Below are 57,671 nucleotides of genomic sequence, written 5' to 3'. Positions count from 1 at the left end.
GTGGAAGCGGTCGGTCTGGTCAAGTTCGACTTTTTGGGACTGCGCACGCTGACCATTATCGATTGGGCATTGCAGGATATTAATGCCAAACACAAACAACAAGGCAAGCCGCTGGTTGATATAACGACCATTCCCCGGGATGACGCGGCTTCTTATAAGCTGTTGACCAACGCCCAGACCACCGCCGTGTTCCAGCTCGAATCGCGGGGCATGAAGGAGCTGATCAAGAAGCTGAAACCTGATTGTTTCGACGATATTATCGCGCTGGTGGCGCTGTTCCGTCCGGGACCGCTGGAATCGGGCATGGTCGACGATTACATCAACGTCAAGCACGGAGCCAAAGCCGAATATGCGCATCCGTTGCTGGTACCTATTTTAAAGCCCACCAACGGCGTTATTTTGTATCAGGAACAGGTGATGCAAATCGCCCGTGAAATGGCGTTATACACGCTGGGCGGGGCGGACATGCTGCGTCGGGCGATGGGTAAGAAAAAACCGGAGGAAATGGCCAAGGAGCGGGACAAATTTACCGTCGGTGCCATAGAAAATCAGGTCGATGAAACTATAGCGACCTATGTGTTCGATTTGATGGAAAAATTTGCCGGTTACGGTTTCAATAAATCGCATTCCGCCGCTTATGCGCTGGTTGCCTATCAAACTGCCTGGTTGAAAGCCCATTTTCCTGCCGAATTTATGGCGGCGGTGTTGTCCGCCGATATGGACAACACCGACAAGGTGGTGATCCTGATTGAAGAATGCAGGCAGATGAAGCTGGAAACGCTTCCGCCCACCATCAATGTTTCAAAATACAAATTCACCGTTAACGATGAAGGCCATATCGTTTACGGTTTGGGCGCGCTAAAGGGGGTGGGCGAGGCGGCCATCGAAGAAATGCTGATAGAGCGGGAAGAACATGGACTATTTTCCAGCTTGTACGATTTATGCAAACGGGTCGATTTGCGCAAATTCAACCGGCGGGTTTTAGAGGCGTTGATACGCGCCGGGGCTTTCGATGAATTCGATCAGAATAGGGCAGGCCATTTGGCAGAGCTGCCGACGGTGTTAAAAGTCGCCGAGCAACACGGAAAAATGGCGAAAACAGGCCAGAACGATTTGTTCGGTCTGGCCGTTAATGCCGAAAATATCGATGATGCACATGCCTATTCCACTATGGTTGAGCCGTGGTCGGAAAATGAACGGCTGGCTGCGGAAAAGCTGGTTCTGGGTTTGTTTTTGACCGGGCATCCGATCAACCAATACGAGGCTGAATTAAGGCAGTTTACCAACGGAACCATAGAGTCGCTGCTGGCCAATGTGGAGCGATCCAAAAGCAGGAAGATGGAGGCCCGAACGGCCGGTTTGGTTGTCGAAGTGCGCACTCGGCAGACCAAGAGCGGTAAAACCATGGGATTTGCGACCATTGACGATCGAACCGGCAGACTTGAAATTGCGGCTTTTGGCGATGTCTACGAAAAATACCGGGGCATTTTCTCCCGGGACAGTCTGTTGATTGCCGAAGGGGCGTTGGGTGTTGACGATTATTTGGGGACGCTACGCTTAACGGTAGAGAAACTGTACAGCATGGAGCAGGCCAGGGAGGTTTTTGCTAGAGGGATTCAATTGGTGTGGCATGCGGCAGGCAATGAGTATGAAGATCATGACTATGTTACGAAGCTGATGGCTGCTCTGGAGCCTTTTAAGGGGGGCGGCTGTCCTGTGAGTATCAGTTATACCTCAACGGTTGCCAAAGCAAATCTGCAATTGGGTGATGAGTGGCGCGTCCATCCAACCGATGAATTGGTTGTGCGATTGAGAGCGTTGTCGGGGAGCGAGTCTGTAGAAGTTAAGTACAGGTGAGTATGAGGGTTAAAGTCGAAAGCATGAAGACTTGGGGGTATTTATCCTGCTTTTTTTCGTGAATTTCACGTCTTCGTGGTGAGTTAATGCGGTTGGTGAGCAAAACATCGTTGCCCACCAACCACTCCAATCCTCGGTTTGTTATTCCGTTTCTTGTTTGACTACTTCGGCCGGTTTTGGTGCGGGTTGTTCAACAACCGGCTTTGGCGCCGGTGCCGATTCAACAGCGGGAGCCGCCGGTTTTGGCGCAGGTTCAACCAGTTTGGATGCCGGTGCGGGTTCAGCAATAGGCGCCGGTCTTGGCGTGCCTGATCCCTGATTGTCGCTGTTAACCTGGCTAGGGACATTAGCCGGGGACTCTGGGAGTTCGGTTCTTTCCGCTCTTTCTGCAAAGTCATTGTCATAAGAACGGACTTGAGCCGGACGTGACTCGTCGTTGCTTACGCTGGATACGTCATTTGTGGAATTTGAATCGCCATCTGCCTCAGGTTTTTTGTAGTTGGGGTTGCGCGGTCTTCTGCGATTCGGTCCTCTTCTGGTGTTGTTTCTTTTGGGTTGATCTCCAGTAGTGGCGGCAACAGGAGAAACAAGTTCCGGTGCAGTCGAAATAACCTCGTTAATTTCAACAGCTTCACTTTTAATCTGCTCGGTTTTTGGCGCAGGTAGATTGGCCGGGTCGAGATTGCGTTTTACGTTCCTGCCTTGGCCGCGCGGAGCACGGTTAGGGCGCGGTTCGTCCGGATTTTGTTCCGGTTTTAGTTTGGGGGTTTTCCGTTGTTCAGGCGCTTGAACTTGCTCTGATTTTGGATTTTGATCGCGCCCTTGTCCGCGTCCACGCCCGCGCCCGCGTCCTCTTTCCTGGGTTTGTCCCTGGCCTTGTCTGTTGCCTCTGTTTTTGTTCTGTTGACTCTCGTCAACCGGCTTGGTTCTTTCAGTGGTTTGAACTGCTGCCGTTACCCTTGCTTTAGGCTCTGTACTGGCGCCGGGGCCTACAAGTTTCTGCCAGAAACGTTGAATCAGGCTGGCTGATTCGTTTTTGTTTTGCACCGGGGCCGGAGAATCATGCAGGAATTCTTTGACTGCGGCCTTTGTCGCGCTCGGTTTTATTTGCTGGGCAAATTCAGGGATAGTGATATCTTCTGTTTTTATCTGTAAGTAACTGGCTTTGCTATCGCCGGACTCTTTTTCCTTGATGCGCTCAATGTCATAAGCCGGTGTTTCCAAATGCTTGCTGGGCAGGATCACAATGCCGACTTTCAGCCGGTGTTCAATTTGCTCGATGGCGCTGCGTTTCTCATTTAACAGAAAAGTCGCGCACTCAATGGGTAAGTGAGCAATCACTTTTTCCGTGCCTTTCTTCATCGCTTCTTCTTCAAGAATACGCAGTACGGAAAGTGCGACCGATTCTACGTTGCGAATCGTACCCTGACCTTTGCAACGCGGACATGGCAGTTGAGTAGAATCGCCCAGCGATGGACGCATTCTTTGTCTGGACATTTCCAGTAGCCCGAAACGCGAGATGCGGCTGGTCTGGATGCGGGCACGGTCGATTTTGAGTGCGTCGCGTAGTTGATTTTCAACGGTTTTCTGGTTCTTATTGGACATCATGTCGATGAAATCGATAACAAACAGGCCGCCCAAATCGCGCAGTCTCAACTGGCGGGCAATTTCATCTGCCGCTTCCAGGTTGGTATTTAGCGCGGTTTCTTCAATGTCGCTGCCTTTGGTGGCGCGCGCCGAATTGATGTCGATTGAGGTTAACGCTTCGGTATGATCGATAACCAGTGATCCGCCGGACGGTAGGGAAACTTCCCGGCCATAAGCCACTTCAATCTGGGATTCAATCTGGTAACGGTTAAACAAGGGGACGGCATCTTGATACAGTTTTGCCTTGGGCAAAAAGTGCGGCATGACTTGCTTTAAGAAGTTTTGCACCAGGATGAAGGCTTCTTCATTGTCGATCAAAATCTCGTCAATATTGCCGCGCAAGTGGTCGCGCAAGGCTCTGATGATCACGTTGCTTTCCTGAAAGACCAGAAATGGTGCTGAATTTTCGCTTGAAGAGCGCTCTATAGCTTCCCAGAGTTGCAGTAAATAATTTAAGTCCCATTGCAATTCTTCGGCATTTTTGCCGCATCCTGCCGTTCTAACAATGAGTCCCATGCTTTCAGGAATCTCAAGCGCTTCCATGACTTCACGCAGATCGCTACGGGTTTCGCCTTCGATGCGCCGTGAAATTCCACCTGCTTTGGGGTTGTTGGGCATCAACACCAGATAGGTGCCGGCCAGGCTGATATAGGTGGTTAAAGCTGCGCCTTTATTGCCGCGTTCTTCTTTTTCAATCTGAACAACGATTTCCTGACCTTCTTTAATCAGGTCTTTTATGGCTGGACGACGACCGTCGTTTTCGACGCCATCTTGCAGGTGACGGTAGAGCGGAGAGATTTCTTTAAAAGGTAAAAAGCCGTGTTTTTCAGCGCCATAGTTGATAAAGGCAGCTTCTAAGCTGGGTTCTACGTGGGTTACTATCCCTTTGTAAATGTTGGACTTTTTTTGTTCTTTTGAAGGTACTTCTATGTCAAAATCATATAGTTTTTGACCGTCTACCAAAGCGACTCGCAGTTCTTCTGGCTGCGTAGCGTTGATAAGCATTCTTTTCATTCAATATTCCTTGTTGTTTCCTGCTCCACGGTCAGATTTTACTGAACAGACTGGTTTGGGTAATCGTGTTTGTGTAGGTCAGGCGATTAAAGTCGCTTCTACATAACTTAGTTTTTACGGTTTTAATATTCCGTTTCTGCGTGTTGTAATGGGTATCCCGATCTTCACTTAAGTGAAGGCCCTGGATAGATGCACGAACAGAGTCTAAGCAAATAAATATTCTTTTTTCAGTCTTGGTTGTAAATTCCGTCTTAAACAGGAGTTATAAATCGTTCGTCTAGGGTCGAACGATGAACCCGAAAATCTTACAATGATGAGTCAACGTGGTTAGTAACCGCTACGTTAATCAGCATTGAATAGTGCTCCAAGGCAGTTTTGTTAATGAAACTGTAGAGCAATAGTATGTTTTTACTATTAAAAACTTGCTTAATATAGCAATCTTATTGCTATACATCAATTTAAAGAATCAATCATAACAAGATACTGGTATTATTTACACGATGAATAGTGAAGAAAAAAGCGTAACACCCAAAGTCCAACTGGTCGAAATCACCGAAGATATGTGCGATCAACGCTTGGATAATTTTTTAATTGCCCGTTTGAAGGGCGTGCCTAAAAGCCGAATTTACCGGATCGTTCGTAAAGGTGAGGTGAGGGTCAATAAAGGTCGTGTCGATGTTAAATACCGTCTGCTTGCAGGCGATATAGTCAGAATTCCTCCGGTTAGAATAGCAGAACGTAGCGAAGAATCTTATGTTCCGCAGGGTTTGCAAGCCGCATTGGAACAGGGCATTTTGTTTGAAGATGAGGGTTTCCTGGTCGTCAACAAACCGGCCGGTTTTGCCGTGCACGGTGGCAGCGGCGTGAGTTCCGGCATTATCGAAGGACTGCGCCTGATCAGACCCGAAGCGCATTTTTTAGAGCTGGTGCATCGACTCGATAAAGATACCTCCGGCTGTCTGATGATTGCTAAAAAACGCAGCGCGCTGAAACTGTTGCATGAACTGTTTCGGGAGAATCATATTCATAAAACCTATCTGGCTTTGCTGGCCGGGCAATGGGCGAGGAAAAAGCTGATTGTCAACGCACCCTTGCTAAAAAATGTCAGCAAAGGCGGTGAACGCATGGTAGTCATCAGTCAAGCCGGAAAAGAGGCTGAGACGCTGTTTCGGCGCTTGAAAACATTTGCGGATTCGACGTTGGTTGAGGCTTCGCCAAAAACCGGGCGTACCCATCAAATCCGTGTACACGCCGCCAGTCTTGGGCATCCCATCGTCGGTGACGACCGTTACGGGCGAGATGACATTAACCGCGGATTTAAAGGTCGAGGCTACAAGCGCATGTTTCTGCATGCGGAAAAGTTAAAGTTTCAGCACCCTGTTACCGGTGAGCCGCTAACCATTTTGGCTCCTTTACCTAAGCAACTGGAAGATTTGTTAAGACATGAAGAACAGATTTGATTTAATCATCTTTGATTGGGACGGCACTCTGATTGATTCGATAGACTGGATCGTAAACTGCCTGCAAGCAGCGGCAAAGCAGTGTGATTGCGCTATTCCTGAGTCCCAGGCGGCAAGAGATGTGATAGGCCTGAGTATCGCCAACGCCTGTAGTCAGCTATTTCCCGGCGTCGATCAGCAAACGCTGACGCGATTGACGGCCTGTTACCAGCAAGCTTATTCGTCCAGACAGCTCAGCAGGGAAGATTTGTTTCCCGGCGTTTACGAAATGTTGGTGGAACTTAAACAATCAGGTTATCGACTGGCTGTGGCTACCGGTAAAACCAGGGCAGGTTTGCAGCAAGCATTACAGGCGACAGACACGGAAGCGTTGTTTTGCATCACCCGTTGTTCCGATGAGACCGCCTCTAAACCGGATCCGCTGATGTTGCATCAGATTATGCAGCATACTAATGCAGCGAATGACCGGAGTTTAATGGTGGGTGATTCCAGCCATGACTTGCAAATGGCGATGAATGCCCAAATATCGTCGATAGCGGTGTCGTGCGGAGCGCATCCGGAAGACCTATTGCAACAATACAGTCCGTTGATGTGTTTACAGCAGCCGACAGAATTACTGAATATTATTAGAGGTTAACAAGGTATGGATAATCAGAACAAACCAGAGATTATACGCGAATGCGGTTGGGAGCGAGAAGTCATTGAAAAACTGGCGCTGGCCGCAGTCACCGAGCAAACCAGAGCAAGACGGTGGGGGGTTTTTTTTAAGAGCTTGATGTTCGTGTACTTGATTGCCATATTCGGTGTGGCGATGTATCCAAAGTTGAGTAAGGATATTGGTGGTGACAGCAAGAATCATACCGCCGTTATCGATGTGGTCGGCATGATTGCTGAGGATAAGCAGGCCAATGCAGACAGCATTATTGGAAGTTTGAGAGATGCGGTCAAAGACGAGCACACCAAGGGCATTATCCTGCATGCCAATTCACCGGGCGGCAGTCCCGTGCAGTCTTCTTATATATACGAGGAAATCAGGAAGATAAAAAAAGAACATCCTAGTCTGCCGATTTATGCCGTGGTTAGCGATATTTGTGCATCAGGTTGCTACTTTGTTGTATCGGCCAGCGACAAAATTTTTGTGAATCCTTCCAGTTTGGTTGGATCAATAGGTGTATTGATGGATGGTTTCGGTTTTGTCGACGTCATGCAAAAGCTGGGAGTAGAGCGCAGATTGTTCACAGCGGGCACACATAAAGCCATGCTCGATCCTTTTTCGCCGTCTAAAGAAGAAGAAACGAAGTATATACAAAGCCTGTTAAATCAAGTGCATCAGCAATTTATCAGCGCAGTTAAAGCCGGTCGCGGCGACCGGCTTAAAGAAAATCCAGACATGTTTTCAGGCTTGGTCTGGACCGGTGAAGAAGGCGTGAAGCAGGGCATAGTTGACGGCGTTGGCAACCAGGATTATGTTGCCAAAGAATTGATTGGCGCCGATAAATTGGTTGATTTTAGCAGGCAGGAACATTTTCTGGATAAAATTACAGGCAAGTTGGGCGCATCTTTCGGGCAAGCCATCGGCAGCATGGTTCAGGGTTTGTCGTTACGTTAATGGTTCAGTGCCGATTCAGCCTGATAGGTTAAAATTCTTTTCGCTCGATAGAATAGATATTTATTCACTACCACGAAGGGCACGAAGAAAAATAGTCGCTTCGTGGTAGTGAAAATATTAAAAGATTTTAGTTAATTACCTAAGCTCTGGATTGCTCATGAGAAATTTGCTTAAAGCCGTTGTAGTCGCCTTGATATTTTCCAGTAGCTGTTTTGCAGAAAATAATTTGCAGGCTTACATCAGTTTGGACGAGGCTACCAAACAAATAATCGAAGGTACTTATAACAAGGTGCTGGGTGCGCAAACAGAGATTATCGATGGCCAAGAAGTCCATATCATTAAAGTTCTAACACCGGATGGTCGTATCAAATATTACAAAATTGATGCCCAAACCGGTCAATTAGTCAGTTAATCTCGGCAGACGAAAAACATGCGTATTCTAGTTGTTGAAGATGAAATAAAGCTCTGCGAACAGATTCAGCAGTTCTTTGCCGATAAAGGTTTTGCCGTTGATACCGCAAATACCGGTCGTGACGGTTATTACATGGGCAAGGAATATCCGATTGATGCGGCGGTGGTCGACATTGGCTTACCCGATTTTTCCGGCATTGAATTGATTCAGCGCTTACGCAAAGACAACGTCACCATCCCCATTCTGATTTTAACTGCCCGCAGCCGTTGGCAGGAAAAAGTAGAAGGACTGGAAGCGGGCGCGGATGATTATCTGGTCAAACCTTTTCATTATGAAGAGTTGCTGGCCAGAATTAACGCCTTGATACGGCGCTCAGCCGGGGTGGCTCATCCGGTACTAAGCCATGACAATATTGAATTGGATACCGTGGCTCAGGAAGTCACCGTGTCCGGCACCAAACTGGAATTAACCGCTTACGAATACAAGGTGTTGGAGTACCTGATGTTTCGCAAGGGCGAAGTTATTTCAAAATCCGTGTTGACTGCACATATCTATGATGAAGACTTTGAACGCGACAGCAATGTACTTGAGGTTTTTATCGGTCGTTTGAGAAAGAAGCTCGATCCCGATGGCACACGTAAACCGATTGAAACCTTGCGTGGACGAGGTTATATCATTCATGGTCAGCGCGATTGATTTGATACTCAAATCTGAATGCAAGTTAAATCATTAACCTTTCGATTGTTGGTTTCCGCAGGCCTTGTGCTTGCCGCATTTTTCGCCTTGGCTTCGGTGGTGCTTGAACAGGGCTTTCGAAAGAGTGCCGAACAAGCCTTGAAAGAAAAGCTACAGGTTCATGTGTACTCGCTGTTATCGTCCGCCGAGCTTAAAAACTTCGGCGATTTAACGATGCCGACCTATTTGCCGGAGCCGCGCTTTGCAACTCCTGGTTCCGGCCTGTACGGCTTTATACATTTGGTCAATAAAGATCTAATTTGGCATTCGCCATCGGCTATTGGCCTTGATGTCATTCCTCCCCCGGAACTCATCCCCGGAAATTTTGAATTCTTGTTAACCGAGCAGGGTCGTTACACACTGCATTACGCCGTCATCTGGAAAAACAAGATCGGTGATGAGCGCGAATACATCTTTACCGTGACTGAAGACGCTCAGTTTGTCAGTAATGAGGTGGAGCGGTTTAGAAAAACCTTAAGAATCTGGTTGCTGGCATTAGGCGTGGTTTTGATGTTTATCCAGCTGGCCTTATTACGCTGGGGATTGAAGCCTTTGCGGGTTATCGTAAAGGATCTTGAGGCGATAGAAAAAGGGCGAAAAATCCATTTAGACGGGAACTATGCGACGGAGTTGGAAGGTCTAGCCGGAAACATTAACGCCTTCATCAACAGCGAACGGGCGCATCTGAAGCGTTATCGTAATGCCTTGGCGGACTTGGCGCACAGCCTGAAAACGCCGCTGTCGATAATGCGCGGCTGTGCCGAGTCTTTCAGTGTTAATAAGGAGACGGTAAAAGAACAAATTTTCCGTATGGATGAAATCGTCGAATATCAATTACAGCGGGCGGCGGCCAAAGGCGAGTATAAAACGACCGGAACCGTCGATTTATCGGTGATCATAAAAAAAATAAGCGCATCGCTGGCTAAGGTTTATATCGATAAAAACATCCTATTCGATATGGCTGTGCTGGAACAAGGTCTGGTTTGTTATGAAGAAGGCGATTTGTATGAAATAGCCGGGAATCTGATGGATAACGCCTGCAAGTGGTGCAAGCACACAGTAAAAATCAGCAGCATCTCCCTAAATCAACGTAAAGGCAGGCGGAATTATGCGGTATTGTTGCAGATTGAAGACGACGGTCCCGGAATTCCGGATGGAAAATTGGCTGAAATTTTAAAAAGAGGTGTCAGAGCCGATGAAAATATCCACGGGCACGGTATCGGCATGGCCGTCGTTTATGAATTGGTCGGACTGTTGGGCGGCGTGTTGGAAGGTAAAAAGAGCGAAACGCTGGGCGGAATGAAATGGAATGTTTATTTGCCTTAATCGCTTATGACACTTGCTTCAGCATCCCCATCCCATTGGGCTTTTTAACCACTTGCAGTTGGGCTTTAAAGCGTTTTTGGATGCCTTCAACATGAGAAATAACGCCGACGGTTTTGCCGTGGGTTTGCAAGCTTTCCAAGGTGCTGATGACCGTGTATAGCGTTTCAGCGTCCAGGCTACCAAAGCCTTCATCGAGAAATAACGAATCCACGGACTTGCCGTTATTGGCCAGTTCCGAAAGTCCCAGCGCCAGCGACAGGCTCACCACAAAACTCTCTCCGCCGGATAAAGTCTTGGGCAGTCGTCGTGCATTGCCCTGAAAAGTATCCTCAATTTCCAATGCCAAACCTTGTTCGCTGGGTATTTGCCGCAGATAATAACGGCCGCTGATTTTTTCCAGCACGGCATTGGTTTGGGATAATAGCTGATCGGCTACCCGTTGTTGAACCCGACGACGAAAAGCCATGCCACTTTCCTCGGCTATTTGAGTGGCCTCGGCGTTGCTCAGTCGGGTGATTTCTTGTTGATCCTGCAATTGTGCCCGTATCGCATCGGCCTTTTGTTTAAGTTGGTTTTGTTCTTTCAGCAGCCGCTCCAGGCGCTGCGCTTCCAGATTGGCTATCTCCAGTTGCTCTCTTACGTTCTTTAGTTGCACGTCCAGTTGTTCCGGACTTGATTCCGTTGCAACCGGCATATTTTCAACGTCCAACTCAAGCCGGCTGTTTTCCAGTTCTACGGTTCTGGCGTCGATTTCCTGCTCCAGTTCTGCCAGGTGCCGTTCAAGTTCCGGCTGGTGTTGCAGCAGCTCCAATATTTCAGTTAGATGATGCAGACTGGTAAATTGCGTGCCCTGTATTTTGTCTTGCAACGCCTGTTTTAGCACGCCGAGCTCGGTTTCCTGACCGGCAATAAGCTGCTCCTTGTCGGCAATCAGTTTTTGTTTTTCAATCAATGCCAAATGCAGGCCGACGATTTCTTCGGATTGTAATTGATGGCTGTAATGCTTGAGTTTTTCATGGCATGCCGTTATTTCAACTTGGCAATGCGCCGCTTTCGCCTTCAATGCTTTCAGTTCGTCGGTTAAGCTTTTTTGACGTAGAACATAGCCTTGATAATCCTGCCTTCGCGCATTCAGTCGGTCAAACAAGGCATCCTCTTTACCCCTGGCGGGCATTTTTTCGCCCAATATGGCCAATTGTGCAAGCACTTGTTCGGCCAGTTGTTGTTCTTCCTGCTGGCGGGTAGCCAATGCGGCGTCGTAATCGATTTCTTCCTGTGGGCGCTCCCGCCATTCGGCATCCAGTTGCAGAGTGTTTAGCTGCAAACGTTCAACGGTAGCTTCGCCTTTGGCGATCAAGGCTTTTAATCGTTCGATACTGGCCAGTTTTTTTCGATAGCTGGCGACCACGTTGGTGATGGTTGTTAATTTATCTATTTCAGCCGTTAACAGGCGTTTGATCAAACGTAATTTAGTGATACTTAGATCTTCACTTGCCGTGTTCAGTCGGTTGCTCAAGGTTAACCATTGGGATCTGATCTTCAGCAGTTGTGTCTGATTAGCCTGGTTTTTTTCTACCTGTTTTTGCGTTGTTTTAATCTGCTGAGCGAGTTTGCCGCTAGCTAGTGTTAAAGCCTTTAATTTTGCCTTCTGATCCGTCAACGCCTGTTGAGAATTGGCTTCTTTCGGCGGATGCTTGATATAAGGATGCTCCAAAGCACCGCATAAAAAGCAAGGTTCGCCATCGTCAAGATACTGTCGGTCTGCGGCCATTTTTTTAAGCAAGGCTTCACGAAAAACGGCCGTTTCCAAGGTGAGTCTAATATTGTCTTCCCGGCTTATTTCCTGTTTTAACGCGACAAGTTCGGATTCCAGCTCCTCTATGTCATGATTCGGCTGGTCTTTACGGCCAAATATACGGAAAAAACTAAAGCCGCTTTGAGACAGTTTTTGATTAGCCACGCTCAGACTATAGAATTCCCGGAAATCCTTAACCCGCTCTTGCTGATCTTGCTGAAACTCCTCAAGTTCAGCCAGATTTTTGCCCTGTGCCAGTTCATCCAGTGCCTTTTCTGCCAGCGGCAACTGGCGAGTTAATTCAGCAATTCTTTTGTTTTCCTGCGCAAGGGCAGATTGGTTGTTTTTCAGTGATGAAGTTGTGTTTTTGGACCACTGAATGAATGCTTTTTGTTTTTGTTTTAGCTCGACCAGTTCTGCTCGGAGGTTTTTTAATCGGCCTGTTTCGGGGAAATTAGCCAGCAAAGATTCGTCTGCGGCATGATCTTCCAGCCATTGTGACACGGTACCAAGAACCGATGTTTTCTGGTCAATCTGCATACCTAAAGATTGCCATAAGTCCGATTCCGACTGTTGCTGCGTACTAAGTTGACCGATCTGGGTTCTGATCTGGGTTATCGTTTGTCCCTGTTCGGTAAGCGATTTATCGGGCAAGCCTTCCGGAGCCGATTGATCTGCACCGATGCGCTGCTGTATCTGCTTAAGTTCGCCACGAAAGTCCGCCAGTGTTGCTTTGCCCTGATGAATCTCGTGATTTTTTTCCTTAATAAGCTGCGCATCATCCTTAAAAAGCAACGCGTCTTGAGCCGTAGCCAGTTGATCCAGTTGCTGCTGCTCACTTTCGGCCAGTGATTGGGTTTGCTGTAGGGTTTTTTCCTGATCGGCAATCCGGCTTTGCAGGGATAACACATTTTTCAGTGACGCTTGCTGCTGCTTTAGCTGGTTTTGCTGTTCCCTCAACTCGGATGCTTGGTCGATAAAATCGGCCAAATCCTGTTCGCAGGCTTCCTGCTTTTCCGGCTCCATGATCGGTATAATCGACAAATCCTGGGTTAAATAATCCAGGCGTTGTTGCGCCTCGGCGGCCTTATTATGCACTTCCTTTTTATAGTCGGAATAAATGTCCGCGCTGATGATTTTTTCCAGAATATCCATGCGCTCACTGTCCAGCGCATTCAGAAATGCGGCAAAATCGCCCTGAGCCAGCAGTATCGAACGGGTAAAGTTACGAAAATTCATCCCGGTAATTTCGATGATCCGCGCACAAACCTGTTGGGATGTAGTCGCCAGCACTTGGTCGTCGCTCAAACGGATCAGCTTCATTTCAGGTGGCATTAACTCGCCCTCGGGATTCGCATCATGCCGTTGCGCATGCCAACTGGACCGGTATTTCACCTTGTCCACAACAAATTCAATCTCCGAGTAACACTCAGTCGTGTGTTGGGTCATCACGTGTTTGGCAGGGCGATCAAAACGAAAAGTCTCGCCATACAAGCCCAGCGTAATCGCATCTAAAACACTGGATTTCCCCGATCCGTTAGGGCCGGTAATCGCAAAAACCCCGGTATCTGAAAAGGGCGCTTGTTCAAAATCAATCCGGCTCTCGCCTTCCAATGAGTTGATATTTTTAAAATGAATATTGAGTATTTTCATTGGCTGAGACGACTTTGCTTGGTAACGGCTGGGGATTTTCGAATGAAACATTATAACGCTGTCTGATGATTTTTTCTCAACCTATAAGATAGCGTGTGACTGGTGGAAAATATGATCCATAAAACAGCCGGTTATATAGAAATGTTTGAAAAAGCAGAGGAAAAATCATGACGGTTGACACCTTGAAATTGAAATATTCATTTATAGTTGGCAGGTGAGTACACGCGTCGAAAAATGTCTCCAGAGGTTTGAGCGCTCCATTCACCATGATTTTTCCGGGTAAAATAAAACATCTGCTAAAATGACTCAAGGAGGAAACTTAATGCTGAAAAAAACTTTACGCTGGTTGCTGACCTTGGTTTACAAGGTTGAAGTCAAAGGCCTGGACAACTACAAAAAGGCCGGGAAACGTGTGCTGATTATATCCAATCACACGTCCTTTCTGGATCCGTTACTGCTGGGCGTATTTTTACCCGATGACATCACTTTTGCGATCAACACCCAGATTTCCGAGCGCTGGTGGTTAAAGCCTTTTCTGAGGCTATCCCGCGTATTTCCAATGGATCCGACTCATCCTTTATCACTGAAGGATTTGATTCATCATTTGCAGACAGACACCCGCACCGTTATTTTCCCTGAAGGTCGCATTACCGTGACCGGTTCGTTAATGAAAGTTTACGACGGCACCGGCATGGTCGCCGATAAATCCGAAGCGGCGATACTGCCTGTGCGCATTCATGGCGCCGAATACACACATTTTTCCAGGCTGCGCAATATTGTCCGCTTGCGTTTATTTCCCAAAATTACCATTCAGATTTTACCTCATACCTTCGTTTCCCCGCCGCCAGAATTAAGGGGCAGAAACCGTCGCAAATACAGCGGACACATTTTGTCGGATATTATGACTGAAATGATGTTTGCCACCAGCCATTACCGGCAAACCATTTTCGCCAGTCTGCTTGAAGCGCGCAAAATACACGGCGGCAAGCATACTGTTGCCAAAGATCTGGAACGTATTCCATTATCCTATGATGATTTAATTACCCGCACCATTGCGATCGGCAATGCCTTAACGAAAATTACGGCCGCCTCGGAAAATGTCGGGATTTTTTTGCCCAATTCGACCAAAACGCTGTCGGTGGTTCTGGGCTTGCAACTTTATGGCCGGGTCCCGGCGATGTTGAATTATTCAACCGGTTCAGCCGGTATGATTTCCGCGTGCAACACCGCGCAAGTCAAAACCGTTTTAACGTCCCGCCGCTTTATAGAGTTGGGTAAGTTAGCCATGGAGGCCGAGCACTTGGGCGAACTGGTTAGGCTGGTTTATCTGGAAGATTTGGCCGATGGCCTGTCTAAATTGGACAAATTCCAGGCGCTGGTGCAAGGCAAAACCGCCAATATCTGGTACAAACACACCCAATACAACCCCGACAGTCCGGCGGTGGTTTTATTTACCTCCGGCTCTGAAGGCACGCCTAAAGGCGTGGTGCTGTCCCATGCCAACATCCTGTCCAACCTTAAGCAACTGGAAGCCCGGATTAATTTCACTGCCCAGGATGTGGTGCTGAACTTTCTGCCGATGTTTCATTCTTTCGGTTTTACCGTCGGCACGATGCTGCCGATATTGCATGGCATGACCACGTTTTTTTATCCGACCCCGCTGCATTATTCGATCATTCCCGAAATCGCTTATGAAATCAGCGCGACGATCATGTTCGGTACCAATACTTTCTTAGCCGGATATGCTAAAAAAGCTCACGCCTATGATTTTTTCAATATGCGTTATGTAGTTGCCGGTGCTGAAAAGTTGCAGGAAACCACCCGCCAAGTTTGGGCGGATAAATTCGGTATACGCATACTGGAAGGTTATGGCGCCACCGAAACCACGCCCATCACCTCTGTCAATACGCCGATGGACTTTAAAGCCGGCACCGTTGGCCGGTTTATGCCGTCTATGGACTACAAGCTGGAAGCTGTCGAAGGTATCGAAGAGGCGGGCAGGCTACACGTTCGCGGGCCCAATATCATGCAGGGTTATCTGCTGGCCGATAACCCGGGCAAGCTGATCCCGCCCCAATCAATTTATGGCGAAGGCTGGTATGACACCGGCGATATTGTCAATGTCGATAACGACGGTTTCATCAGCATACGCGGGCGCAGCAAGCGCTTTGCCAAAATCAGCGGCGAGATGGTCTCGTTAACCGCAGTCGAACAGTTGGCTTCCAATGCCTGGCCGGATGCGCATCACGCCGCAATCAGCCTGCCGGATGCAAAAAAAGGCGAACAGATTGTTCTGCTCACCACCCAAAAAGATGCGACTGTCGCTGACTTGGCAGCGGCCTCAATAGGCGTTGCCCCTATCGGCCTGCCCAAGAAAGTTTTGATCGTTGATGCGATTCCGGTGATGGCGACCGGTAAAACCAATTACCAGGCAGTGACCGAGCTGGCAGCCGGTAAAATATAAAATAGGCTAAAGGCTAAAAATTGAAAAAGTTCTTATTGCCTTAATTATGAACAAACAAATCTACCCGTTATTGATTGCCCAGTTTTTATCCGCCTTTGCCGATAACGCTATCTTGTTCACGGTGATTGCCATGGTGATGCAGTCCACACAGTTGGCCGGATGGTATGTTCCGGCTTTGCAAAGCGTGTTTCTGATTGCCTTCGTATTGCTTGCCCCATGGGTGGGCGGCTTTGCCGATCATCACTCCAAAGCCAGAGTATTAATTATTGCGAACTTGATTAAAGCGGCCGGTGCAGGATTATTGCTATTGCATATAGAGCCTCTGCTTGCTTATGGTGTTGTTGGCATCGGCGCGGCCATTTACAGTCCGGCAAAATACGGCATCCTGCCTGAGCTGGCGGGGCATGAATTCCTGGTCAAGGCGAATAGCTGGATTGAAGGCTCTACCATTTTGGCTATCCTATTGGGCATGATTATTGGCGCGAAGATGGCGGACTACTCTATACAATGGGCGCTGACAGGTACCATCATCCTCTTTATAATTTCCGCATTGACTACCCTGTTTTTACCGGTAAGCATTGCTAAAAAAACGGCTCCTACCGGTTCAAAAGTGCTGTTGTTTTGGCGGGAAATAGGCCTGTTTTTCACCACGCCGCGATCACGTTTCGCCATTCTTGGCGGCTCCTTGTTCTGGGCTGCTGCGGCAACCTTAAGAGTGATTATTGTTGCTTGGGCGCCGCTGGTTTTATTGTCAAAAAATGCAACCGAAATTGCCGAACTGACCTTATCCCTCGCTATCGGCATCATCGCCGGATCAGCACTGGTGCCAGGGTTAATTCCGCTGGAGCATTTACGCCGCGCCAGAATCCCTGCTTATTTAATGGCTCTATTTATTTTTGGACTGAGTCTGACAGACAGCATCTGGCCAGCAAGATTTACGCTGTTTTTTATAGGTATGATGGGCGGGATGTTTATCGTCCCCGTCAACGCCGCATTGCAGGAACTGGGACAGCAGAGTATCGGCAGCGGCAGCGCTGTTGCTCTCCAGGGATTTTTTCAGAATCTCACCATGCTGGTGGCGGTGGGCAGCTATACTTATGCTGCATCACAACATGTAGATCCTGTTATAGCCATGCTGAGTCTGGGTGTGCTGGTTTTTATGGCTACTTTTCTGGTATCGCTGCACCTGCCGAACAATCACTCTAAAGTTCTCCGTTGAATAATCCAAATTCCGTTGGGCCTGTTTGAACAGCAGTCATTAACCCGCACCATTCATTAGTGCTGCGGCTTTACCTCTGCCCTCATTGACTTTGGACAACAAAGCCAAGCCGATGATGAAAAACGCTAACGTCGACAGCAATGACATCCGGTGATCCCCGTTGCTCCAGTAATTGATTAGTCCGTAGCTCAATGGGCCTACTATGGCCGATAAACGATTGACGAATCCCCACAAACCTAAAAATTCTCCCGCCCGCTCAGTTGGCGAAAACTTACTGACTAAAGCTCGCCCGACAGCCTGGCTTGCCCCCATGGCCAGGCCAATAATATTTCCGGCTATCCACATAAGTGCAGGCGTGTCGGCAAATAAAGCCACTATCACCGCAACAATCCAGATGAGCAGCGTAATTGTCAGCGTGGGGACCGATCCCATTCGGTCTTGTAAATGCCCGCAAATAAAAGCGCCAACGGCGGCGGTCACATTAACAACCATAATCAGTACAACCAGTGACTGGGTATCAAAACCGATGACTTCCTGCGCATAAATCGCGGCCAAAACCACAACGGTGCTAACACCAGATTGGTACACGCCCAGTGTTATCAAAAACCAGAGCAGATCGCGAAAGCGGGCCGCTTCTTTAAATGTGTGTGCCAATCGGGCATAACTTATTTGTAGCCTGGACAGGCTCTGGTCCCAGGCAGCAGGTATCGCTCGCTCACGCAGCCATAGAAAGGTGGGGGCGGCCGCCAACGCAAAGATTGCAGCGGTGATTAGTAAGGTAACAGGAACAAAATGGGTTTCCGGCAAGTCGTGTTGCTTGGCCCAGGTGATGTAGGCCAGACAAATCCCTAATGTCAGCAGACCGCCAAAATAACCCAGACTCCAACCATAACCGGACATTCTGCCCATATTCTCCTCAGGCACAAGCTCCGGCAAAAATGCGGCAATCAGGTTTTCGCCGCTGGCAAACATGATGGCCGAAAGGGTAACCAGCACCATTCCCAGTCCTATATCACCTGGACCGACCAGTGCCAGCAAGGCTGTTGATGTTACGCAACCTGCCGAGGAAATCAGCAGAAAAAGTTTTTTGCAAGCCCGGTAATCGGCAATCGCACCTATCAACGGCCCGCTGATCATGACTATAAAATTAGCGAAACCAATAGCCAAAGACCAAAGCAGCGTCGATAAACCGGGTGTGACGCCTTGTGTAGCACCGGCAACCACACCAACAAAATAGGCGCTGAATATAGTAGTTTGCACGACGGTGGTATAACCGGAGTTGGCAAAATCATATAAAGCCCATGCCACCAATTCCTTACGCCCGGCCTTACCCATTAGTTGACTATTTCCATCAGCAGATGGTTTGTTCTGATTGCTATTCATATCCGGGAAGCTTATAAAAAACGTTAATAGTAGCCGCACTTAATATTAAGGGCGGAACATATTATTGTATTGTCCAAAAATGCCCTCCAAATTACAGCACTGGTGCCTGGATTATTACGCCGCGCCAGAATACCTGCTTATTTAATGGCTTTATTTATTTTGGGACTAAGTCTACCAGAGAACATTTGGCCAAGCTGGCTTATACTGTTATTTATAAGCATGATGGGTGGTATGTTTATCGTCAACGCCGCATTACAGGAATTGGGCAACAAAGTATCGGTAGCGGCAGGGCTGTAGCCCTGCAAGGTTTTTTTCAAAATCTTGCTATGCTATTGGCGGTTGGAAACTATACTTTTGCTGTAGCGCATAAGGTCGGTCCTGTACTTGCGATGCTTATATTGGGGATGTTGGTATTTGCTGCCACTTTTCTGGTATTGTTGCATCTGACTGATAATAAATAAAAATAATAAGCGGTTAACCGCTAAAAAGTGCGCTTTTTATAATAAATAAATAAGGAAGTCTAAATAAATGAAGCTGTTTGAACTTGGAAAAATCACCATGACTCCATCGGCTATTTCGATAATAGCCAGTTATAAGGTAGCCATTGGCGATTTGCTGGACAGGCATGAAAAAGGTGACTACGGGGAGGTTTCAGAGCTTGATTGGCGTGAAAACACGCTAGCATTACTGCCTGAATCGGTGGAAAGAATTATGTCTGTTTATAACATCGGCACCGAAAAATTATGGGTTATCACCGATCCGGATAGAAAGATAACAACACTCTTAACTGAGGAAGATTTTTAATAGTTCCCAGGCTGGGCGAGACTGTGGAAAAATGAATGAGTATGGCATAAAAAGCACTATTAACCGTGAAGCTCATGAAAGGCATCTAAGTCAATCAATTCATTAGATCTTCATGTCTTTCATGGTTATTTCCTCTATATCGGATGCTTTCACAGGCTCTGAGCGCTTGGGAATTAGCGTAGGCCGTGTTTAATCGGCGAATAAAATAGATGTTGCATTGGTAGCAAAGCTGCACATGACGATCGCCATCGTGGCTTTTTTATTAGCGTTGCTGATTTTTAGAAGGTAACGAACCCACCCAGCCGCCAATAAAGCTTTCCACCAGCAATGTAATGGTGTTTTCCACCTCGTCAATATCTTCGGCATTCTGCTTGCCGGTCAGGGACAAGGTGCAAATGCCGTGAACACCGTTCCAGAGTGCCCGTGCCGCCTGTTTGTGTTGTTGCGCTGAACAGTTAGGCGCAAGTTTTGCCAGCTGTGTTTTTATCTGACTAAAAACCTGATTGATTTTATCCTGATACCATTCGGGGATTTCGGCATCCTGTACAAAAATCATGCTCCAGCGGTTAAAGTTTCGGCTGGCAAATTGTAGATAAGCCTTGGTCAGTTCCGCTATATATTGCTCTGGAACAGAGTCGGGCACTTGCTGCAACCGCTCGCTAAGGTTGTCGACGGTATTCGCTTTAATGTGCATGACCAAATCGGCCACGTTATCAAACACCATATAGACGCTGCCGACCGTATAACCGATGTCCATCGCAACCCTGCGCACTGTTAACGCCGAATAGCCTTCATTGATGATGATGGTTTCTGCTGCATCCAGCACCATTTTCCTGATTTCTTCCGGACTGTGTTTGTTTCGTCTTGCCATGTTGCGCGCCTTTAGTTGAATTTCAGTTTATTGTTTTCTGCAAAGTACCGGATTAAAAAATCCACAAACGTCGCCAACTTGGTAGGCAGAAAACGTCTTTGCAGATAGGTGGCATAAATTTCCAGCGATGGAATACGAAAATCGGGCAAAATCTCCACCAACTTTCCTTGTTCCAAATAATTGACCACCGATAATTCAGGTGCCTGGGTTATGCCCATGCTTAACGCAGCCGCTTGACACAGAGCCCGGCCATTGTTCGAGGCAAAATGCCAATTCACTTTGATTTTAACTTCCTCGCCGTCGGCATTAAACACCCAGTAATCTTTATGTGGGGTATCCGTATAATGCAGGCAGCGATGCGAACTTAACTCGGCAATGGTTTGCGGTTCACCGTATTCGGCGATATAGCCCGGAGAAGCATAGGCGCACAATCGGGTTTGGGCAATTTTTCTGGCGACCACGCCCAAATCAAGCGTATCCGTCACCAGGATAGACAAATCGAAACTGCCTTCGCTTAAATTAACCCGGCTGTTGTGCAAGGTCATCAAAATCTTGACATCGGGATACTCGCGTTGATACGCGTCAATGGCAGGCACCATATAAAGTCCGCCAAAATCGATCGGCGCGCTGATTTTTAAAGTCCCTTTTACCTGACGACCCAGCTGCGAGGTGAATTCTTCCAGTTCGGAGAAATCATCGAGCAGCTGCTTGCTGCGATAATAGTAGATCTTGCCCGCTTCCGTCATGCTCAGTCGCCGTGTTGTCCGGTTTAATAAGGCAACCCCCAGCGATTCTTCCAGTTGAGCCATGTATTTGCTGATCATCATCGCCGAAAGATTCATTTCGCGGGCAACCGCCGTAAAAGTGCCTAACTCGACAATTCGGCAAAAGACCTGGGTATTATTCAATTTAGCCATATCCGCTCCTTTATAAACTCTGGGTTTATATTGTATAACCTATTTCGCTATTTGAAACTCTGCTTTATTGGAGTAGACTTTGTTGCGGAGATAGTAGTCTAATTGCCGCTTGGTCTTTTTCATTTCCCCTTAATGATTAGGATCAAGCGGTTTTTTTAGTGCCCAATAATAACAACGAGAGGTGTTTATGAGTAAAATTCTTAACGAAGTTTTAGCCGCAAACAGAGGCTATGTGAACGATTTCGGTGACAAAGGCGATTTGCCTATGCCTCCCGGAAGGCATTTTGCCATCCTGACCTGTATGGATGCCCGTTTGGATCCTGCCAAATATGCCGGTTTAGCCGAAGGTGATGCCCATGTCATTCGTAATGCCGGCGGCCGGGCCAGCGACGATGCGATCCGTTCTTTGGTTATCTCCTATAAATTATTGGGAACACGGGAATGGTTTGTCATTCATCATACTAATTGCGGTATGGAACTATTTAACGATGAGATCATGCGCGACTTGTTAGGCAACAGTTTAACAACCGCATCGCTGGACGAAAAAGGCCTGTGGTATGACACAGGTGAAGGGCCGGGTTCACACGAAGCTAAACATATAAACTGGCTGACCATTAAAGATCAAGAAGAAAGTGTGCTGGAAGATGTCATTCGCATTAAGAATCACCCTCTGGTTCCTTCCGACATCCCTGTTTACGGCTATATTTACGATACTAAATCAGGTCGGTTGATTGAAGTGCCTGCGGCCACAGAAGCCGGCAGCATCAGCTAGCAGCGATTCAACCATGCTCATGTCTTTTGATGTGAGCATGGTTTGATTCCCCCGCAGTACCCGTCAGTTGCAAGACTTGCGTCACCCTTATAAACGTCTAGAATCCGCTATTCAACCCCGAGTAAGGACACGAACTCACACTATGATCAGCCGTCAACAACTGAACGACTATTATCAGGCTCTGCTGCACCCCGAAACCTACGCCGACTATTGTCCTAACGGCTTGCAAATAGAAGGGGCTGAGCAGATCGAGCGTATCGCTTTTGCGGTGTCTGCAACCCGCGATTCGATTAATCAGGCGGTCGAAAACAAGGCCGATGCCTTGGTCGTTCATCACGGTTTGTTCTGGACATTTCATGGAGCCAAACCGTTGGTCGGCGCTTTCGGACAGCGGATTTTTCCGCTGGTAAAAAACAATATCAACCTGTTTGCTTATCATTTGCCGCTGGATGGACATCCTGAAATAGGCAATGCGGCGGCTTTGGGTCAACTGATCGATTGCAAGCAACAACAGCCGTTCGGCGATTACAAAGGCTCGGCGACCGGAGTTAAAGGCGTACTCGAACAGCCGCTAACCGCTGCCGTGCTGCAACAAAAACTGGAAACCGTGCTCAAACACAATGTCATATTGGCAACGCCGGATAACCACGCGTTGATCAGATCAATCGGCATCATCACCGGCGGAGCAAATAGCGAGTGGCGCTTGGCCGAAAAAGAACAGCTGGATGCTTATCTTACCGGCGAAATCAGCGAACACGACTGGCATGAAAGCCGGGAAGCCGGCCTACATATGTTTGCGGGCGGCCATAATGCCACCGAACGATTCGGCATTCAGGCGTTAATGGAAAAAACCCGGCAGCAATTTGCGGTGGCATGCTGTTTTATCGATAGCGAAAATCCGGCGTAGTGTGGAGTGCAGGCTTTGCCTGCAATTTATGCGACGTATTGCTAACGGGCAAGCAAAGCTTGCACTCCTGCTTATACGGAATAGTTTCAACATTTTTCCGTCTTACCGATAGAATAGGACATACAAAAAACTGCGAGTCTGAAACCATGACCGATAAGCGAGCAACAATCCCGCGCGCAACAGCCGAAAACAGCATTGCCATTTTAAGCCTACTCGGCATCGGCGGTTATCTGGTGATGCGCTATGGGCTTGATATAGGGCATCAGCTTTATACGTTTTCACTGAATACAGAGTTAAGCTCGGCGGCTGCCGAACTCTATCATGGGCAAGTCGTTGTTCCGATTGAACTGGTGTCTGTGCCTCTGCTTGCGGTGCTGGCGTTGGGCGGTATTCCGCTGGTTTACCAGCTGATCGTGAAATTGGGGCGAGGCGATTGGGGCGCGGATTTGCTGGCAGGCATATCGATAGTGACGGCGGTGTTGCTGGACGAATATCTGGCCGGCAGTCTGGTGGTGCTGATGCTGTCCGGCGGTGTGGTGCTGGAAGCCTATGCGGTGCGCAAAGCCTCTTCTGTGCTTGAGGCGCTGGCCAAGCGGATGCCGTCAGTCGCGCATAGAAAAGAGGGCGATCAACTTGCCGACATCACCACCGGGCAGGTTACTATCGGCGATACCTTGTTGATACTGCCGCATGAAATCTGCCCGGTTGACGGCACGGTACTGGAAGGCTCCAGCACCATGGATGAATCCTATCTGACCGGCGAGCCCTATATGATGTCGAAAGTCTGTGGTTCGCAGGTTATATCCGGGGCAATCAACGGCGATTCGGCATTAACCATACGCGCGGACAAGCTGGCTATCGATTCCCGCTATGCCAAGATCATGGAGGTGATGCAGTCGTCCGAACAATATCGGCCCAATATCAGGCGGCTGGGCGACCAATTGGGCGCGTTGTATGCGCCGCTGGCGGTGATCATTGCGTTGATTGCCTGGGGAATCAGCGGCGATGTGATCCGGTTTCTGTCCGTACTGGTCATCGCCACACCGTGCCCATTGCTGATCGGCATACCGGTCACCATCATCAGCTCGATTTCGCTGGCCGCGCGCCGGGAAATCATCATCAAGAATCCGGCGATACTGGAAACCATCGGCACCTGCCGCACGGCGATTTTTGACAAGACCGGCACCCTGACCTATGGTCGTCCCACGCTGACGGCGCTGATTCCCGCTCAAGCCTATAGCGAGCACGAGGTGTTAACCTTAATTGCCAGCCTGGAACGCTATTCCAAACACCCGCTCTCCCGCGCCATCGTGACAGCAGGGGAAAAAGCAGCCTTAGCTTTATTAAGCGTAAGCAATATCACCGAGTTGCCGGGGGAGGGGCTTAAAGGCAATGTGGACGGAAAAGGGCTTCAGATAACCAGTCGTAAAAAATTTGTCGAGCAGCACCCTGATGTCGCCGAGGCATTGCCGCCGGTTACCGGCGGTCTGGAATGCGTGGTGTTGATCGATGATGCCTATGCTGCGACCCTGCAATTTCGCGATGAGGTGCGCACCGACAGCTCGTCATTCATCAACCACCTGAAACCCAGTCATTTGTTTGAAAAGGTGATGCTGGTGTCCGGCGACCGGGAGTCGGAAGTGCGATTTCTGGCCGATCAGGTCGGTATTGAACACGTTTATTTCAGCCAGAGCCCCGAGCAGAAACTGGAGCTGGTGCGCGCTGAAACCAAAGCCGCAAAAACCGTGTATCTGGGCGATGGCATCAATGATGCGCCGGCGCTGACGGCCGCGACTATCGGCATAGCCTTCGGTCAGAACAGCGACATCACCGGCGAATCGGCGGATGCGGTGATCATGGACAGTTCGCTGTTAAAAGTCGATGAGCTGTTTCATATCGGCGAACGGATGCGTAAAATTGCGCTGCAAAGCGCGGTAGGCGGCATGGCGCTGAGTCTGATAGGCATGGCGTTTGCGGGACTGGGTTATTTGTCTCCGGTAGCCGGAGCCATAACCCAGGAAATCATCGATGTGCTTGCGGTATTGAACGCCTTGCGGGCGGCCATTCCTCCCAAAATGCTGTCGGATTTTTAAAAAAAGGAAGCCCAAATGCCCCATCATCCCGAAACACATAGGACTCATCGCACCGGCTGGCTGCGCGCGGCGGTGCTGGGCGCAAACGACGGCATCGTCTCCACGGCCAGTTTAATCGTAGGCATTGCCGCCTCCGATGCGACGCACAACGATATAGTCCTGGCCGGTGTTGCCGGCCTGGTTGCCGGGGCGATGTCGATGGCGGCGGGCGAATATGTATCGGTCAGCTCCCAAGCCGATACCGAACAGGCCGATTTAAAGCGTGAGCGCAAAGAATTGGATGAAGACGGGCATCATGAGCAAAAAGAGCTGGCAGCCATCTATGTATCGCGCGGACTCGATCCGCTACTGGCCGTGCAGGTTGCCGAGCAGTTAATGAATCATGACGCCTTGGGCGCACACGCCCGTGACGAACTGGGTATTTCTGCAACAGGCACAGCAAGACCGATACAGGCGGCGCTGACGTCGGCCGCCACTTTCGCCGTTGGCGCGGTGCTGCCTTTATTGATCGTCCTATTTGCGACGGATGCCGATTTAATCGCGCTGGTGTCATCCGCGTCATTGCTGTTTTTAACGCTGCTGGGCGTCCTGGCGGCCTATACCGGAGGTTCAGGCATCATCAAGGGAGCTTTTCGTGTCGCTTTCTGGGGCGCACTGGCTATGGGACTGACCGCAGCCGTCGGTTCCGTTTTTGGGACGGTCGTGTAGCGCATCGTGAATTGGCAGGTTTACATTATTCTTTGCACCGATGACACGCTGTATACCGGCATTACCGTTGATGTTGCCCGCCGCTTTAGTCAGCATGGCGACAAGCAAGGCGCTAAATATTTTCGCGGCAGGCAACCTAAACAGCTGCTTTATGTCGAGACCGGACATGACCGAAGCACGGCCAGTAAACGGGAAATCGTTATAAAAAAGCTGCCCAGGCTTGAAAAGTTTCAGTTGTTGGCTTCTGAGATAAATAAGGTGGGAGATTTTTCGCTATGAACATCACCAAAACGTAACCCCATCATGTATTCAAAACAACTATTCGATCAAGATTGCAGGCAGTGTCAACGGCTGGATGATTTTCTGTGTGAAGTTAAACAAAAACATCCCGGCTATCATGCGCGTCCGGTTGCACCGTTCGGCGATAGTGCGGTCCGATTACTGGTAGTCGGACTGGCGCCCGGCATGCATGGAGCCAATGCCACCGGCAGGCCGTTTACCGGCGACTACGCAGGGCTATTGCTGTATGAGGCGCTTTACGCGTTTGGCTACAGTAATCAAGCAACATCCGAGTCTCTGACCGACGGCTTGGTGCTTAACAACTGCCGTATTACCAATGCCGTTAAATGCCTGCCGCCGCAAAACAAACCGACTCCTGCCGAAATCAATCAGTGCAATGCTTATTTGGCCGCAGAATTAAAAACCTTGCCGGAACAGGCGGTCATATTGGCCTTGGGTTTGGTCTCTCATCAGGCAGTATTAAAAGCCTACGGCCTGAAACTGAGTAGCGCCAAATTTGCGCATAATGCCCAGCATACCTTGGTGGACGGTCGCACACTGGTGGATTCTTATCATAGCAGTCGCTATAACGTACAAACCAAGCGATTGACTAAGGAAATGTTTGCCGATGTTTTTCGTACCATTGACTCGCTGCTGGAATGATGCGCTGCCTTCGTCAGCACATCCCATGGATTAAGGATAAAAATAATTTATGGGGTAGAGGGTAAATCAATATTTTTTAAGGGCGTCAGTCTATTTTTCGGGTCGGGTCGCCCGTGGGAACTCCCCTCTCTGGCGCTTACAGAACCGTGCCACTGTTACGTTTTTTCATTACCTTATTCTGCTGCTTTGCGATACCAATAAGCAGCTTTGGTTTGGTCCTGCGTTACACCTTGACCCGATTGGTACTTAATGGCGCAACTGTATTGCGCATTCGAATTGCCTTGCTCTGCTGCTTTGAGATACCAAGAAAGCGCTTGGGTATAATCCTGTATTACACATTGGCCCAGTTCGTACATAACGCCTAATTTGAACTGAGCTTTTGCATCGCCTTGTTCTGCCAAGTGCTGATAAAGCGGCAAAGCTTCAGCATACCGGCCCTGGTCGTGCAAATCATGTGCACGTTGAAACATATCTTTTGCACTATTCGTGCTCGATGGAGGTGGCTGAGTGTATTCCTGTTGTGTGTCTTGTTTTTGATCATGCCGGTGTTCAGGCGCTTTGCCGGCTTCGCTGAATTGTGATTCTTCGCGCCGTTGCTTGGCTTTAGCTTCTTGCTCTCGAATCCAGGAGTTATGAGCTGCGCGCTTAGCCGGGTCTATTAATACGGCATAGGAAGCATTTACAAGTTTCATGACTCTTTCGGCTTCTTCGTTGTTACCCTGGAATTTATCGGGGTGAAAAGTTTGACAAAGGGCTTTATAGGCCGCTCTGATGACACTGGCGGGGGCGTCTTTTGTAACCTTTAGGTTATCGTAATGGGTTCGGGTCTTGACCATAAAACGTAATATTTTTCTGTGAGTGAAAGTCGTTAGGATTATAACTGTTTTCTGTTGTCGCATTAACCGCAAAAAAATGCATACTTCCGATATACGAATATGGCAACTGCAAGTTTCGTTAATAACGGACTAAGCCTCACCGTTGAATTCTGTTGTCTTAAATTACGGCTGTCCGCATACCAAACAAGGTCATTAAAACGGGCAAAGAAACAGCTCAAAATCTGAAAGAAAAGGGTGGGAGCGCTGCTAAGGTAAACCGCATCAATCACCATCGAGTAAATTACCCAAGCCACCCAGAATTGAACCTTCACCTTGATGCTTGCCACCGCCTTGTGGCGCAGCTGAAAGCATTCTGCCCGCCAAACGTGAAAATGGCAGGCTTTGCAACCAAACGGTGCCAGGGCCGGTTAATTTGGCAAAAAACAAGCCCTCGCCGCCAAACAACATGGATTTAATACCGCCGGCCTGTTGAATGTCAAAATCGACGCTACCGGTCATCGCTGCCAAACACCCCGTATCGACATGTAATGTTTCACCGACGGCAAGTTCTATTTTTTGTAGACAGCCGCCGGCATGAACAAATACCCAACCATCGCCTTCCAGTTTTTGCATGATATAACCTTCACCGCCAAACAAGCCGGTTAAAATACGGCGTTGAAAGTGAATTCCAATCTGCACGCCTTTGGCGGCCGCCAAAAAACTGTCTTTTTGACAAATCAGTTTCCGGTCGTAGTCTTTCAGATTCAAGGCGAGAATAGTTCCCGGAAAAGGTGCTGCGAACGCCACTTTACCTTTACGTTGAGCGCTTTGCGTAAATACGGTAATAAACAGGCTTTCGTTAGTCAGCAAGCGCTTACCGGCTCCCAGCAATAATCCCATAATACCGGTTTGTTGAGCAGTTGAACCGTCACCGAAAACAGTTTCCATTTTCACATCCGCGCTTTTGTACATCATCGCCCCCGCTTCTGCGATTGCGCTCTCTTGTGGATCGAGTTCGATTTCCACAAACTGCATTTCATGACCGTAGATTTTATAATCGATACCCGCAGTGACCGTTTGTTGACCAAAACCACCGGAAGATTGGGCATCGATAACGGAAGATTGCACAGTAAGCGGATTAATCGACTGAGCGGCTGCGGGCAATACCGCCGGTTTGGGCGACATCATATAAGCGGGTGGCGGCGGAAAAGGTGTGACGCCATCTTTCTTCATCGGCCTGATTTCAGTCGCCTCATAAATGGGAATCCAATCAGGAAAACGCTGACACCAACAATAAGCGCCCTGGTGTTCGCGGGCAAAAGTTTTTGCATAGTCCAGCGTATAGGGACCGCTGGTTGCATTTTCAAAAGAAAAAAACCATTCGTTCATAGTGTTAACCTCGATCATTATGGGATGTAGAAATAGTCTGTGCAGAAACCGCTATGATTTTTGATACAGCCAAGCGCCTGCGGTGATGATTCTCCGGTGCCGCTTGGCTTTAATTTTATGTTGATCCAGCCATCCTTCCCACGCAGTCGCAGTTTCGATGCGCACCGTTTTATCTTCAAGACGGGCAACACAAGCGGCGCAGTTTTTTGTTGCTCCATGTGTACGCCAAGGCGTCGGCATTCAACGCATAAAACTGTGTTCTGTCTTGATATAAATGGTTTTAAGTTGTGACGCGGCTTTTGATTTTGGCGCTACGGAACCAGGCAAGCAGTTCATTGCCGATAGGGGTGCGTTTTAGAAAACATCCCGTAGTAATACCTTTCAATCCTGATTTAAACTCAGTTCGTGCAATTGCATGTTAATGATTTTAAGCGCAGCCAAGATCGCGGCAAAAACCTGGTTGGAATGCACGGCGCGGGTTTTTCGCAGCTCGCCGTCGCAATTCCAGGTGATCACGCATTCGGTTAAGGCGCTGGTATGGCCGCCTTTGGGTATCCGTACTTCAAAATCGGCCAGTGCAGGCAGAGTGTAGTCATGCTGTTTCATTACCTTGTTGATGGCATCGACAAACGCGTCAAAGCCGCCGTTGCCGGAACCTGAGGCAACATGCGTCGTGCCGATTACTTTGACTCGCAGACTGGCAGTCGATTCTAAATCGAGACCGCTGGTGATCGAGCAGTTGAGCAGCTTTATATGCTGATAATTTTTGCTTTCCAGTACGTCGGCAATGATGAAGGGCAGGTCGTCGGTGGTGATGGTCTGTTTTGAATCGCCGAGACTGACGATCCGGGCCAACACTTTTTTCTGGTTCTCTTCCGACAGGTCAAGCTCCAGCATTTCCAGGTTTTTTTTCAGCGACGCTTTGCCGCTCATCTTGCCCAAGGCGTAGCTTCGGGTACGGGAAAAACGTTCCGGTCCTAATTTGGTTTTGTACAGTCCGCCTTTTTGATCGCCGTCGGCATGGATGCCGGCGGTCTGGGTAAAAACATCGGCCCCGACTATCGGCGCATTGGCGGCGATGCGTTTGCCGGAAAAGTTTTCGACCATCGCGCTGATGCGGACAATATGGCTTTCATCGACAGACAGCTGCATATTCATTTTGTCGCGTAATACCACCGCAACCTCAGCCATTGAGGCATTGCCTGCGCGCTCGCCGAGGCAGTTAACGGTGCAGTGTATCGCATTGACCCCGGCGCGAACCGCTGCCATCACATTGGCGGTCGCCAGACCGTAATCGTTGTGCGGATGAAAGTCGAATTGCAGCTTCGGGTAGCGTTTGCACATGTCGCTGAAGTTTACGAATACTTCGTCAGGCGACAACACGCCGAGGGTATCGGGCAGCATGAAATGGCTGATGCCGGAATCCTGCAAATTGTCCATCAGGCCGTAAACATAGTCCGGGTCGTCGTGATAACCGTTGGACCAGTCTTCCAGATAGACGTTAACTTTCAGGCCTTTTTCCAGCGCGTAGTTGACGGTTTGCAATACGTCTTCGGTATGTTGGGCGAGTGTCTTGCCCAGTTGTACGCGGCAATGTTTTTCGCTGCCTTTGATCAACAGGTTGATGACTTCGCCGCGGGTTTCCACTATCCAGTCGACACTGCGGGTATGGTCGACAAAGCCCAGAACTTCGACACGTCCGGCAAAGCCTTCCTGCTTTGCCCATTCATTAATGCTGGTGACCGCTTCTTTTTCGCCTTGGGAGACGCGGGCGGAGGCGACCTCAATCCGGTCAACTCGTAGCGATTGCAACAGGGCTTTGGCTATGCTGACTTTTTCCACGGGCGTGAATGAAACGCCTTGGGTTTGTTCGCCATCGCGCAAGGTGGTGTCCATCAGTTGGATATGTCTGGAATCGGTGGACATGATTGTCGCCTGTGTTCTCAATGTAAGCGGATTGATTAACCACGAAAGCTATAGGATAGGCTGACGAAAGGAAGCCCATCGTTCGCGATTGATGGGCTTCGTACCTCAGTCCATCCTACATAGCTACATGACTTCTTTAAGCCCAAAGCCAAGGATAATCTTTCTTATGCTGCTGTTCATACTGGGCGATCTTGTCGGCATGCTTTAAGGTCAAACCGATGTCATCGAGTCCGCTCACCAGATTGCTCTTGCGGAACGGGTCGATTTCAAAGTTAAAATCATTGCCGCCGGGCGTGGTGACCTGCTGGTTTTCAAGATCAACGACAAAGCGCACGCCTTCGTTGGCGGCAATCTCGATCATCAATTTGTCGAGCTGTTCTTTATCGACTTTTATCGCCAGAATGCCGTTTTTAAAACAGTTGTTATAAAAAATGTCGGCATAGCTGGTCGATATAATGGTGTTAAAACCATAATCGGCAATCGCCCAGGGCGCGTGTTCGCGCGATGAACCGCAGCCGAAGTTGTCGCCGGCCACCAGGATTTTAGCGCCTTTGAACGCGGGCTTGTTCAGCTCGAATTCCGGATTATCGCTGCCGTCGTCATTAAAACGCCAATCGTGAAAAAGATGCACGCCAAAGCCGCTGCGTTCGACTCTTTTCAAGAACTGCTTGGGGATGATCTGGTCGGTATCGACGTTGCTGCGATTCAGCAATGCCGCGATGCTTTCATGTTTTTTGTACGGTTCCATAGTTTATTCCGATCTTTATAGTTTGCGAATATCGACAAAATGGCCTGCCGCCGCTGCAGCCGCTGCCATGGCGGGCGAAACCAGATGCGTGCGTCCGCCTTTGCCCTGACGACCTTCAAAATTGCGGTTTGAAGTCGATGCGCTGCGTTGGCCTTTAGTCAGCTCATCGCCATTCATCGCCAGACACATCGAGCATCCGGGATCGCGCCATTCCCAACCGGCATCGATAAAGATTTTATCCAGGCCTTCATCTTCGGCTTGTTGTTTGACGTGATAGGAGCCGGGCACGGCAATCGCGGTGACGCCTTTGGCAACCTGGGTGCCTTTTGCCATTTCGGCGGCGATTCTAAAATCTTCGATACGGCCATTGGTGCAAGAGCCGATAAAAACATAATCTATCGGAATGTCGGTGATTTTGGTATTCGGCGTCAAACCCATATAGGCCAAGGCGTTTTCACAGGCTTGGCGTTTTATTTCGTCAGTAAAACTTTCCGGTGCAGGCACGCAACCATCGACACCAACCACTTGTTCCGGCGACGTTCCCCAGGAAACTTGCGGCGCAATATCGGCGGCATCCAGCGTGACGGTCGCATCGAATACCGCGCCTTCATCGCTGGGCAGGCTCTTCCAGTAAGCCAGCGCCTGATCCCAGTATTGAGCGGATGGCGCAAATTCACGGCCTTTAAGATAGGCGTAGGTTTTTTCGTCGGGAGCAACAAGGCCTGCTCTGGCACCGGCTTCAATCGCCATGTTGCACAGCGTCATCCGGCCTTCCATCGACAGTTCCCTGATTGCCGAACCGGTATATTCGATCACATAGCCGGTACCGCCCGCCGTGCCGATTTTGCCGGTAATCGCCAAAGCAATATCCTTTGCGGAGGCGTATTTGGACAACTTGCCGTTGACGACCACTTGCATGGTTTTGGATTTCTTTTGCGGCAGCGTTTGGGTTGCCATCACATGCTCGACCTCGGAAGTGCCGATGCCGAAGGCCAGTGCGCCGAAAGCGCCATGCGTCGCGGTGTGGCTGTCGCCGCAAACGACCACCATGCCGGGATGGACGAAACCATGCTCGGGCACGACAACATGAATCACACCGTTATTGGGGTCGGTCATGTCGTACAGCTTCAGGCCGTTCACGCGGCAGTTTTCAGCCATCGTTTCGATTTGTTTTTTGGCAATAGGATCGGCAATGGGCAGGTTGCGATTTTTGGTCGGGACGCAGTGATCCATCGTGGCAAGAATGCTGTGCGGATTGCGCACCTTGCGACCGGACAAACGCAGGCCTTCAAAGGCCTGTGGGCTGGTGACTTCATGCATCAAATGTCGGTCAACATAAAGCAAAGGAGCCTGTCCTGTCTCATCGACGACAAGGTGGCTGTCCCAGATTTTTTCGTACATGGTCTTTTTCATGGCGTATTCCAAAGCTTGCATATCGGCTCTACATCGAGCGTATGACGAGTTACAGGTTCAATCAAAAACATAGTCAAGCTATGCGTAGCTGCATATTATCCTCTAAAAGAGACATTGTTTGCAATTTGGCAGGAGTGCTCTTGTGTCAGGGGGCATAATTGGATTGGCAGCGTTCCCTATTGCAGGATGTTTTTGTCTATGCCGTAGGGGCAGACCGGCAGCTCATCTACGAGTTGTCGAGACGGTGAACGTATTCAAATATAAGCAATAATCACGAAGAGCGCGGAGTTTCACCGTATTGAATTAATTGGGTTATTTTCTTGATGTTTTCTGTGGTGATGTTTTTTAGTCTGACTTTTACTGATGCGGTGGCTTGCTGAAAATAAGCGGAAGTCTTCGTAGCTATAACCTTAGCGTAAACAGGCTTCTAATCGCCGTTTGTATCTCTTATAAGCTCGTTGCGATAAAAGATACAATCTGGTTTTTCGTTTAATATTGCGTCGTCCCGAATATCCGCTTGTAAGTTCAAAATCTTTACGATTTCGACGATCCTGATTTCGACGCTCCCGATCAAGATCAAGATCAATTAATTTTTGATATAAGAGCCATGCTTGTGTTGCTAATTCCCCTGGTGTCATTATTCTAAGCCTCGCCGCAAGTGGATGCTCTCCATGATGACACTTTAAGCTAAACGGTTAATCATCGGTATATCGCTGAATACCTAGATATGGGTTTTATTAGATGGCTGTGGCGATTGGACTGGATAATTCCAACAGGAAATAACGTCGGTCTTTCTTGGTCTTTAATATCCTTCCCAGTCCTTGGTTTTGGTGGACTGACGCTATTTCAATAGTATCGGTTTTATCCGGCATAGGTAAAAGTACCTATTTATTTTTACAGATCAAAAATTATAATAAGCGGAAGTGCTATCAATTTCTGAGGAGGACCGATAGCTCTAGTTCGTTAAATTGGATGATAATTAAATGAGCGCCTCGATGCTCCAGATTTAAAAAAACAAAAACTGATCTGGAGCTTCGTTGTTTATAGATTTTTGCAATCGCCGGTAGATCGGACATTACCCCTGCCAAGCTTTATATCTTTCAGCTACAACTTCTAAACTTCAAAAAGCAGGTAAGTTGTTGAAATAACCAAGCAATATAAGCTGCATTCTTTGTTGAAATCAAAGGGGATTGCCGTGTGTAAAAACGAGTGGTTTTGGCGGGTCTTGGTTGGTCGTTCCGTATGCAGAAACTTTTGATGGGTGGTCGGCTAACTGATTGTTCTATCGATTATATTTTACTTTGTTTGACAGAATTCAGTGGAATTGTATGGATTGTTTTAGGCAAAAAAAACGCCCTGCAATGGGGCGTTTTTTTGATTCAGATCGCCCATTCTCGCTAATGCTCGGATGGGCTTGTTTCTGCTTATAAGCTGTAATACATGTCGTATTCTACAGGGTGTGTACTCATACGAATACGCGTGACTTCTTCCATTTTCAGAGCAATATAGCCATCAATTGCGTCGTCAGTGAAAACACCGCCGCGTGTCAAGAATTCACGATCATTGTCCAGAGCATCTAATGCTTGGTCAAATGAGTGGCAAACTTGCGGGATATTTTTTGCTTCTTCAGCAGGCAAGTCATATAAATCTTTATCCATCGCGTCGCCGGGATGGATTTTGTTTTGAATGCCGTCCAAGCCTGCCATCAACATTGCTGAGAACGCCAGATAAGGGTTTGCAGTGGAGTCAGGGAAGCGAACTTCGATACGACGACCTTTTGGATTGTTAACAAAAGGAATACGGATAGAAGCCGAACGGTTACGTGCAGAGTAAGCCAGCATAACGGGAGCTTCAAAGCCCGGAACCAGACGCTTGTAGCTGTTGGTCGAGGCGTTGGTGAAAGCGTTCAATGCTTTAGCGTGTTTGATGATGCCGCCGATGTAAAACAGTGCCGTTTCAGACAAGCCGCCGTACAAATCGCCAGTGAACAGGTTAACGCCGCCTTTAGCTAAAGATTGGTGTACGTGCATACCGCTGCCGTTGTCGCCAACCAATGGTTTAGGCATGAAGGTGGCTGTTTTGCCGTATGCGTGTGCGATGTTGGCAACGACGTATTTCAATTCCAAAACTTCGTCGGCTTTTTTAACCAGCGTGTTGAATCTGACGCCGATTTCGCATTGGCCGGCTGTTGCAACTTCGTGATGATGAACTTCCGTCACTTGACCCATTTCTTCCAGTGTCAAACACATCGCAGAACGCATGTCTTGAAGTGAATCGACCGGAGGTACAGGAAAATAACCGCCTTTAATGCCTGGACGATGACCGGTGTTGCCGTCCGGGTAGACTTTTTCTGAATTCCAGCCTGCTTCTTCTGAATCGACTTTGTAGAAAGAACCGCTCATATTGGTGCCCCAACGAACATCGTCAAAAATGAAGAATTCGTTTTCAGGGCCGAAGAATGCAGTATCGGCAATACCGGTCGATTTTAAATAGGCTTCTGCACGGTTGGCGATAGAGCGTGGGTCGCGTTGGTAACCCTGCATGTTGTTTGGCTCAATGATGTCACAACGCAAGATTAAGGTGTTGTCATCAAAGAATGGATCCATAACCGCTGTAGAAGGGTCCGGCATTAAAATCATGTCTGATTCGTTGATGCCTTTCCAGCCCGCGACTGAAGAGCCGTCAAACATATTGCCTTCTTCAAAGGTGTCTTCGTCAATCGAATGGGCAGGGAAGGTAACGTGTTGCTCTTTACCGCGGGTGTCACAAAAACGAAAATCGACGAATTTTACGTCGTTTTCTTTGATCAATTTAAGTACTTTTGCTGCAGACATTTATTTCGTCTCCTAAAGATGGGTTATGTGGAATCAGTGTTTTATGCCAAACGGCGTAACGATACCATTTTTTTTGCCGGATTAGCTACTAAAATAGCGCTCTGAATAAGCACCATATTGGGGAGTGGGTTGGGATTTGGCGCGCATCCTTGTGCGCCATATTTCTGGGCAGGTAAAAAAAGTATTTAGAAGCGAACTGTGGCATCCGCTGAAATCAGCAGCTGATCATTGCTTAATCCAGCGTTATACGCATTGTTTTCGGTTGAATGGTCGTATCTGACTTCAGGTCGCAAGGTCAACCAGGACATCGGCGAATAGTTTAAGCCGGCTGTTGCCGCCAGGTAATGGTTTTGACCGCCGGGCATCATGTTGCCATTACCGATTGCGCTGACTCGTGCGCCGTCTTCGTCACGGAACCATTCAAGACGAACGCCGGCGCCCAGTTTGTCATTGATGTCATAAGTCAGGTACTGGTTGATGCCATACCATTTGGCCGCGTCAGCACTAGTCGATTTTTCTTCTATGCCTAAGTCATGTTGCAGTTTGTAGTGCAGGGTGTCGGTAATGTCATGGCTTAATACGACGCTGTACATAGTTCGATTATGTTTATCCAGTTTTTGGACATCACCGGTGATCACCGAAAATGCCAGAGAGGTTTTTTTGTTATCGGTGGTAAAAGTAGCGCCGCCCAGGAAATTAGCCGGTTCCTGGAAGAAAGAATCCCATCCCGATACGACACCGCCGGTCAGGCTGATGTTGTCATTAACAGGATACGAAGAAATTATCCCCGTGTGGGTGAACGGTTCGCCATATTGCATGGTATAGGCGTGTGAGAAGAAGAAGTTATCCGGTGCGGTAACCACTTCATTGCCGATGATGGTGTAAAAATGCCCGATTTTGGTAGTCAGACCGTTACCTATTGGTGCGAAAACGGTTGCATAGACTTGTGGAAATGCCAGTTTATAAAAACGGGAGTCGCTATCCAGAACCAGGGTGTTATCGAAGTTGGCCTGCGTCGTGAAGCGGGCATCCGTGCCATACAAAATATCGGCGCGGAAACCCAAGTCCCATTTCTTGGCTTCGGTATCTACGGCTCTTTCGATATAGCCGTTCAACTGTTGCATATGGAATTCGTTGGCGCGATCGCCAAAAGTGACCGGCCCGTTGAAGCGGTCTTCAGGCGAGTCAATATTGCCGGAAACACCCGATGAAACCCAGCCGCCCACATTGATACCCAGATCTTTCAAGGGCGCTGTTTCGTTAATGTTAAATCCTGTCAGACTTTCTACTGCACCTTTGTCATCATCGGCTTGCGCCATTGATGAGCAGAGAACTGCGCTACAGAGGGTGAGTTGCAAAACTGCATTTTTTCTTAACTGAGATTTCATGAGTAAGCCCTTTTTATTAATTGGTTGTCAAAAACTGTTTGGAAACTGTAATACAGTGAGCGAGACTAATTTTTTAATTGACCCATAGTAAAACTGAGCGATCGCAAAATAGAGTAGCGCACTGTTGTTTATAAGGCAAATTGTTGCATTATTAAGACAGTCTGATATTTTATAAGCAATTTAAAGGCCATAATTGACAACTGTAGATAAAATCTATTCTCGAATAAAACAGAAAGGCAATATTGGCCATAATTAATACATTTTGTGATCCAAAATAGCGCAAAAAAAAAGAAAAAAAGATCGGTTATGGTGCGTTATTCACTGAAAATTTTTTATTTCTCAAGTTGAAAAAATAATAAAAATTTATTTTCACCATACTTTATTTTTTATAGCGTATTAAAGGTTATTCTTAATAAAATCAAGCGCCGTTTTGGTGCTTAAAAAGAAAGCGGCGGGCTAATATGGTGCAAATTGATTTAAAATTGGTTTATATATATTAAGGTATATCTCAGGAATTTATGGTGATTTTAGCTTGGCATGCTATATGCTTTGCTTAAAAGTGAATATAACTTTAAAGCAAGAGGTCTTAGTATGAAACTGATAACCGCTGTTGTTAAACCTTTCAAGCTGGATGATGTCCGTGAGGCACTTTCAGATATAGGGGTTTCTGGTGTAACTGTAACGGAAGTAAAGGGCTTTGGTCGCCAGAAGGGCCATACCGAGCTGTATCGTGGCGCTGAATATGTGGTTGATTTTTTACCCAAGGCCAAAATTGAAGTGGCAGTGGCTGACAATATGCTGGAGCAGGCCGTAGAGGCCATTACCAAAGCAGCCAATACCAGCAAAATAGGTGATGGTAAAATTTTTGTAACCAATTTAGAGCAGGTTGTCCGGATTCGTACCGGGGAAACAGGCGAAGAAGCGCTTTAATATTAAGGGGGAACTATGAAACAACTTTTAACTACTTTTATCCTATTCGCCTTGCTGGGTTATGCAGGATTCTCTTTCGCCGAAACTGCTGTTCCGGTTCCGCCTGCAGCCAACAAAGGCGATACCGCATGGATGATAGTCGCGACCGTGCTGGTTATCCTGATGGTCATTCCCGGTTTAGCATTGTTTTATGGCGGCATGGTGCGCGCCAAGAACATGCTGTCCATGCTGATGCAAGTATTTGTGATTTTCTCGATGATGGCACTATTGTGGGCAATTTACGGTTACAGCATCGCATTTACCGAGGGTAACGCTTTCTTCGGCGGACTAAGCAAGATGTTCCTTAAAGGCATAACTCCGGATTCGCTTGCGGCCACTTTCAGTAAAGCTGTTTACGTGCCTGAGTATATTTATGTCGCATTCCAGCTGACCTTCGCCGCTATTACTCCGGCTTTGATCATTGGTGCTTTTGCCGAACGGGTCAAATTTTCTGCGGTACTGTTGTTTATGTTCCTGTGGTTTACTTTCTCTTATCTGCCGATGGCGCATATGGTTTGGTATTGGACTGGTCCTGACGCTTACACCGATGCATCGGCGGCGGAAGCGGCCAGCGCAACGGCGGGATTTTTGTTTCAAAAAGGCGCGCTGGATTTCGCTGGCGGCACGGTTGTGCATATCAACGCAGGTATCGCGGGTTTAATAGGCTGCTTGATGATAGGCAAGCGTATCGGTTATAGAAAGGAATCGCTTGCACCGCATAGCGTCACCATGACTATGATTGGCGCTTCTTTGTTATGGGTCGGTTGGTTTGGTTTTAACGTAGGCTCCAATCTGGAAGCTAACGGTCTTGCGGCTTTAGTCTTTATAAATACTTTACTGGCGAGTGCGGCCGCTACCCTTGCATGGGTAGGCGCCGAATGGCTGTTTCGCGGTAAACCCAGCATGTTGGGCGGAGCTTCCGGCGCTGTTGCAGGACTTGTCGCCATTACGCCTGCTTGCGGCTGGTCAGGCCCTATGGGAGCTATTTTCTTGGGATTGGTTGCCGGTGCGGTTTGTTTCTGGGCGGTTACTATGCTGAAAAGTGCATTGGGTTATGACGATTCTCTGGATGCTTTCGGTGTTCATGGTGTGGGTGGGATTATCGGTGCGCTGGGTACCGGCATCGTCGCCAGTCCATCACTCGGAGGCACCGGCGTTTGGGATTATGTTGCCAACGGCGTGGCTGAATACAACATGATCGGTCAAATCACGAGTCAGGCATGGGGTGTGGGCGTCTGTATCGTCTGGTCCGCTGTCGTATCCTTTATTGCTTACAAGATCGTGGATATGGTGATCGGACTTCGGGTTAGCGAAGAGGTTGAGCGTGTGGGACTCGATGTTTCCGAGCATGGCGAAACTGCGTATCACATTTAATTCAACAGGGTGAGCTTTCCTCGAAAGTAAACCTTTTCGAAAAAAAACGGACGCGCGATGCGTCCGTTTTTGCGTTTGAAGAGGTCGTGAGCTGAAAAAATGCAAGCTAAAACCGCGCAATTTGAAATTCGGTTTTTTCGTCTTGCGCCTTTTGCCCTTAGTCTATTCATTGTATGTTGATTGATAATTTACTATGATTGCAGCCTATATTTCCAACACTTTTTTGCTAGCTAACTGAGAGATAACATGAAATTAATAACAGCGATCATTAAACCGTTCAAATTGGATGATGTCAGGGAAGCGTTATCTGAAATTGGGGTTGCGGGTGTCACTGCAACCGAAGTCAAAGGCTTCGGTCGCCAGAAAGGTCATACCGAGTTGTACAGGGGTGCCGAGTATGTGGTCGATTTTCTGCCTAAAGTTAAACTGGAAATCGCTGTGGCTGACGATGTGGTAGATAAAGCTGTCGAAACTATTGTTAAGGCAGCCAATACCGGAAAAATCGGCGATGGCAAAATATTTGTCTCCAATTTGGAGCAGGTTGTTCGTATTAGAACCGGTGAAACCGGAGAGGATGCCATTTAGGCGCACAAGGAAAAAAGATGTTGTTAAAAATAAACAGCGGGCTGTTTTTAGGCTTACTGCTGCTTCCTGATCTTGCTGTGGCGGATCAATTAAATCAGGCCAATACGGCCTGGGTGTTAACATCGACTGCTCTGGTTTTATTCATGACGATACCGGGTTTGTCGTTATTTTATGCCGGATTGGTTAGAAGTAAAAACGTGTTGTCGGTATTAATGCAGTGCTTTGCGATTACTTGTCTGGTTTCGTTACTTTGGCTGGCCGGTGTTTACAGTTTTATTTTCGCCGACGGCGGAGACATGCAAAAGCTGATCGGTGGAGCGTCCAAAGTATTTTTGCCTGACATCGGCGTTGAATCGTTAATAGGTGATATTCCGGAAACCGTTTACTTCATGTTTCAGATGACTTTTGCGATTATTACCCCGGCGTTGATCGTCGGCGGCTTTGCCGAGCGGATGAAATTTTCGGCGATGCTGTGGTTTAGCGGCTTATGGTTGATCATGGTTTATCTGCCGATCTGTCACTGGATGTGGGGTGGCGGTTGGCTGGCCGATTTGGGTGCGATGGATTTTGCCGGTGGTATCGTCATTCATGTTAATGCCGGTGTTGCGGCTTTGGTCGCTGCCTTGGTATTGGGCAAGAGAAAAGGCTTTCCAAGCACCGCAATGCCGCCGCATAACATGACGATGGTGGTTACCGGCGCGGGCATGTTGTGGGTCGGCTGGTTCGGATTTAATGCCGGTAGCGCGTTGACCGCAGACGGGCACGCCGGTATGGCGATGCTGGTGACGCATATCGGTGCGGCTTCCGGCGCTTTAACCTGGATGTTTATAGAATGGAAGCGCTTTAGCAGACCCAGCGTATTGGGTATTGTGACCGGCATGGTCGCAGGTTTGGGTACCATCACTCCCGCGTCCGGTTTTGTCGGCCCAGCGGGTGCTTTGGTGATTGGTGTTACCGCCGGTGTCGTCTGTTTTTATGCGACCCAGTATGTGAAACGCACCCTGAAAATCGATGATTCCCTGGACGTGTTTTCCGTTCATGGCGTCGGCGGCGTGACCGGCTCATTATTGACCGGCGTTTTTGCGGCCGGCAGCCTGGGCGGACTCGGTTTGGCTGAGGGCGTTTCCATCATGGATCAGGTCGGTGTTCAGGCCTTGGCGATTGTGGTGACGGCGGCTTGGAGTGCATTATTCAGTTATCTGATTTTGAAAGCTTTAGACAAATTGATAGGCTTGCGGGTGACTGCTGATGAAGAAGTCCAGGGACTGGACAACGTTCTGCATGAAGAGACCGGTTATCTCGACTTGTAGCTTGGATCGATAGTACCATTCAGCCACAAAAGGCGGCTCTCAGGTTACTGGGAAGCCGCCTTTTGTGTTTATAATGGCAGTAATTAAAGCAGATCAGGTCACTGGATTCATGCAATTTCAACACATAGCATCAAAAGTAAAAATAGCTGTTTTCATCGTAGCCAGTCTTGCGGCTATCTATGCCGGGTTCGGTTTTTATGGGTTGCCGATGCTGCTTAAGTCGAAACTGCCGACATTCATTCAGCAGGAAACCGGCAGGCAAGCCTCGGTTGCAACGGTTCAGTTCGACCCCTTTGCACTGCAATTCAACCTGCACGGATTTGAGCTGCAAGAGCCGAACGGACAGCCGTTTGTCGGTTTTGATGATTTTCATGTCAAGATCAATGCGTGGCAATCCCTCAAGCAGCAGGCTTTGGTTATTGATGAAGTGTTGCTGAGCAAGCCGGATGTTCGTATCGCCAAAGATAAAAATGGCGCGTTCAATTTTAAAGACCTGCTCAAGGATAAAAACGAAACTCAACAGCAGAACGCTAAGGTTTTCCCGGTAAACATCGTCAAGCTGTCGATAGTCGAAGGAAAGCTGGACTGGGAAGATGCGCAGCTTAAAAGTCCGATAAAGGAGACGGTTTATCCGATCAGTCTTGTTATTGAAAACTTTAGCACTCAGCCGGATAAACCGGCCGGCTTGGGTTTGTCCCTGGCGATAAAGTCAGGCGGCAAACTGGATTGGCAAGGCTCCATTAGTCTTAGTCCACTGTCTTCATCCGGGCATATCAAACTGGATAATATGCAGCTGCCGAGAATCCGGGCGCTGGCCTTGCAAGAGCTTGTGCAATTGGATTTACAGGGTTATGAACTGTTCGAGGCCGATTACAAGGCCGATTATATCAAGGGTAAATTTAACCTTAATTTCAAGCAGGGCAAGTTTGAATTGCGCGATGTGCAGATTTCAGAAAATGCACAGCAACAAACGCGGCTTGGTATTCCCCAGATTGCCGTATCCGGCATTCATTTTAATCTTGAAAAACAGATGCTGGCGATCGAATCGGTTTTAGCCAAAAATACCAGTTTTAATGCACGGTTAAAGGCCGACGCTGAGGTTCCGGTTTCAGGAAATGCGCAGCCACAAACCCTGTTTAACATTCCCCAGATTGCCGTATCCGGCATTCATTTTGATATTGGAAAACAGGCGTTAGCGATCGAATCGGTTTTGGCCAAGGATGCCGATTTTAAGGCATGGCTGAATGCTGATGGTGTGATTAATTATCAAACTTTATTACCCGTCAGTGATAAAGCTGCCGAAACTACCGCCATTGAGTCCGAACAAACGCCGTGGGATATTAAAATCAATAATATTGCCTTGAATAATTTCGGGCTTACTTTTGAAGATCAGACCTTCAAAAAGCCGGTCACCATGACCGCCAAGCCTATCGATTTCAAGCTCGATAATTTCAGCAATAAAGCCGGTGCAAGCCTGCCTTTTCAACTCAGCGCTGGATTTAATCAAAATGGCTTGATAAAACTCGACGGCAACACCGTTATCAAACCTTTATCGGCGCAAATTGCCATTGATGTCAAAGGTATTGCCTTGGAAAAATTCCAGGCGTATGTCGATAAATACGCGCGACTGGATGTCATCGACGGAACACTGGCTATTGACGGCAAGGTCTTGGTCGCCAAATCAGCAGCGGATAAACTGGATGTTAAGTTTAGCGGCAATAGCCAAATTGCCCGGTTATTAACCCGCGATCAGTTGAAGAACAAGGATTTTGTAAAATGGGAAAATTTAGCGCTTAATGGCATTGATGTTGATTTATTGGCAAATCGATACAGCGCTGAAACACTAAAGCTTGATGAACCTTATGCCAGAGTCATCATTAAAAAAGACAAGAGCGTCAATTTTGGCGACATTATAATTGCCGATAAAAGCAAGCCGAAAGTCGCTGTTAAAGCCGCTAAAAATAAAGAGACTGAAGCGCAGAAACCTAAATTCAAACTGGGCAAGATGCAAATCATTGGCGGCTCATCCGATTTTGCCGATCTTTCCCTGATCTTACCGTTCGCCGCACCCATCGAAAGTCTGAACGGCGGTGCCAGCGGCATATCCTCAGAAAAAAAATCAATCATCAAGGTTGATTTAAAAGGTAACACTTATGATTTGTCACCCGTCGATATTAAGGGTAAAATCAGTCCTTATCTGGGCGATTACAATATTACTGTCAATTTTATCGGCATGCCGATGCCGTTGATTTCGCCTTATATGGTGCAATTTGCCGGTTATAAAGTTGAAAAAGGCAAAATATCGCTGGGGCTTAATTACAAAGTGGAGAACAAGGTACTCACTGCATCCAATAATATATTGATAGACCAGTTTGAATTGGGCGAGAAAGTCGAAAACCCCAATGCGGTGTCATTGCCGCTGGAACTCGCGGTGGCCTTGATGAAGGATTCCGATGGCAAGATAAAAATTGACGTGCCCATTTCCGGCAGCCTGGAAGACCCCCAGTTCAGTATCAGTCATCTCATTGTCGATGCGTTGATCAACTCAATCAGCAAGGTGATCACCTCGCCTTTCCGTGCGCTAGCCTCGCTGATAGGCAGTGAAGAAGATTTAAGCACTATCAGTTTTACGGCGGGCGAGGCGACATTAGCTAAGTCTGAAATCAGCAAGCTGGACGATTTGGCCAAGGCGTTAACGGCACGTCCGGTTTTAAAGCTGGAAATTAAAGGCGCGGCTTTTCAGGAGCAGGATTGGCTGGCGGTCAGCGATGATGCTTTATACGATCAACTTAAAAGAATCAAAGCCGCCGAGATGAATAAACAGGGCGGCAGAAAAATACGCGCAGAACATGTGGTGATTTCGGACCAGGATTACCGGCGTTTGATGGAGCAGCTATTTATTGAAAAGTTTCCGCTGATGGTGGAAAAACCGTTGCTGGGCAGACCGCGCCTGATCGGTAGTCAGGCCGATACGACAACAGACGAGTTTTATGCAGTCGCCAAGCAGAAGTTGTCAGCCATTATTAAACCGGAACCGCAGCGACTGGAAGGCTTGGCCGCAGAAAGGGCGCGAGCGATTGCCAGTTATATCGTGCAACAAGGCGGCATAGCCAACGAACGGATATTTATACTGAATACGGTGATTGACCCGAAAAGGGAAGGTAACGGGATTGTCAGTATGTTGTCTATAAAGGCAGATTAACGGTTCAGTCCTGTTCTCAGGTATTGGCTCAAGTTTTTTACGGTGCAGCTGCGGATTTATCCGCACTGCGGCGAGATATTTAGCGCAGGTATATTGAATTGACTTAAAGTTGACGATGTTTTTCAGTTAATGTCTTCTGGCAAACATAGGGTTGGGAGAAGTTTAGGCTGTATGAATCCGACGACTTCGCTAGGGTAAGGGACTGCGGGATGATTTCCCAAGAAATAAGAATACAAAAAATTTAAAAACTTGAGCATAGGGTAAAAAACTATGGACTGTCTTCTATTATTCGATTGCAGTGAGCATCTGGATTCCGCCTACGCAAGCGACTGAGTCAGGTTAAACGAACCCCTGTCCATCAATCCGCGCATATGCGTTTTTACTGCACTGCCATAACCCAATAAGATCAGGCGAAAAAACACATTCATGCAATAAACTGCAAGTTTTTGCCATGTTTTGACAGCTTGACGCAGTTTATAATGAAAAAAATTACAAGCCCAATATCTGGACATAGCAGCTAACTTTCAATGTTAACGCTATGCTTCATGGCTTACATTTTTCGCTAGTCCGCCACTCACGTTTAATAAGTATTTTCTATTGCGTTGCTCTAGGGAAGGGAGTGGGATAGTTTGGAGTTATTCGGCAGTTAGTCTCGTAACATTGATGGTCTGTCGTAGTTGCGGTGGATTGCCTAGACGTCCACTCTACAAATAATCCGCCTTACAGCACTGTGCGAATGAATTCTGTAATGCGGCGAGATATTTGGCGCAGGTATTATGTGCTTGTCCGAATTAGGTATTCGGTTAAGGTGACAGCACCAGGAAAGGCGATGGCTGGGCGGCTATAATTTGACATGAAATTAAAGGTGTTTATACTTAAAAATTGTAAGTCGATAATAATAATTATAACTAAATGGACGAACTCAATGAAACTTCTTAAAGTAGGAATTACTCTTGCTGTGGCCTTACTTGCTGCTAACGAACAAACGGCACAGGCTGCTACGGCAAGCACCACTTTTCAAGTTAGCGCAACAGTCACCAATGCCTGCATTGTTGTGGCAACGCCGCTTCTATTCGGCGTCTATGATCCTTCGGCAGCAGCTAATGATAAAACCAGCACGATTACTGTCACTTGTACGCTGGCTACGCCTTATAGCATCGGCCTGAATGCAGGGGTAGCTGCTGGCGCTACGGTAACGACCCGGCAGATGAAGCACGCGACATTAACCGACCTAATCGATTACAGTCTTTATAACGAGCTCACTCGTACTACCAACTGGGACGATACCGGTGGTGCGGGCGTGGTTGCAGTCGCCAGCGCTACGGGGCTCCCTGAAGTCCATACCGTATACGGCAGGATTGCTGCAGGCCAATATGTGACGGCGGGAACTTATGCCGATACGATTAATGTTACCGTCACCTATTGATGGTAATGGGCGGTATTCAAACCGGCCGTTCGGCAAATAGCTGGGCGTGCTTTATTCTGCTGCTGCAGTGCATCATCGCATGCCCAATCGCTGAAGCCGGGTCCTATGGGATTAACCCGGTCAAATTGACGCTTTCTGCGCAAAACCCCACGCAGATTATCACGGTACGTAACGACGGAGATCAAGCTGCGGTCATGCAGGTGGAATTAGCGGCCTGGTCGCAGGCGAATGACCAGGAGGTTTATACGCCGACCCGGGAGTTATTGGCGACCCCGCCTATTTTCACCTTGCCGGCCGGAGCCTCGCAAATCATCCGGATCGGGCTGCGTCGTGCGCCAGACAGGCAACGCGAACTGACTTACCGGATGTTTTTACAGGAAGTGCCGCCGCCTCCAAAAGCTGGCGCCGTGGGCTTACAAGTGGCCTTGCGCATCAGCGTGCCGGTATTCGTCGCGCCTCCTGATCCCGTCAAACCGGTTTTGCACTGGCAAGCCGTGCGCCTTGACGAGCACACGCTCAAAGTCGGGGTAAGCAATACCGGCAACGGCCATGATCATCTGTCAGCCTATAGCATTTATCGGACAGGCAGCGCCAAACCGATTCTGGCCCAGCAGCTTTTCGCTTACTTGCTCCCCGGTGCTATGCACTATTGGTTATTGCCCACAGATACTCTGCCTGATCCCGGCGAACACTTGCGTGTTTCGGCGACTACCGAGATCGGCGAAGTGAAAGCTGACATCGTTATGGATAAACCCTAGGCCTCAATGGATGAGGCGATTTTTTTGCCTGTTGTTTCTGATAAAACCCGTCATTGCCGAAACAGTTACCCCGATGCCCCTTGCGGCTGCCGCCAGTCAAGCAGGCATGCAGGAGTTGCTGCTGGCTGTCCATGTCAATCAACAGGATCTGCACGAAACCGCGCTGTTGCTGAAAAAGAACGGCGACTTACTGGCCGATGCTGCGGACATACGGCGATGGCGTCTATCATTGCCATCGAAACCGGCACTCTCTTATCAGGGGCATGATTACTATCCTTTGACAGCGCTTACCGGTATGTCCTACCGGATAGATGAGGCCAAACAAGCGCTGTTGATCGAAGTCAAACCCGAAGTTTTATCGCCTACCCGGCTGAGCGGTTCCGCTTTACAATTTTCCAAGCCCAATCCGTCTTCTCCGGGCGGATTTATCAATTACGATGTTTTTAGCCAATACACCCCGCAACGTTTTCGACTGGATAGTTTGGTGGAATTGGGTGCTTTCAACGGCTGGGGCGTAGGGACGAGTAATTTTTTAGCCCAGGATATAAACGATCAAGCCCGATTGATCCGTCTGGATAGCACCTGGACCATTGACAAGCCGGATCAGTTAACCAGTCTCAGGATAGGCGACTCAATCAGCAGTGCCGGTGCCTGGGGGAGGCCGGTGCGGTTCGGCGGCTTGCAGTGGGCGACAAATTTTCAGACTCAGCCCGGGTTTATAACCTTTCCGCTGCCGAGCATCGCAGGCGAGGCGGCGTTGCCTTCCGTCGTGGATGTCTACGTCGATAATAACCTGTTACTGAACCGTGAGGTGCAGCCGGGGCCGTTTACTGTCAACAATGTTCCGATGATTACCGGCTTGCGCGATATGCGCATGGTGGTACGCGATATGCTGGGCCGCGAACAAATCATCAGCCAGTCTTATTATGCGACCCCCAGTTTGCTGCAGAAAAATTTACAGGAATTTTCCTACGAGATCGGCCCGATCCGCAAAAACTACGGACTGAACAGTAACGATTACGGGCGCTGGTTCGCTGTGGGCACGCACCGCCGGGGTTTTAGCGATCACTTTAGTGGTGAGTTGCATACCGAACTGTTGCAGAATCAGCAAAATTTTGGCCTCGGCGGCGTTTTTTTATCGCCAACGGTAGGCGTTTTTGACGCCGCCATAGCAGGCAGTCATAGTCAGAAAGGCCCGGGGGCTTTGCTGTCTCTGGGTTTTCAACGACAAACTTCAGGCTTAAGTTTTGGCGGTCATGCGCAGTTAGCCAACAGCCAGTTCACCCAGCTCGGCTTAGCCCCGGATCGCCCTGCGCCCAAGTTGTTAGGTTCACTGCACCTGGGTTTTTCAACTTACGGTTACGGGAGCGTTAGTCTAAACCATATCTATCAGCAATATCGTGATCAGGGCAACGTCAACCTGATCAATGCAAATTATAATTTGACGCTGGGCAAGGATTGGTTTTTAAACCTTTCCGCATTCAATAGCCTGAACGATGCTAACAATAAAGGCGTCGCACTGGTGCTTAGCCATACTCTCGGGAAGCTGACCAGCGCCAGTGTCACGACGGGACTGCAGAATGATTCACCCAGTACGCTAATGCAGGTACAGCAGAATGTACCGCCGGGCAGTGGCTTGGGCTATCGGGTATTAGCCGGATATAATGAATCGGAGCGTGTCGAAGCCGGAGTTACCCTGCAAAACGATGTCGGTACTTACAATGTGGACGCCTCCCGGTTTCAGGGGCAAAACAATTTTCGCGGGAGCGCCAACGGAGGCCTGGCGATCATGGGGGGAGATGCGTTTTTTTCCCGCCGTATCAACAGCAGTTTTGCTGTCGTACAGGTCCCGGATTATCCCAATGTACACGTTTATGCGGAAAATCAACTGGTAGCGACGACCAACGCCTGGGGGAACGCGCTGGTGCCTGCGCTTAGACCTTATCAGGAAAACCACATTCGCATCGAACAGGCTGACCTGCCTCTGGATGCCCAAATCGATACCTTGGCCATCAATGCGGCGCCTTATTTTCGTAGCGGCTTTCTGCTGAAATTTCCGGTTCGGCGTTCGCGCGGTGCAACTCTGAAAATAATATTGGACAATGGCCAGCCGCTACCGACCGGCGCCACAGTGCAAATCATCGGGCAGCAGGAAGAGTTTCCTGTTGCCCTGCAAGGCAATGTCTATATCACCGGACTTGCACCGGACAATCATTTACGGGTACTCTGGCACGAGAAAAGCTGTCAGCTTGAGGTCTCTTTTCCTGAAACTGAAGAACCGCTGCCCGATCTGGGTACATTTACCTGTCATGGAGTCGCGCAATGAAACAATGTCGCAACAAGGTTCGCCCCAAAAATTGCAAGACATCGGGAAGAAATGGTTTTTTCAGTGTAACCGCAACCGGGCTGAGCTTTATTTTGCTATTGATGCCGACAACAGCGACAGCGCTCGGACTTAACTGTACCGTCTCCGCGACGGGGGTCGCCTTTGGCAATTATAATGCTACCAACAGTTCGCCGACTGACGCGGCCGGAAATGTTCGAGTTCGCTGTACGGTGCTCCTGGTCAGCGTTGGGGCGCAAACCAATATCAGTCTCGACACGGGCGGCAGCGGCTCGTTCGCTCCTCGAAAAATGTCCAGCGGAGCCAATCTGCTCAGTTACAATCTATACAAGGAGAACACCCATACCACGGTTTGGGGAGACGGCACCGGCGGTACCGGAATCTGGACAGATAATGCACTGATTGCGGTGCTTGGTACGAACATTGACCATACTATCTATGGCAGTATCCCGGCGGGTCAGTATGTGGCGGCGGGCAGTTACGCCGATACCATCACGGTAACAGTGGAGTATCACGAAGGAATTTAAGCGCGTATTTCCGGGTCAATGGCTAAGGCTATAGTCACGCAGGTTACGCTGTGCCCACCATTGAACGCCGGAAGAACTGTCATGACCTTAAGTCGAAAATAGTTATGATTGAAAATGCGGTGGGCACGAATTTATTCGCGCCCACCATATATAAGTTCTTAGCTTAACAGCTGTGACGGTATACCCTACATGGCTATTTCACTTTCGGTCAGATAACAGCCGGGATCTTCAGCCCAAAAATTCCCGGTGGTTTGCGCGGCCCTGACGCGGGTGTTGCCGTTGCAGATTTCTTGATAATGACAGCTTGCACAGCGTCCTTCGAGCGGTCTGGGATGTTGTTTCAAACCAGCCATCAACGGATCGGTCGTATCCAGCCATATTTCCGAAAACGGCCGTTCCTTGACATTGCCCAGCTCATAATGCCACCAGAAGGTATCGGGATGGACATTGCCCAGGTTGTCGATATTGGCGACATTAACGCCGGAGGCATTGCCGCCCCATTGTTCCAGTTTGGCTTGGATGTGTTCGACTTTGTCGGGGAAATTCCGCGCTACCCAGTGCAAAAAATAAACCGCGTCGGCATCGTTATTGCCGGTCACAAATTCCCGGTCTTTGCCTGCCTTGAGCCACTCATAGCTGGTGTCAAACAGCAAATCCATCGCGTCTCGGGTCATTGAAAAATGGGCGTCGTCTTTGCGGTTTTTATTGCCGCGGCCGCCGTAATTCAAATGCGACAAATAGAACTTGTCGATATCGTGGTCATCCATTAGCTGTAATAAGGCCGGAAAATCATGGGCATTATCCTGCGTTAAGGTAAAGCGCAAGCCGACTTTGATACCTTTTTCCAGACACAAATGAATGCCGTGCAAGGCTTGGTCGAATGAGCCTTTCACTCTCCGGAATTGGTCGTGAGTATCTTTGATGCCGTCCAGGCTAACGCCGATGTATTGGTAATTAATGGCGGCGATTTCGTCGATATTAGCCGCAGAAATTTTGGTGCCGTTAGTCGATAGCGCGACATAAAAGCCCATGTCCTTGGCGCGGCGGGAAATCGCGAAGATGTCGGGATGCAACAACGGTTCGCCGCCGGATAAAATCAGCACCGGCACTTTAAAGGCTTTCAGGTCGTCCATGACCGTATAGATTTCCGGTGTGCTTAATTCGTTGGGGAAATTAATATCGGTAGAGGTCGTGTAGCAATGTTTGCAAGTGAGATTGCAGCGGCGGATCAGGTTCCAGATAACGACCGGCGCTGCGGGTTTACGCGCCGGTTTTAAGGGTGTCGGCGTTATCAGTTCCCGCATGGTTTGGCTTAATCTAAACATAATGAGTTTCCTAGTCAGTTACGGGCCGATTACTTGTGCGGAAACCGGTTTTCTTCAGAATTTTGGTGCTGTATAACACGTCGCAGCCCAGATTAGAGTGGCCAAGCAGATCGGCAATCTGCTGAATCTGTTTGTCGACGTCTTGCTGGCTTTTGCCATGCACCATCGCAAACAGGTTATACGGCCATTCGGGCAAATGCCTGGGACGATGATAACAATGGCTGACAAATTCCAGACGCCCGACTTTTTGCCCCAGCTCGTCGATGACCTCATCAGGAATATTCCAGACGGTCATGCCGTTAAAACGATAGCCCAGTTTATAGTGGTTGGGTACTGCGCCGATACGGCGAATGCTACCGCTGTTTTGCATGGCTGTCAGTCGTAGCATCACATCATCGCTGGTCAGCCCGAGTTGTTCCGCAATAGCTTGATAGGGTTGGGGTGTTAACGGTAAACCGGCCTGGGTTGCCTGGATGATTTTGCGGTCTGTTTCGTCAAGCATGCTCAGGCTTCCAGTTTCAGGTTGACAAAATACTCTTGGTTTTTTGGCATGTTGTAGACGGTAAGGCCGGTTTGTTGCTCTATGGCGTTGATGGTTTGCTGGATTTGTTCGGGCGTTTCGGTGGCTATCACAAACCACATATTCAGCTCATGGTTGCGCGCGTAATTATGCGCAACTTCGGGAAAGGCGTTGATGATGTCGGTGATTTCATCGAAACGCTGTTCCGGCGCTTTAACGGCTGCCAGGGTTAAGGCGCCGCCCATTTGTTCGGCATTATACAAGGGGCCGAAGCGGGTGAGGGTGCCGTTATCCAGCATTGCTTTTAACCGGTTTATCAGTTCCTGTTCGAGCAACCCCAGTTGCATGGCAACTTGTCGATAAGGCGCGTCGCAGATTGGAAAACCGTCTTGCAGGGCGTTGATGATTTTCTTGTCTATGTCATCCATGAGTTACAGCCGTATTTTTATAAATAGCGCCGCGTTGTTTAAAACAGCGGTTGCTGAACAGGATTTCTTGGTCAAAACCGTCTAAGCCGCAAGCGTCAATGAGCTGTTCCAGTTGTTTCAAAACGGTGGCTCTGTCTTTGCCGTGAATCATGCAATACAGATTATACGGCCATTCAGGCTGTTTGGGGCGTTGATAACACAGGGTTACAAACGGAAACCGGCCGATATGTCCGCCCAGCTGTTTGATAAGATTGTCCGGTACATTCCAAACGACCATCGCATTGGCGCGGTAACCCAGTTGCCGGTGTTTGACGATAACGCCCATGCGTTTGATCAGGCCTTGCTGTTTAAGCCGAGTTAAACGTTCGATGACTTCGGTTTCGGGCATATCGCACAACCGCCCGATTTCGGCATAGGGTTTTGAGCAAACAGGCAGTCCCAGTTGAATATGTTCAAGCAGTTGACGATCTCTGGCTTCAATCATTGTTCAGATCCAGCTTAAAGCCCAAATCAATGAAAAAATCATCCAGCATCGGCAGCAGCATGGCTGGGTATGATGTTTCCTGCTCGATGGCATCAATCAAAGCATCTAAATGTTCTGCATCGGCAGCGATGACCACAAACCAGAGGTTAAACCGGTGTTCGCGTTCGTAGTTATGATTGACTTCGGGGTGGGCGCTGATTTTATCGGCAACTGTTTGCAGATGCTGTTCGGGCACGGCCATTGCGATCAGAGCGCTGACGCCGATATGATTGGGCGGAATAACCGGGCCGATGCGGCTGATGAAATTATTATCGTTAAGTTCGGTCAATGCCGATAAAACCTCGGCTTCGGTCACGCCCAACGCATCGGCGATGTCCTGATAAGGCCTGGGCGATAGCGGAAAATTGTGCTGATAGTCGTTTAGCAGCTGTTTGTGTAAGGTCGTCAACATGGGCTTATAAACCGATTTTATGCGCACGTGAGCTAAAGAAAATGCCGTTGGGTTTGTTGGCGGGCAGGCGGGTTATTTCTTGCAAGGTTTCCGTGTCATAAACCACCACTTGGTTATCGTCTCTTACCGCAACCCAGACTTGTTCGCCGCGCGGGGTGAATTCCATGTGCAAAACGGCTTTTCCTGGCGACAAGGTTTTGCTGAGAGACAAGTCTTTGACATCGATAATCTGTACTTGATTGTTATCGGGAAAAGCAAAGTTAACCCAGACTTGCCGCCCATCGGGCCTAGCCATCACAAAAACCGGTTGTCCTGCGACCGCTATGGTGTCATGCAGTTCCCAGGTGTTTTTGTCGATGACCAGGATTTTGTGTTGACCTATCGCGGGCGCAAACAAGTAGTCACCGGCTACCGCCCAGCCTTCAAGATGCGGCATTTTATAAACGGGGAGTTTTTCATCGTCTTTGCCGTAGTCGGGTAAGATGCGTTTGACTCCGGCATCGGTATTCCATAAATCCAGCAATGCCATTCCCGATTCGCCAAATAAGCCCGCTATATAATAGCGTCCGTCTGGTGAAACTAATGCGTCATAAGGTTGTTTGCCGATGTTTGGGAATTTTTTAATGATCGGCGCTTTAGGGTTTTTAAAGTCAGCCATCCAGATTTCACCGGCATCGAACAGGCTGAAGACAAAGCGTTGTCCGGGTGCGTCAACCAGGCCGACCACCTTGGAGCTAAGTCCTTCGCCGTAGCCCGCGGGAATATCGGCAACCAGTTCCAGCGTGTCTGATGAGAAAACTTTGATTCCACCGGGGGTATAGTTGGACACAGCGATTAATTTGCCGTCCTGGGAAATCGCCCCGCCGATGCTGTTGCCGGCCTGGATGATGCGCTTATCTATGCTGTCCTTGAGCATGTCGATTTTGGTCAAGCCGCCATCCCTGCCGAAAACATAGGCGTAACGTTGATCGCGGGAGAAAACTACGGATGCATGGGACAAGTCGCCCAGCTTTTCGATCTTGGCCAGGCGCTTATGCTCGGTGGTGTTAATGATCAGCGCATTGCCGTCTTCCCGTTCGATGACGATGCCCAGGTCGCCGGTAGCGCGCAGCTCTGCGATCGCATTGAAAGAGAATAGCAAGGTTAAAAGAGGTAGTAGCTTGTTCATAGCGGAAAATAAATGTCGCGAAAGGACACGAAGGTTTGTGAGATGTAAGGCTAAGGCTTGCGTAAAATCCCAAGCAACCAGGCGGCTTCATCATGACTGATAAACGGCTGCCAAGGCGGCATGGCGGTGCCTGGGCGTCCGTTAAGAATCGTCGCAACCAAAAACTCATCCGATTTTCCGTCCAGGCTGTCAGGCAACAACGCAGGCCCCATGCCGCCTTTTAAGGTTAAACCATGACACGCTCCGCAATCATGTTTGAGCATGTTGCGGAGCGTGATTTTCCTGTCCTGTGATGGTTCGCTGGCCAGGCTGGCGTTAGCGTAAATAGCTAGCATAACCCACATTAAAAGCAGCGATGTTTTCATGAATGTTATGGTTTTAACCTGGCATAGTAGGTTGCCACATTGCTAATGTCGCTGTCGCTTAACGAACCGGCAATGGCATTCATGATGTCGGATTTTCGGGTTTTGTCACGGTACTGTTTTAACGCCGATTTTAAATAGTCCGCATCGCGCCCGGCTAAAGGTGGGAAAGGCGCATCGGCTGAAGGGGTTTTAATGCCGTGACATTGCGAACAAACTGCCGCCGCTGTGGCATGACCTGCATAAAGGTTCGCCGCATTAACGCTGTGGGCGGATAACAGCCCCAGCATTAATGTGCTTGAAAGTGCCAGGAATTTCATTATTTTGCCCCTTTCATTTTGCTCGCGTTTTCAAATTCGTCAGGTGAAAGTCCGCGTGTCATGTATTTAACCCGGCCATGAGAGAAGATACCGGCTGGGCTTTCCATCGCAATTGAGGCCACTTTTTCTAAAGAGGTCGAATCGTAAACGACGACTTCGTCACCGCTGTAGCCTGCGCTGACATACAGGAATTTACCATCGGCGCTGTATTCAGGGAAATAGGCATGACCGCCTACATCCAACGTTTTAACCACTTCAAGGGTTTTCTTGTCGATTAGCTGAACGGTACGAGCACGTCTGTCCTTTGAAATAATATCCACGGCGACATAGGGCGCATTGGCATGGGCAGCAGGCGATTCGGTGCCGCCAGAGACAGGAATCTGTTTCACCACTTCCATTTTGTCCAGATCCCAGACGCTGACCACCATTTTGTCGCAATCGCCGAAGTTGGTGCCGAACCCTAAGGTGCGGCCGTCAACTTCAACAGCCGCGCCGCCGCCAACGTGGGGTACGCAACCGGCATCCAGTTTTTTGATGATTTTGCGCTCTTTTAAATCAATCGCGGTGACGATGCTGTCATCATAAGAGGCGACCATCAATTTGCTGCCGCCATGAGTTAAAAAGGCATCATGCAGATGGCGACCCACATTTTCGATTTTAGTGACTGGAAAGCCTTCTTTTAAATCGACTACCCAGACTTGACCGGTATTTTCCAGCGCGATGGCAAAAATATCGGCAAATGGCGTGCCGATGACCATGCCGGAATCGGAGCTGACCATTTTACCGTCAGGATCTATGCCTTCCAGTTCAAAGGTTTTTAGCGGTTCCAGGGTAGCGGCATCAAGAATGACAGCGTTGTGCGGTACGTAAGAACCGGCCATGATGTATTTGCCGTCGCGCGATACGCCAAGCCCCGGACCGTTGAAGCCGGTTTTAACGCTACGCACCACTTGCATGGAATATAAATCGACTTTAAATATTTCGGCGGTATCGTTTTTAACATAAGCCCAGCGCGGGTTAGCGGGGTCATAGTCGATGATGTGCGCGGCAGTGCCGGTAGCAATTTCGCCGATTTGTTGATGGGTAACGCTGTTGATGAACACCGCTTTTGAGCCTGCACCGCGCCCGTATTTTCCGCGTGCGGCCACACCGATAATATTGTCCATGCTGTCGATTTCATAGGTCGGCTTGGCTGGTAATGTGCTTTCATCTTTAATATAGACTTTTACTGATGTTTTAATGTCATCAATGGTCCAGGCCGGATTGGCAAGTTTTGGTGTGGTTTGTAGATGTTTAACCAAGCCGCGAATCTCGTCATCCGATAAGCGACCGAAGAACGGAGGCATCAATGTGTCGAAACTGCCGGCCATGATAATCGTGCGTAAAGCCGTAGGGCTGCGGCCTTTCAATGATTCTGAGTTTAATCCGGGGGCAATAAAACCGCCATAGTCTGAACCGTGGCAACTGGCACAATTGTCCTCGTATAATTTGTGCATGTCTTTGCCTGTATCGGAGGTCGCCTGCGCTCCAAGCGGCAAAATGATAGCGGCTAAGCCGATAAGGACTGATTTAGGTAGGCGTTTTTTTGTTGTTTTCATTATGTTGGGCTCCAATATAGTGTTGAATCAATATTATCGTGTATGGTTGAAAAGCTCAAGTTTGATTTTGATGGGTTATTAGTACTGGGTGTTAACCCGACAGAAAAAAATTCGTGTGAGTTGGGTTTGAAAATCAGGGTAAGCGCTGGATGGAGTGGTATTTTATGGAAAGACTGAGCATGATTTTAGCGCGAGAAAAAACTCATTGTTTCTGCAATTTGTTGTTTTTCATCATGCAGTATCTGTAGAGACATTTCCGGCGTTAAAGGTTGGTTTTCCAGTTTTTGAAAAGCAGGCAGGGTGATGAGTAACGGCAGTTCGGGTTTCTCGGGGGATGCCAGAAGATGATGGTATTTTGCTAATAATACAATGTCATTCAGGTTGATATCTTCAGTGGTGCTTGTAAACCAGTTTGTAGACTGTAAGGGGATTTGTCTTAATTTATCGGGAAATCCCCATTTCTCTAAAATAATAGAACCTATCTGTCCGTGAATTGCGTTTATACAAAGATCAATGTCTACCGGTTGATAAGTACCTTTCGGCAAGCTGTCAGCAAAAGTTAAAATGGGCAATATGCCGATGTTATGCAAAAGTCCTGCAAGTAGTGCTTCGTCAGGATCTGCTTTTTGAGTGAGTTGAGCTAGGGTATGGCTAATACTGGAAATTTTGATGCTCTGTAACCAGCTGTGTTGCATTAGTTTTTTTATTGACGGGTTTTTGCTTTTAATCAGGTTGTTCATGCTGAAAGCAGTGACCAGATTGCGTGTCGTCGTCAGTCCCAGACGGTTGATGGCATCAAAGCAAGTACTGATCGGACTCAATGGTCTGTATATAGGACTGTTGACGACCTGAATCAGTTTGGCGGAAATAACCGGGTCCAGATTAACGATTTTGACGATATCGGCAACCCCGCAATCCTGTTGTATGGCTTTACGCAGATTTAATGCAATATCAGGAAAGCTGGGGATTTGAAGTTCCCCTTGAATGAAATGCCGGTAAAAACGACTAAAAAACGGATTTTCTTTAAGGTGTTCCGGAATTTTTAATTCACTATTCAAAGAGGTAAGAGTGCTTTGGTTTTGTTGGAGTATAGTCTTGGAAAGATAGATCACGGTCACGGCTGATCCGGCAATCGCGGTAAAGTAATGTAGTTTGCCGGCGGACAGAGGATATAGTGCTTTAAAGGTTTGGGCGTTTATTTCAAGCCCTGAGCCATTATTTGCCTCCATAAATATTGTGCCTTTAACGATATATATTAATGACTCTATTTCGGTGCCCCGGTTAAAAATAATGGCTATGTCATCGTTAAATATTGAAAATTCCCCAGAGCAGCATTGAGTAGGGTTTCCGGCGTGAGTTGGCAGTGTTGTTCAAAAGCCCGTCGCCAGCCCAGGTAGTTTGGCAAGTATTTGGTAGCTA

Annotated in this window: 50 protein-coding genes and 1 pseudogene (1 of these 51 running past the window's edge); 26 read left to right on the top strand and 25 right to left on the bottom strand. The window is 48.5% G+C overall.

The features are described 5' to 3' along the window. On the top strand, window positions 1–1,857 hold the 3' portion of the coding sequence (dnaE, locus tag RW114_RS10295) for a DNA polymerase III subunit alpha (protein ID WP_340122660.1). Its footprint begins 1,638 nt before the window's first position; 1,857 of the gene's 3,495 nt are visible here — the last part of the coding sequence; the start codon falls outside the window, past its left edge; it ends in the stop codon at window positions 1,855–1,857. A gap of 141 nt (window positions 1,858–1,998) precedes the next feature. On the opposite strand, the gene RW114_RS10290 is transcribed toward dnaE, so the two are convergent. Beyond that, window positions 1,999–4,518: an Rne/Rng family ribonuclease gene (locus tag RW114_RS10290; RefSeq protein WP_340122659.1), complete on the bottom strand. Its 2,520-nt coding sequence runs from the start codon at window positions 4,516–4,518 to the stop codon at window positions 1,999–2,001. A gap of 500 nt (window positions 4,519–5,018) precedes the next feature. Between RW114_RS10290 and rluC the strand changes: the two genes are divergently transcribed. The 6 genes from rluC (at window position 5,019) to RW114_RS10260 (ending at window position 10,060) form a co-directional block, all read left to right on the top strand. Continuing rightward, window positions 5,019–5,978 (top strand): 23S rRNA pseudouridine(955/2504/2580) synthase RluC, encoded by a 960-nt coding sequence (gene rluC, locus RW114_RS10285; RefSeq protein WP_340122658.1) that lies wholly within the window; start codon window positions 5,019–5,021, stop codon window positions 5,976–5,978. Continuing rightward, window positions 5,962–6,615 (top strand): HAD-IA family hydrolase, encoded by a 654-nt coding sequence (locus RW114_RS10280; protein WP_340122657.1) that lies wholly within the window; start codon window positions 5,962–5,964, stop codon window positions 6,613–6,615. Before rluC ends, RW114_RS10280 begins: the two co-directional genes overlap by 17 nt. A gap of 6 nt (window positions 6,616–6,621) precedes the next feature. Then, window positions 6,622–7,587 (top strand): signal peptide peptidase SppA, encoded by a 966-nt coding sequence (gene sppA, locus RW114_RS10275; protein WP_340122656.1) that lies wholly within the window; start codon window positions 6,622–6,624, stop codon window positions 7,585–7,587. A 157-nt stretch (window positions 7,588–7,744) separates the two neighbouring features. Then, on the top strand, window positions 7,745–7,999 hold the full coding sequence (locus RW114_RS10270; protein ID WP_340122655.1) for a PepSY domain-containing protein: 255 nt from the start codon (window positions 7,745–7,747) through the stop codon (window positions 7,997–7,999). 18 nt (window positions 8,000–8,017) lie between these two features. Beyond that, complete coding sequence (locus RW114_RS10265) at window positions 8,018–8,695, top strand: response regulator transcription factor (protein WP_340122654.1); 678 nt, start codon at window positions 8,018–8,020, stop codon at window positions 8,693–8,695. Window positions 8,696–8,713: 18 nt separating this feature from the next. Next, window positions 8,714–10,060 (top strand): ATP-binding protein, encoded by a 1,347-nt coding sequence (locus tag RW114_RS10260; protein ID WP_340122653.1) that lies wholly within the window; start codon window positions 8,714–8,716, stop codon window positions 10,058–10,060. A gap of 4 nt (window positions 10,061–10,064) precedes the next feature. On the opposite strand, the gene RW114_RS10255 is transcribed toward RW114_RS10260, so the two are convergent. Then, window positions 10,065–13,508, bottom strand: a complete 3,444-nt coding sequence (locus RW114_RS10255) for an AAA family ATPase (RefSeq protein ID WP_340122652.1) — start codon at window positions 13,506–13,508, stop codon at window positions 10,065–10,067. Between the two features lie 322 nt (window positions 13,509–13,830). On the opposite strand from RW114_RS10255, the gene RW114_RS10250 reads away from it, so the two are divergent. Both RW114_RS10250 and lplT read left to right on the top strand, forming a co-directional pair. Next, on the top strand, window positions 13,831–15,972 hold the full coding sequence (locus RW114_RS10250; protein WP_340122651.1) for an AMP-binding protein: 2,142 nt from the start codon (window positions 13,831–13,833) through the stop codon (window positions 15,970–15,972). A gap of 46 nt (window positions 15,973–16,018) precedes the next feature. Next, window positions 16,019–17,191 (top strand): lysophospholipid transporter LplT, encoded by a 1,173-nt coding sequence (lplT, locus tag RW114_RS10245; RefSeq protein ID WP_340122650.1) that lies wholly within the window; start codon window positions 16,019–16,021, stop codon window positions 17,189–17,191. Between the two features lie 39 nt (window positions 17,192–17,230). On the opposite strand, the gene RW114_RS10240 is transcribed toward lplT, so the two are convergent. Continuing rightward, a complete protein-coding gene (locus tag RW114_RS10240) occupies window positions 17,231–18,574 on the bottom strand; it encodes an MFS transporter (protein ID WP_340122649.1) in 1,344 nt (447 codons plus the stop codon). Window positions 18,575–18,759: 185 nt separating this feature from the next. On the opposite strand from RW114_RS10240, the gene RW114_RS10235 reads away from it, so the two are divergent. Both RW114_RS10235 and RW114_RS10230 read left to right on the top strand, forming a co-directional pair. Beyond that, the gene (locus tag RW114_RS10235; RefSeq protein ID WP_340122648.1) at window positions 18,760–19,035 is read left to right on the top strand and encodes a hypothetical protein; all 276 of its coding nucleotides are present in this window, start codon (window positions 18,760–18,762) and stop codon (window positions 19,033–19,035) included. Window positions 19,036–19,102: 67 nt separating this feature from the next. After that, window positions 19,103–19,378: a hypothetical protein gene (locus RW114_RS10230; RefSeq protein ID WP_340122647.1), complete on the top strand. Its 276-nt coding sequence runs from the start codon at window positions 19,103–19,105 to the stop codon at window positions 19,376–19,378. A 262-nt stretch (window positions 19,379–19,640) separates the two neighbouring features. Here RW114_RS10230 and RW114_RS10225 read toward each other — a convergent pair whose 3' ends face one another. Together RW114_RS10225 and RW114_RS10220 are read right to left on the bottom strand one after the other, a co-directional pair. Further along, window positions 19,641–20,249 carry a TetR/AcrR family transcriptional regulator gene (locus RW114_RS10225; RefSeq protein ID WP_340122646.1) on the bottom strand — a complete coding sequence of 203 codons (609 nt, stop codon included), beginning with the start codon at window positions 20,247–20,249 and terminating at the stop codon, window positions 19,641–19,643. An 11-nt stretch (window positions 20,250–20,260) separates the two neighbouring features. After that, complete coding sequence (locus RW114_RS10220; protein WP_340122645.1) at window positions 20,261–21,166, bottom strand: LysR family transcriptional regulator; 906 nt, start codon at window positions 21,164–21,166, stop codon at window positions 20,261–20,263. 187 nt (window positions 21,167–21,353) lie between these two features. On the opposite strand from RW114_RS10220, the gene RW114_RS10215 reads away from it, so the two are divergent. The 6 genes from RW114_RS10215 to RW114_RS10190 all read left to right on the top strand — a co-directional run bounded on the left by RW114_RS10215 (window position 21,354) and on the right by RW114_RS10190 (window position 26,588). Further along, window positions 21,354–21,938: a beta-class carbonic anhydrase gene (locus RW114_RS10215; RefSeq protein WP_340122644.1), complete on the top strand. Its 585-nt coding sequence runs from the start codon at window positions 21,354–21,356 to the stop codon at window positions 21,936–21,938. Between the two features lie 142 nt (window positions 21,939–22,080). Further along, window positions 22,081–22,845 carry a Nif3-like dinuclear metal center hexameric protein gene (locus RW114_RS10210; RefSeq protein WP_340122643.1) on the top strand — a complete coding sequence of 255 codons (765 nt, stop codon included), beginning with the start codon at window positions 22,081–22,083 and terminating at the stop codon, window positions 22,843–22,845. A gap of 146 nt (window positions 22,846–22,991) precedes the next feature. Further along, a complete protein-coding gene (locus RW114_RS10205; protein ID WP_340122642.1) occupies window positions 22,992–24,938 on the top strand; it encodes a heavy metal translocating P-type ATPase in 1,947 nt (648 codons plus the stop codon). A gap of 15 nt (window positions 24,939–24,953) precedes the next feature. After that, complete coding sequence (locus tag RW114_RS10200) at window positions 24,954–25,646, top strand: VIT1/CCC1 transporter family protein (RefSeq protein ID WP_340122641.1); 693 nt, start codon at window positions 24,954–24,956, stop codon at window positions 25,644–25,646. A 6-nt stretch (window positions 25,647–25,652) separates the two neighbouring features. Then, a complete protein-coding gene (locus RW114_RS10195) occupies window positions 25,653–25,925 on the top strand; it encodes a GIY-YIG nuclease family protein (protein WP_340122640.1) in 273 nt (90 codons plus the stop codon). A 24-nt stretch (window positions 25,926–25,949) separates the two neighbouring features. Then, complete coding sequence (locus tag RW114_RS10190) at window positions 25,950–26,588, top strand: uracil-DNA glycosylase (RefSeq protein WP_340122639.1); 639 nt, start codon at window positions 25,950–25,952, stop codon at window positions 26,586–26,588. A gap of 173 nt (window positions 26,589–26,761) precedes the next feature. Here RW114_RS10190 and RW114_RS10185 read toward each other — a convergent pair whose 3' ends face one another. From RW114_RS10185 to RW114_RS10140, 9 genes are all read right to left on the bottom strand, one after another. Then, window positions 26,762–27,424 (bottom strand): J domain-containing protein, encoded by a 663-nt coding sequence (locus RW114_RS10185; RefSeq protein ID WP_340122638.1) that lies wholly within the window; start codon window positions 27,422–27,424, stop codon window positions 26,762–26,764. 261 nt (window positions 27,425–27,685) lie between these two features. Then, a complete protein-coding gene (locus RW114_RS10180) occupies window positions 27,686–28,792 on the bottom strand; it encodes a TIGR00266 family protein (RefSeq protein ID WP_422614804.1) in 1,107 nt (368 codons plus the stop codon). A gap of 51 nt (window positions 28,793–28,843) precedes the next feature. Then, window positions 28,844–29,032 (bottom strand): hypothetical protein, encoded by a 189-nt coding sequence (locus tag RW114_RS10170; protein WP_340122637.1) that lies wholly within the window; start codon window positions 29,030–29,032, stop codon window positions 28,844–28,846. Window positions 29,033–29,173: 141 nt separating this feature from the next. Further along, entirely contained in the window at window positions 29,174–30,718 is a 1,545-nt protein-coding gene (locus RW114_RS10165; protein WP_340122636.1) for an alpha-isopropylmalate synthase regulatory domain-containing protein, read from the bottom strand. Window positions 30,719–30,854: 136 nt separating this feature from the next. Then, window positions 30,855–31,466, bottom strand: coding sequence for a 3-isopropylmalate dehydratase small subunit (gene leuD, locus RW114_RS10160; protein ID WP_340122635.1), 612 nt, complete (start codon window positions 31,464–31,466; stop codon window positions 30,855–30,857). Window positions 31,467–31,481: 15 nt separating this feature from the next. Continuing rightward, window positions 31,482–32,879 (bottom strand): 3-isopropylmalate dehydratase large subunit, encoded by a 1,398-nt coding sequence (gene leuC, locus RW114_RS10155; RefSeq protein WP_340122634.1) that lies wholly within the window; start codon window positions 32,877–32,879, stop codon window positions 31,482–31,484. A gap of 737 nt (window positions 32,880–33,616) precedes the next feature. Then, window positions 33,617–33,751, bottom strand: a complete 135-nt coding sequence (locus tag RW114_RS10150; protein ID WP_340122633.1) for a hypothetical protein — start codon at window positions 33,749–33,751, stop codon at window positions 33,617–33,619. Between the two features lie 552 nt (window positions 33,752–34,303). Further along, entirely contained in the window at window positions 34,304–35,713 is a 1,410-nt protein-coding gene (gene glnA / locus RW114_RS10145; protein WP_340122632.1) for a glutamate--ammonia ligase, read from the bottom strand. 185 nt (window positions 35,714–35,898) lie between these two features. Further along, on the bottom strand, window positions 35,899–37,101 hold the full coding sequence (locus RW114_RS10140; protein WP_340122631.1) for a porin: 1,203 nt from the start codon (window positions 37,099–37,101) through the stop codon (window positions 35,899–35,901). Window positions 37,102–37,692: 591 nt separating this feature from the next. On the opposite strand from RW114_RS10140, the gene glnK (RW114_RS10135) reads away from it, so the two are divergent. The 9 genes from glnK (RW114_RS10135) to RW114_RS10095 all read left to right on the top strand — a co-directional run bounded on the left by glnK (RW114_RS10135) (window position 37,693) and on the right by RW114_RS10095 (window position 49,596). Continuing rightward, window positions 37,693–38,031 (top strand): P-II family nitrogen regulator, encoded by a 339-nt coding sequence (glnK, locus tag RW114_RS10135; protein WP_006892406.1) that lies wholly within the window; start codon window positions 37,693–37,695, stop codon window positions 38,029–38,031. Window positions 38,032–38,046: 15 nt separating this feature from the next. Then, entirely contained in the window at window positions 38,047–39,444 is a 1,398-nt protein-coding gene (locus RW114_RS10130) for an ammonium transporter (RefSeq protein ID WP_340122630.1), read from the top strand. Between the two features lie 246 nt (window positions 39,445–39,690). Further along, window positions 39,691–40,029, top strand: a complete 339-nt coding sequence (glnK, locus tag RW114_RS10125) for a P-II family nitrogen regulator (RefSeq protein WP_340122629.1) — start codon at window positions 39,691–39,693, stop codon at window positions 40,027–40,029. Window positions 40,030–40,046: 17 nt separating this feature from the next. Beyond that, window positions 40,047–41,339: an ammonium transporter gene (locus tag RW114_RS10120; protein WP_340122628.1), complete on the top strand. Its 1,293-nt coding sequence runs from the start codon at window positions 40,047–40,049 to the stop codon at window positions 41,337–41,339. A gap of 73 nt (window positions 41,340–41,412) precedes the next feature. After that, entirely contained in the window at window positions 41,413–44,541 is a 3,129-nt protein-coding gene (locus RW114_RS10115; protein ID WP_340122627.1) for a DUF748 domain-containing protein, read from the top strand. A gap of 925 nt (window positions 44,542–45,466) precedes the next feature. Beyond that, entirely contained in the window at window positions 45,467–45,967 is a 501-nt protein-coding gene (locus tag RW114_RS10110) for a Csu type fimbrial protein (RefSeq protein ID WP_340122626.1), read from the top strand. Between the two features lie 5 nt (window positions 45,968–45,972). Continuing rightward, window positions 45,973–46,725 carry a fimbrial biogenesis chaperone gene (locus RW114_RS10105; protein WP_340122625.1) on the top strand — a complete coding sequence of 251 codons (753 nt, stop codon included), beginning with the start codon at window positions 45,973–45,975 and terminating at the stop codon, window positions 46,723–46,725. Window positions 46,726–46,735: 10 nt separating this feature from the next. Beyond that, window positions 46,736–49,051 (top strand): fimbria/pilus outer membrane usher protein, encoded by a 2,316-nt coding sequence (locus tag RW114_RS10100; protein WP_340122624.1) that lies wholly within the window; start codon window positions 46,736–46,738, stop codon window positions 49,049–49,051. Further along, entirely contained in the window at window positions 49,048–49,596 is a 549-nt protein-coding gene (locus RW114_RS10095; RefSeq protein ID WP_340122623.1) for a Csu type fimbrial protein, read from the top strand. Before RW114_RS10100 ends, RW114_RS10095 begins: the two co-directional genes overlap by 4 nt. A gap of 185 nt (window positions 49,597–49,781) precedes the next feature. Here the strand turns inward: RW114_RS10095 and nirJ are convergent, their stop codons facing one another. The 11 genes and pseudogenes from nirJ to RW114_RS10040 all read right to left on the bottom strand — a co-directional run. Then, complete coding sequence (nirJ, locus tag RW114_RS10090; RefSeq protein ID WP_340122622.1) at window positions 49,782–50,921, bottom strand: heme d1 biosynthesis radical SAM protein NirJ; 1,140 nt, start codon at window positions 50,919–50,921, stop codon at window positions 49,782–49,784. A gap of 10 nt (window positions 50,922–50,931) precedes the next feature. Continuing rightward, entirely contained in the window at window positions 50,932–51,423 is a 492-nt protein-coding gene (gene ahbB, locus RW114_RS10085; RefSeq protein WP_340122621.1) for a siroheme decarboxylase subunit beta, read from the bottom strand. Window positions 51,424–51,425: 2 nt separating this feature from the next. Beyond that, complete coding sequence (locus RW114_RS10080; RefSeq protein WP_340122620.1) at window positions 51,426–51,869, bottom strand: Lrp/AsnC family transcriptional regulator; 444 nt, start codon at window positions 51,867–51,869, stop codon at window positions 51,426–51,428. Then, window positions 51,862–52,353, bottom strand: coding sequence for a siroheme decarboxylase subunit beta (ahbB, locus tag RW114_RS10075; RefSeq protein WP_340122619.1), 492 nt, complete (start codon window positions 52,351–52,353; stop codon window positions 51,862–51,864). The genes RW114_RS10080 and ahbB (RW114_RS10075) overlap by 8 nt, the downstream gene beginning before the upstream one ends. Continuing rightward, on the bottom strand, window positions 52,346–52,804 hold the full coding sequence (locus RW114_RS10070; RefSeq protein ID WP_340122618.1) for an Lrp/AsnC family transcriptional regulator: 459 nt from the start codon (window positions 52,802–52,804) through the stop codon (window positions 52,346–52,348). Before RW114_RS10070 ends, ahbB (RW114_RS10075) begins: the two co-directional genes overlap by 8 nt. 4 nt (window positions 52,805–52,808) lie before the next feature. Then, entirely contained in the window at window positions 52,809–53,972 is a 1,164-nt protein-coding gene (locus RW114_RS10065) for a cytochrome D1 domain-containing protein (protein WP_340122617.1), read from the bottom strand. Window positions 53,973–54,022: 50 nt separating this feature from the next. Then, entirely contained in the window at window positions 54,023–54,337 is a 315-nt protein-coding gene (locus tag RW114_RS10060) for a c-type cytochrome (protein ID WP_340122616.1), read from the bottom strand. Between the two features lie 5 nt (window positions 54,338–54,342). After that, window positions 54,343–54,654, bottom strand: a complete 312-nt coding sequence (locus tag RW114_RS10055) for a c-type cytochrome (RefSeq protein ID WP_340122615.1) — start codon at window positions 54,652–54,654, stop codon at window positions 54,343–54,345. Beyond that, window positions 54,654–56,252, bottom strand: coding sequence for a cytochrome D1 domain-containing protein (locus tag RW114_RS10050; protein ID WP_340122614.1), 1,599 nt, complete (start codon window positions 56,250–56,252; stop codon window positions 54,654–54,656). Before RW114_RS10050 ends, RW114_RS10055 begins: the two co-directional genes overlap by 1 nt. Window positions 56,253–56,437: 185 nt before the next feature. Next, window positions 56,438–57,481, bottom strand: a complete 1,044-nt coding sequence (locus RW114_RS10045; protein ID WP_340122613.1) for an HDOD domain-containing protein — start codon at window positions 57,479–57,481, stop codon at window positions 56,438–56,440. Between the two features lie 65 nt (window positions 57,482–57,546). Next, window positions 57,547–57,671: pseudogene (locus RW114_RS10040) on the bottom strand (IS1595 family transposase); the annotation flags it as partial.

The sequence above is a fragment of the Methylobacter svalbardensis genome (genome assembly GCF_037671525.1).
GTDB lineage: Bacteria > Pseudomonadota > Gammaproteobacteria > Methylococcales > Methylomonadaceae > Methylobacter_A > Methylobacter_A svalbardensis.
The sequence above is the reverse complement of the archived record's forward strand: the minus strand, read 5'-3'. Positions and strand labels throughout refer to the sequence as shown.

Excerpts from the sequence above, each read along its gene's own strand:
- RW114_RS10185 (WP_340122638.1), bottom strand. The coding sequence starts at position 27,424 with ATGGTCAAGACCCGAACCCATTACGATAACCTAAAGGTTACAAAAGAC.
- RW114_RS10240 (WP_340122649.1), bottom strand. The coding sequence starts at position 18,574 with ATGAATAGCAATCAGAACAAACCATCTGCTGATGGAAATAGTCAACTA.
- RW114_RS10200 (WP_340122641.1), top strand. The coding sequence starts at position 24,954 with ATGCCCCATCATCCCGAAACACATAGGACTCATCGCACCGGCTGGCTG.
- RW114_RS10210 (WP_340122643.1), top strand. The coding sequence starts at position 22,081 with ATGATCAGCCGTCAACAACTGAACGACTATTATCAGGCTCTGCTGCAC.
- RW114_RS10230 (WP_340122647.1), top strand. The coding sequence starts at position 19,103 with ATGAAGCTGTTTGAACTTGGAAAAATCACCATGACTCCATCGGCTATT.
- RW114_RS10280 (WP_340122657.1), top strand. The coding sequence starts at position 5,962 with ATGAAGAACAGATTTGATTTAATCATCTTTGATTGGGACGGCACTCTG.
- leuD (WP_340122635.1), bottom strand. The coding sequence starts at position 31,466 with ATGGAACCGTACAAAAAACATGAAAGCATCGCGGCATTGCTGAATCGC.
- RW114_RS10290 (WP_340122659.1), bottom strand. The coding sequence starts at position 4,518 with ATGAAAAGAATGCTTATCAACGCTACGCAGCCAGAAGAACTGCGAGTC.
- RW114_RS10180 (WP_422614804.1), bottom strand. The coding sequence starts at position 28,792 with ATGAACGAATGGTTTTTTTCTTTTGAAAATGCAACCAGCGGTCCCTAT.
- RW114_RS10105 (WP_340122625.1), top strand. The coding sequence starts at position 45,973 with ATGGGCGGTATTCAAACCGGCCGTTCGGCAAATAGCTGGGCGTGCTTT.
- RW114_RS10165 (WP_340122636.1), bottom strand. The coding sequence starts at position 30,718 with ATGTCCACCGATTCCAGACATATCCAACTGATGGACACCACCTTGCGC.
- RW114_RS10115 (WP_340122627.1), top strand. The coding sequence starts at position 41,413 with ATGGCAGTAATTAAAGCAGATCAGGTCACTGGATTCATGCAATTTCAA.
- RW114_RS10050 (WP_340122614.1), bottom strand. The coding sequence starts at position 56,252 with ATGAAAACAACAAAAAAACGCCTACCTAAATCAGTCCTTATCGGCTTA.
- RW114_RS10270 (WP_340122655.1), top strand. The coding sequence starts at position 7,745 with ATGAGAAATTTGCTTAAAGCCGTTGTAGTCGCCTTGATATTTTCCAGT.
- RW114_RS10110 (WP_340122626.1), top strand. The coding sequence starts at position 45,467 with ATGAAACTTCTTAAAGTAGGAATTACTCTTGCTGTGGCCTTACTTGCT.
- lplT (WP_340122650.1), top strand. The coding sequence starts at position 16,019 with ATGAACAAACAAATCTACCCGTTATTGATTGCCCAGTTTTTATCCGCC.
- RW114_RS10260 (WP_340122653.1), top strand. The coding sequence starts at position 8,714 with ATGCAAGTTAAATCATTAACCTTTCGATTGTTGGTTTCCGCAGGCCTT.
- RW114_RS10140 (WP_340122631.1), bottom strand. The coding sequence starts at position 37,101 with ATGAAATCTCAGTTAAGAAAAAATGCAGTTTTGCAACTCACCCTCTGT.
- RW114_RS10060 (WP_340122616.1), bottom strand. The coding sequence starts at position 54,337 with ATGAAAACATCGCTGCTTTTAATGTGGGTTATGCTAGCTATTTACGCT.
- RW114_RS10150 (WP_340122633.1), bottom strand. The coding sequence starts at position 33,751 with ATGCCGGATAAAACCGATACTATTGAAATAGCGTCAGTCCACCAAAAC.
- RW114_RS10190 (WP_340122639.1), top strand. The coding sequence starts at position 25,950 with ATGTATTCAAAACAACTATTCGATCAAGATTGCAGGCAGTGTCAACGG.
- RW114_RS10255 (WP_340122652.1), bottom strand. The coding sequence starts at position 13,508 with ATGAAAATACTCAATATTCATTTTAAAAATATCAACTCATTGGAAGGC.
- RW114_RS10065 (WP_340122617.1), bottom strand. The coding sequence starts at position 53,972 with ATGAACAAGCTACTACCTCTTTTAACCTTGCTATTCTCTTTCAATGCG.
- RW114_RS10250 (WP_340122651.1), top strand. The coding sequence starts at position 13,831 with ATGCTGAAAAAAACTTTACGCTGGTTGCTGACCTTGGTTTACAAGGTT.
- glnK (WP_340122629.1), top strand. The coding sequence starts at position 39,691 with ATGAAATTAATAACAGCGATCATTAAACCGTTCAAATTGGATGATGTC.
- RW114_RS10120 (WP_340122628.1), top strand. The coding sequence starts at position 40,047 with ATGTTGTTAAAAATAAACAGCGGGCTGTTTTTAGGCTTACTGCTGCTT.
- RW114_RS10080 (WP_340122620.1), bottom strand. The coding sequence starts at position 51,869 with ATGGATGACATAGACAAGAAAATCATCAACGCCCTGCAAGACGGTTTT.
- RW114_RS10205 (WP_340122642.1), top strand. The coding sequence starts at position 22,992 with ATGACCGATAAGCGAGCAACAATCCCGCGCGCAACAGCCGAAAACAGC.
- rluC (WP_340122658.1), top strand. The coding sequence starts at position 5,019 with ATGAATAGTGAAGAAAAAAGCGTAACACCCAAAGTCCAACTGGTCGAA.
- RW114_RS10100 (WP_340122624.1), top strand. The coding sequence starts at position 46,736 with ATGAGGCGATTTTTTTGCCTGTTGTTTCTGATAAAACCCGTCATTGCC.
- glnA (WP_340122632.1), bottom strand. The coding sequence starts at position 35,713 with ATGTCTGCAGCAAAAGTACTTAAATTGATCAAAGAAAACGACGTAAAA.
- glnK (WP_006892406.1), top strand. The coding sequence starts at position 37,693 with ATGAAACTGATAACCGCTGTTGTTAAACCTTTCAAGCTGGATGATGTC.
- RW114_RS10070 (WP_340122618.1), bottom strand. The coding sequence starts at position 52,804 with ATGTTGACGACCTTACACAAACAGCTGCTAAACGACTATCAGCACAAT.
- RW114_RS10225 (WP_340122646.1), bottom strand. The coding sequence starts at position 20,249 with ATGGCAAGACGAAACAAACACAGTCCGGAAGAAATCAGGAAAATGGTG.
- RW114_RS10095 (WP_340122623.1), top strand. The coding sequence starts at position 49,048 with ATGAAACAATGTCGCAACAAGGTTCGCCCCAAAAATTGCAAGACATCG.
- RW114_RS10265 (WP_340122654.1), top strand. The coding sequence starts at position 8,018 with ATGCGTATTCTAGTTGTTGAAGATGAAATAAAGCTCTGCGAACAGATT.
- RW114_RS10130 (WP_340122630.1), top strand. The coding sequence starts at position 38,047 with ATGAAACAACTTTTAACTACTTTTATCCTATTCGCCTTGCTGGGTTAT.
- nirJ (WP_340122622.1), bottom strand. The coding sequence starts at position 50,921 with ATGTTTAGATTAAGCCAAACCATGCGGGAACTGATAACGCCGACACCC.
- leuC (WP_340122634.1), bottom strand. The coding sequence starts at position 32,879 with ATGAAAAAGACCATGTACGAAAAAATCTGGGACAGCCACCTTGTCGTC.
- sppA (WP_340122656.1), top strand. The coding sequence starts at position 6,622 with ATGGATAATCAGAACAAACCAGAGATTATACGCGAATGCGGTTGGGAG.
- ahbB (WP_340122619.1), bottom strand. The coding sequence starts at position 52,353 with ATGATTGAAGCCAGAGATCGTCAACTGCTTGAACATATTCAACTGGGA.
- RW114_RS10045 (WP_340122613.1), bottom strand. The coding sequence starts at position 57,481 with ATGGAGGCAAATAATGGCTCAGGGCTTGAAATAAACGCCCAAACCTTT.
- RW114_RS10055 (WP_340122615.1), bottom strand. The coding sequence starts at position 54,654 with ATGAAATTCCTGGCACTTTCAAGCACATTAATGCTGGGGCTGTTATCC.
- ahbB (WP_340122621.1), bottom strand. The coding sequence starts at position 51,423 with ATGCTTGACGAAACAGACCGCAAAATCATCCAGGCAACCCAGGCCGGT.
- RW114_RS10220 (WP_340122645.1), bottom strand. The coding sequence starts at position 21,166 with ATGGCTAAATTGAATAATACCCAGGTCTTTTGCCGAATTGTCGAGTTA.
- RW114_RS10215 (WP_340122644.1), top strand. The coding sequence starts at position 21,354 with ATGAGTAAAATTCTTAACGAAGTTTTAGCCGCAAACAGAGGCTATGTG.
- RW114_RS10170 (WP_340122637.1), bottom strand. The coding sequence starts at position 29,032 with ATGCCGACGCCTTGGCGTACACATGGAGCAACAAAAAACTGCGCCGCT.